General features: G+C 72.3%; 48 protein-coding genes, 3 tRNA genes and 1 pseudogene (1 of these 52 cut by a window edge). 28 read left to right on the top strand and 24 right to left on the bottom strand.

Features of this window, described 5'->3' with window-relative positions:
* Window positions 1-668, bottom strand: the 5' portion of a protein-coding gene (locus AB0B01_RS07405) for an NADP-dependent oxidoreductase (RefSeq protein ID WP_361713846.1). The gene continues 352 nt to the left of window position 1, outside the view; 668 of the gene's 1,020 nt are visible here — the first part of the coding sequence; the start codon lies at window positions 666-668; the stop codon falls past the left edge of the window.
* A 96-nt stretch (window positions 669-764) separates the two neighbouring features.
* On the opposite strand from AB0B01_RS07405, the gene AB0B01_RS07400 reads away from it, so the two are divergent.
* Window positions 765-1,187 carry a MarR family transcriptional regulator gene (locus AB0B01_RS07400; RefSeq protein ID WP_361713844.1) on the top strand — a complete coding sequence of 141 codons (423 nt, stop codon included), beginning with the start codon at window positions 765-767 and terminating at the stop codon, window positions 1,185-1,187.
* 47 nt (window positions 1,188-1,234) lie between these two features.
* Here AB0B01_RS07400 and AB0B01_RS07395 read toward each other — a convergent pair whose 3' ends face one another.
* Window positions 1,235-1,999 carry a hypothetical protein gene (locus tag AB0B01_RS07395; RefSeq protein ID WP_361713843.1) on the bottom strand — a complete coding sequence of 255 codons (765 nt, stop codon included), beginning with the start codon at window positions 1,997-1,999 and terminating at the stop codon, window positions 1,235-1,237.
* A gap of 67 nt (window positions 2,000-2,066) precedes the next feature.
* Between AB0B01_RS07395 and AB0B01_RS07390 the strand changes: the two genes are divergently transcribed.
* Window positions 2,067-2,645 (top strand): hypothetical protein, encoded by a 579-nt coding sequence (locus tag AB0B01_RS07390; RefSeq protein ID WP_361713841.1) that lies wholly within the window; start codon window positions 2,067-2,069, stop codon window positions 2,643-2,645.
* A 42-nt stretch (window positions 2,646-2,687) separates the two neighbouring features.
* On the opposite strand, the gene AB0B01_RS07385 is transcribed toward AB0B01_RS07390, so the two are convergent.
* Together AB0B01_RS07385 and AB0B01_RS07380 are read right to left on the bottom strand one after the other, a co-directional pair.
* The gene (locus AB0B01_RS07385) at window positions 2,688-2,912 is read right to left on the bottom strand and encodes a hypothetical protein (RefSeq protein WP_361713839.1); all 225 of its coding nucleotides are present in this window, start codon (window positions 2,910-2,912) and stop codon (window positions 2,688-2,690) included.
* Between the two features lie 33 nt (window positions 2,913-2,945).
* A complete protein-coding gene (locus tag AB0B01_RS07380) occupies window positions 2,946-3,419 on the bottom strand; it encodes a hypothetical protein (RefSeq protein ID WP_361713837.1) in 474 nt (157 codons plus the stop codon).
* Between the two features lie 220 nt (window positions 3,420-3,639).
* On the opposite strand from AB0B01_RS07380, the gene AB0B01_RS07375 reads away from it, so the two are divergent.
* Together AB0B01_RS07375 and AB0B01_RS07370 are read left to right on the top strand one after the other, a co-directional pair.
* Window positions 3,640-4,677: a rod shape-determining protein gene (locus AB0B01_RS07375; RefSeq protein ID WP_361713835.1), complete on the top strand. Its 1,038-nt coding sequence runs from the start codon at window positions 3,640-3,642 to the stop codon at window positions 4,675-4,677.
* Window positions 4,674-6,248, top strand: coding sequence for a GAF domain-containing protein (locus tag AB0B01_RS07370; protein ID WP_361713833.1), 1,575 nt, complete (start codon window positions 4,674-4,676; stop codon window positions 6,246-6,248). Before AB0B01_RS07375 ends, AB0B01_RS07370 begins: the two co-directional genes overlap by 4 nt.
* Here AB0B01_RS07370 and AB0B01_RS07365 read toward each other — a convergent pair.
* Window positions 6,245-6,685, bottom strand: a complete 441-nt coding sequence (locus tag AB0B01_RS07365) for an Lrp/AsnC family transcriptional regulator (RefSeq protein WP_361713832.1) — start codon at window positions 6,683-6,685, stop codon at window positions 6,245-6,247. The two genes, AB0B01_RS07370 and AB0B01_RS07365, sit on opposite strands and share 4 nt — an antisense overlap.
* 70 nt (window positions 6,686-6,755) lie before the next feature.
* Here AB0B01_RS07365 and AB0B01_RS07360 point away from each other — a divergent pair, with 70 nt between their 5' ends.
* The 3 genes from AB0B01_RS07360 to AB0B01_RS07350 all read left to right on the top strand — a co-directional run bounded on the left by AB0B01_RS07360 (window position 6,756) and on the right by AB0B01_RS07350 (window position 9,474).
* Entirely contained in the window at window positions 6,756-7,607 is an 852-nt protein-coding gene (locus AB0B01_RS07360) for a LysE family transporter (RefSeq protein ID WP_361713830.1), read from the top strand.
* A gap of 104 nt (window positions 7,608-7,711) precedes the next feature.
* Complete coding sequence (locus tag AB0B01_RS07355; protein WP_361713828.1) at window positions 7,712-9,079, top strand: carboxyl transferase domain-containing protein; 1,368 nt, start codon at window positions 7,712-7,714, stop codon at window positions 9,077-9,079.
* 14 nt (window positions 9,080-9,093) lie between these two features.
* A complete protein-coding gene (locus AB0B01_RS07350; protein ID WP_361713826.1) occupies window positions 9,094-9,474 on the top strand; it encodes a hypothetical protein in 381 nt (126 codons plus the stop codon).
* 62 nt (window positions 9,475-9,536) lie between these two features.
* Here the strand turns inward: AB0B01_RS07350 and AB0B01_RS07345 are convergent, their stop codons facing one another.
* Window positions 9,537-10,799: an MFS transporter gene (locus tag AB0B01_RS07345; RefSeq protein WP_361713824.1), complete on the bottom strand. Its 1,263-nt coding sequence runs from the start codon at window positions 10,797-10,799 to the stop codon at window positions 9,537-9,539.
* 215 nt (window positions 10,800-11,014) lie between these two features.
* Here AB0B01_RS07345 and AB0B01_RS07340 point away from each other — a divergent pair, with 215 nt between their 5' ends.
* Entirely contained in the window at window positions 11,015-12,166 is a 1,152-nt protein-coding gene (locus tag AB0B01_RS07340; RefSeq protein ID WP_361713822.1) for a glutamate--cysteine ligase, read from the top strand.
* 67 nt (window positions 12,167-12,233) lie between these two features.
* On the opposite strand, the gene AB0B01_RS07335 is transcribed toward AB0B01_RS07340, so the two are convergent.
* The 5 genes from AB0B01_RS07335 to AB0B01_RS07315 form a co-directional block, all read right to left on the bottom strand.
* Window positions 12,234-15,482, bottom strand: a complete 3,249-nt coding sequence (locus AB0B01_RS07335; RefSeq protein ID WP_361713820.1) for a tetratricopeptide repeat protein — start codon at window positions 15,480-15,482, stop codon at window positions 12,234-12,236.
* The gene (locus AB0B01_RS07330; protein ID WP_361713818.1) at window positions 15,479-15,766 is read right to left on the bottom strand and encodes a hypothetical protein; all 288 of its coding nucleotides are present in this window, start codon (window positions 15,764-15,766) and stop codon (window positions 15,479-15,481) included. The genes AB0B01_RS07335 and AB0B01_RS07330 overlap by 4 nt, the downstream gene beginning before the upstream one ends.
* 385 nt (window positions 15,767-16,151) lie before the next feature.
* Window positions 16,152-16,228: transfer RNA gene (locus AB0B01_RS07325), tRNA-Ile, on the bottom strand.
* Between the two features lie 182 nt (window positions 16,229-16,410).
* A tRNA-Asn gene (locus AB0B01_RS07320) sits at window positions 16,411-16,483 on the bottom strand.
* Window positions 16,484-16,488: 5 nt separating this feature from the next.
* Window positions 16,489-16,561: transfer RNA gene (locus AB0B01_RS07315), tRNA-Asn, on the bottom strand.
* Between the two features lie 145 nt (window positions 16,562-16,706).
* Here AB0B01_RS07315 and AB0B01_RS07310 point away from each other — a divergent pair.
* From AB0B01_RS07310 to AB0B01_RS07295, 4 genes are all read left to right on the top strand, one after another.
* The gene (locus AB0B01_RS07310) at window positions 16,707-17,018 is read left to right on the top strand and encodes a YtxH domain-containing protein (protein ID WP_361713816.1); all 312 of its coding nucleotides are present in this window, start codon (window positions 16,707-16,709) and stop codon (window positions 17,016-17,018) included.
* A gap of 49 nt (window positions 17,019-17,067) precedes the next feature.
* Window positions 17,068-18,537: an FGGY family carbohydrate kinase gene (locus tag AB0B01_RS07305; RefSeq protein WP_361713814.1), complete on the top strand. Its 1,470-nt coding sequence runs from the start codon at window positions 17,068-17,070 to the stop codon at window positions 18,535-18,537.
* Between the two features lie 137 nt (window positions 18,538-18,674).
* Complete coding sequence (locus AB0B01_RS07300) at window positions 18,675-20,408, top strand: ABC transporter ATP-binding protein (protein WP_361713812.1); 1,734 nt, start codon at window positions 18,675-18,677, stop codon at window positions 20,406-20,408.
* A complete protein-coding gene (locus AB0B01_RS07295; RefSeq protein WP_361713810.1) occupies window positions 20,405-22,327 on the top strand; it encodes an ABC transporter ATP-binding protein in 1,923 nt (640 codons plus the stop codon). The genes AB0B01_RS07300 and AB0B01_RS07295 overlap by 4 nt, the downstream gene beginning before the upstream one ends.
* Window positions 22,328-22,438: 111 nt before the next feature.
* Here the strand turns inward: AB0B01_RS07295 and AB0B01_RS07290 are convergent, their stop codons facing one another.
* The 4 genes and pseudogenes from AB0B01_RS07290 to AB0B01_RS07275 all read right to left on the bottom strand — a co-directional run bounded on the left by AB0B01_RS07290 (window position 22,439) and on the right by AB0B01_RS07275 (window position 26,974).
* Window positions 22,439-23,515 carry an RNA polymerase sigma factor gene (locus tag AB0B01_RS07290; RefSeq protein WP_361713808.1) on the bottom strand — a complete coding sequence of 359 codons (1,077 nt, stop codon included), beginning with the start codon at window positions 23,513-23,515 and terminating at the stop codon, window positions 22,439-22,441.
* 209 nt (window positions 23,516-23,724) lie between these two features.
* Window positions 23,725-25,800: a molybdopterin oxidoreductase family protein gene (locus tag AB0B01_RS07285; RefSeq protein ID WP_361713806.1), complete on the bottom strand. Its 2,076-nt coding sequence runs from the start codon at window positions 25,798-25,800 to the stop codon at window positions 23,725-23,727.
* 161 nt (window positions 25,801-25,961) lie between these two features.
* A pseudogene (locus AB0B01_RS07280) lies at window positions 25,962-26,135 on the bottom strand (SDR family oxidoreductase); the annotation flags it as partial.
* Window positions 26,136-26,299: 164 nt separating this feature from the next.
* Complete coding sequence (locus AB0B01_RS07275) at window positions 26,300-26,974, bottom strand: ElyC/SanA/YdcF family protein (RefSeq protein ID WP_361713804.1); 675 nt, start codon at window positions 26,972-26,974, stop codon at window positions 26,300-26,302.
* 325 nt (window positions 26,975-27,299) lie between these two features.
* On the opposite strand from AB0B01_RS07275, the gene AB0B01_RS07270 reads away from it, so the two are divergent.
* From AB0B01_RS07270 to dnaG, 4 genes are all read left to right on the top strand, one after another.
* Window positions 27,300-28,040 (top strand): CbiX/SirB N-terminal domain-containing protein, encoded by a 741-nt coding sequence (locus tag AB0B01_RS07270; protein ID WP_361713802.1) that lies wholly within the window; start codon window positions 27,300-27,302, stop codon window positions 28,038-28,040.
* Between the two features lie 56 nt (window positions 28,041-28,096).
* Complete coding sequence (locus AB0B01_RS07265) at window positions 28,097-29,410, top strand: deoxyguanosinetriphosphate triphosphohydrolase (protein WP_361713800.1); 1,314 nt, start codon at window positions 28,097-28,099, stop codon at window positions 29,408-29,410.
* A gap of 93 nt (window positions 29,411-29,503) precedes the next feature.
* Window positions 29,504-30,778, top strand: coding sequence for an FAD-dependent oxidoreductase (locus AB0B01_RS07260; RefSeq protein WP_361713798.1), 1,275 nt, complete (start codon window positions 29,504-29,506; stop codon window positions 30,776-30,778).
* A gap of 78 nt (window positions 30,779-30,856) precedes the next feature.
* Window positions 30,857-32,764, top strand: a complete 1,908-nt coding sequence (gene dnaG / locus AB0B01_RS07255) for a DNA primase (protein ID WP_361713797.1) — start codon at window positions 30,857-30,859, stop codon at window positions 32,762-32,764.
* A gap of 41 nt (window positions 32,765-32,805) precedes the next feature.
* Here the strand turns inward: dnaG and AB0B01_RS07250 are convergent, their stop codons facing one another.
* Window positions 32,806-33,222: a gamma-glutamylcyclotransferase family protein gene (locus AB0B01_RS07250; protein ID WP_361713795.1), complete on the bottom strand. Its 417-nt coding sequence runs from the start codon at window positions 33,220-33,222 to the stop codon at window positions 32,806-32,808.
* On the bottom strand, window positions 33,219-33,557 hold the full coding sequence (gene cutA / locus AB0B01_RS07245; RefSeq protein ID WP_361713793.1) for a divalent-cation tolerance protein CutA: 339 nt from the start codon (window positions 33,555-33,557) through the stop codon (window positions 33,219-33,221). The genes AB0B01_RS07250 and cutA overlap by 4 nt, the downstream gene beginning before the upstream one ends.
* A 409-nt stretch (window positions 33,558-33,966) precedes the next feature.
* Here cutA and AB0B01_RS07240 point away from each other — a divergent pair, with 409 nt between their 5' ends.
* Together AB0B01_RS07240 and AB0B01_RS07235 are read left to right on the top strand one after the other, a co-directional pair.
* Window positions 33,967-34,509, top strand: coding sequence for a hypothetical protein (locus AB0B01_RS07240; protein ID WP_361713791.1), 543 nt, complete (start codon window positions 33,967-33,969; stop codon window positions 34,507-34,509).
* A 135-nt stretch (window positions 34,510-34,644) separates the two neighbouring features.
* Complete coding sequence (locus tag AB0B01_RS07235) at window positions 34,645-35,265, top strand: class F sortase (protein WP_361713789.1); 621 nt, start codon at window positions 34,645-34,647, stop codon at window positions 35,263-35,265.
* 30 nt (window positions 35,266-35,295) lie between these two features.
* On the opposite strand, the gene AB0B01_RS07230 is transcribed toward AB0B01_RS07235, so the two are convergent.
* The gene (locus AB0B01_RS07230; RefSeq protein WP_361713787.1) at window positions 35,296-36,072 is read right to left on the bottom strand and encodes a TSUP family transporter; all 777 of its coding nucleotides are present in this window, start codon (window positions 36,070-36,072) and stop codon (window positions 35,296-35,298) included.
* A gap of 207 nt (window positions 36,073-36,279) precedes the next feature.
* On the opposite strand from AB0B01_RS07230, the gene AB0B01_RS07225 reads away from it, so the two are divergent.
* From AB0B01_RS07225 to nirD, 3 genes are read left to right on the top strand one after another with little or no spacing between them, the layout of a single operon-like run.
* Window positions 36,280-37,635, top strand: coding sequence for an FAD-dependent oxidoreductase (locus AB0B01_RS07225; RefSeq protein WP_361713785.1), 1,356 nt, complete (start codon window positions 36,280-36,282; stop codon window positions 37,633-37,635).
* Window positions 37,636-37,637: 2 nt separating this feature from the next.
* A complete protein-coding gene (gene nirB / locus AB0B01_RS07220) occupies window positions 37,638-40,190 on the top strand; it encodes a nitrite reductase large subunit NirB (RefSeq protein WP_361713783.1) in 2,553 nt (850 codons plus the stop codon).
* On the top strand, window positions 40,187-40,552 hold the full coding sequence (nirD, locus tag AB0B01_RS07215) for a nitrite reductase small subunit NirD (protein ID WP_361713781.1): 366 nt from the start codon (window positions 40,187-40,189) through the stop codon (window positions 40,550-40,552). The genes nirB and nirD overlap by 4 nt, the downstream gene beginning before the upstream one ends.
* Window positions 40,553-40,564: 12 nt before the next feature.
* Here nirD and AB0B01_RS07210 read toward each other — a convergent pair whose 3' ends face one another.
* The 5 genes from AB0B01_RS07210 to dusB all read right to left on the bottom strand — a co-directional run bounded on the left by AB0B01_RS07210 (window position 40,565) and on the right by dusB (window position 47,392).
* Window positions 40,565-40,972, bottom strand: coding sequence for a VOC family protein (locus AB0B01_RS07210; RefSeq protein WP_361713779.1), 408 nt, complete (start codon window positions 40,970-40,972; stop codon window positions 40,565-40,567).
* A gap of 132 nt (window positions 40,973-41,104) precedes the next feature.
* Entirely contained in the window at window positions 41,105-41,566 is a 462-nt protein-coding gene (locus AB0B01_RS07205) for a group III truncated hemoglobin (protein ID WP_361713777.1), read from the bottom strand.
* Window positions 41,567-41,717: 151 nt separating this feature from the next.
* The gene (locus AB0B01_RS07200; protein ID WP_361713775.1) at window positions 41,718-42,770 is read right to left on the bottom strand and encodes a helix-turn-helix domain-containing protein; all 1,053 of its coding nucleotides are present in this window, start codon (window positions 42,768-42,770) and stop codon (window positions 41,718-41,720) included.
* 394 nt (window positions 42,771-43,164) lie between these two features.
* On the bottom strand, window positions 43,165-45,873 hold the full coding sequence (gene ppdK, locus AB0B01_RS07195) for a pyruvate, phosphate dikinase (RefSeq protein WP_361713774.1): 2,709 nt from the start codon (window positions 45,871-45,873) through the stop codon (window positions 43,165-43,167).
* A 376-nt stretch (window positions 45,874-46,249) separates the two neighbouring features.
* Window positions 46,250-47,392 carry a tRNA dihydrouridine synthase DusB gene (gene dusB, locus AB0B01_RS07190; RefSeq protein ID WP_030297116.1) on the bottom strand — a complete coding sequence of 381 codons (1,143 nt, stop codon included), beginning with the start codon at window positions 47,390-47,392 and terminating at the stop codon, window positions 46,250-46,252.
* Window positions 47,393-47,456: 64 nt separating this feature from the next.
* On the opposite strand from dusB, the gene AB0B01_RS07185 reads away from it, so the two are divergent.
* The 4 genes from AB0B01_RS07185 (at window position 47,457) to AB0B01_RS07170 (ending at window position 51,535) form a co-directional block, all read left to right on the top strand.
* Window positions 47,457-48,896: an MFS transporter gene (locus AB0B01_RS07185; RefSeq protein WP_361713772.1), complete on the top strand. Its 1,440-nt coding sequence runs from the start codon at window positions 47,457-47,459 to the stop codon at window positions 48,894-48,896.
* A 126-nt stretch (window positions 48,897-49,022) separates the two neighbouring features.
* Window positions 49,023-50,072: an aldo/keto reductase gene (locus AB0B01_RS07180; RefSeq protein WP_361713770.1), complete on the top strand. Its 1,050-nt coding sequence runs from the start codon at window positions 49,023-49,025 to the stop codon at window positions 50,070-50,072.
* Window positions 50,073-50,093: 21 nt separating this feature from the next.
* Window positions 50,094-50,687, top strand: coding sequence for a TetR family transcriptional regulator (locus AB0B01_RS07175; RefSeq protein WP_361713768.1), 594 nt, complete (start codon window positions 50,094-50,096; stop codon window positions 50,685-50,687).
* A 134-nt stretch (window positions 50,688-50,821) separates the two neighbouring features.
* On the top strand, window positions 50,822-51,535 hold the full coding sequence (locus AB0B01_RS07170; protein ID WP_361713766.1) for a VC0807 family protein: 714 nt from the start codon (window positions 50,822-50,824) through the stop codon (window positions 51,533-51,535).
* An 80-nt stretch (window positions 51,536-51,615) separates the two neighbouring features.
* On the opposite strand, the gene AB0B01_RS07165 is transcribed toward AB0B01_RS07170, so the two are convergent.
* Window positions 51,616-52,998, bottom strand: a complete 1,383-nt coding sequence (locus AB0B01_RS07165; RefSeq protein ID WP_361713765.1) for a glycine--tRNA ligase — start codon at window positions 52,996-52,998, stop codon at window positions 51,616-51,618.
* 156 nt (window positions 52,999-53,154) lie between these two features.
* On the opposite strand from AB0B01_RS07165, the gene AB0B01_RS07160 reads away from it, so the two are divergent.
* From AB0B01_RS07160 to AB0B01_RS07150, 3 genes are read left to right on the top strand one after another with little or no spacing between them, the layout of a single operon-like run.
* Window positions 53,155-54,138, top strand: coding sequence for a metal ABC transporter substrate-binding protein (locus tag AB0B01_RS07160; protein ID WP_361713763.1), 984 nt, complete (start codon window positions 53,155-53,157; stop codon window positions 54,136-54,138).
* Window positions 54,139-54,167: 29 nt separating this feature from the next.
* Complete coding sequence (locus AB0B01_RS07155; protein ID WP_361713761.1) at window positions 54,168-54,959, top strand: metal ABC transporter ATP-binding protein; 792 nt, start codon at window positions 54,168-54,170, stop codon at window positions 54,957-54,959.
* Window positions 54,959-55,825: a metal ABC transporter permease gene (locus tag AB0B01_RS07150; protein ID WP_361713759.1), complete on the top strand. Its 867-nt coding sequence runs from the start codon at window positions 54,959-54,961 to the stop codon at window positions 55,823-55,825. Before AB0B01_RS07155 ends, AB0B01_RS07150 begins: the two co-directional genes overlap by 1 nt.
* Window positions 55,826-55,837 lie beyond the last annotated feature (12 nt).

Below are 55,837 nucleotides of genomic sequence, written 5' to 3'. Positions count from 1 at the left end.
TAGACGTCGATGCCCTCGGGAGCGGCGCCCTTGAGCTGCTCGCCGACGGGGCCGTTCTTGTAGTTGAAGGCGGCGTCGAAACCGTACTTCTCCGTGAGGAGCGTCACCTTCTCGTCCGAGCCGGCCGAGCCGATCACGCGGGAGGCGCCCTTGATCTTCGCGAACTGGCCGACGAGGCCGCCGACGGCACCGGCCGCGCCGGAGACGAAGACGGAGTCGCCCTCCTTGAAGGAGGCGACCTCGAAGAGGCCGGCGTAGGCGGTCAGGCCCGGCATGCCGAGGACGCCGAGGTAGGCGGAGAGCGGGGCGAGCGAGGCGTCGACCTTGGTGGCGTGCTTGGCCTCCACGTCGGCGTACTCGCGCCAGCCGAGGCCGTGCAGCACGTGGTCGCCGACCTCGAAGCCCTCGGCCGCGGAGGCCACGATCTCGCCGACGGCGCCGCCGTCCATGGGCCGGTCCAGCTGGAAGGGGGGAATGTACGACTTCACGTCGTTCATCCGGCCGCGCATGTAGGGATCCACGGACATGTGGAGGTTGCGTACGAGGATCCGGCCGGGGGCGGGGGCGGTGACCGGCGCCTCGCGCAGGGCGAAGTCCTCGGCGACGGGCCAGCCCTGCGGACGGCGGACGAGGTGCCATTCGCGGCTGACGGCGGGGATCTCGGACATGGGGGCTCCCGGATGCATCGAAGATTACTTCAGAACGTGAAACAACCATGCTCCTGGATATTTCATGTTGTCAAGTAAATGGGTAGGCTGGTTCCCATGCCCAGTCGTCATGTGGATCCCTTGACCCTTGAGGTCGTCGAGCTCATCGGCGACGTCGTGGCCCGCTACCACCAGGAGTACGAGCACGCGGCGGCCAGCCACCAGCTCACGGGTGCCCAGGCCAGGGTGCTGAACCTGCTCTCCCTGGAGCCGATGGCCATGCGCCGCATCGCACAGAAGCTGAAGTGCGAGCCCTCCAACATCACCGGCATCGTGGACCGGCTGGAGACCCGCGGCCTGGTCGAGCGCAGGCCGGACCCCGTTGACCGCCGGGTCAAGCTGGCCGCCCCGACCGAGGAGGGCCTCCAGACGGCGGACCGCCTGCGCGAGTCGCTGGACTTCGCACGGGAGCCGCTGGCCGGGCTCTCGGCGCAGGAGCGCACCGTCCTGCGGGACCTGCTCCGGCGCATGCTGGGCTGAGCCGGGGCCCGGCAGCAGCGGAACCAGCGAAGAAGCAGCAGACGGAATCAGCAGAAGAAGATGAACCAGCAGCCGGTCTTCGTCGGCTTCGGCGTCGGACTCGGCGCCGGATTCGGCGGCGGATTCGCCGTCCCCGAGCCGGTGGGCGTGGGCTGACCCGACTGACCCGGCTTTACGGACGGCCCCGCCCCGGAGGCACTGGCCGACGGCACCGCCTTCCCCGAAGCGGAGGGCGACACCCCGGGCCCCGGCTGCGCCGTCCCGGCGGCGGACACCTCGGCCCCGGCGGACTGCGTGGCCCCCGCAGTGGCCTTCGCGGCTCCCGCGGATTTCACCGGCTTCAGCGCCGACGGCGCGGCGGGAGCCCCCGTGCGGCTCGGCAGCGGCGCCGGCTCCTGCGGCCCGTTCCCGTCGGTCAGCACCACCTGCGCCGCCCGGTCGGTGCGCTCGCCCTCGGTCACGATCCGGGCCAGCACCACCGAGCCGCCGACCGCGAGCACCAGTCCGGCCCCGATCAGCACGGCGGTCCGCCGACGCCGGCGGTGCGTGGCGCGGCGCCGCGAACCGGCGCGGCCCTGGTGCCTCCCGGACAGCACGACGAGCGAGTCCGCGAACGGGTCCTCGAACCCCCCGCGGGCGGGGCCGGGTACGGACGGGGGCGGGAAGCCGGACGCGTCGGGCACGCCCGGCACGCTCGCGGCAACGGGTGCGGCGGGCGGCAGGTACTCGGCCGGGGTCCCGCATCCGGCACACGCCAGTGCGCCGTTGAGGTGCCTTCGGCAGGCGTGGCAGTAGTCCATGGCGTGCTGCACGCTACGCGGTTCCCTGCAACATCCGTATCGCGGGTTCGTAAAGGTCCTGTGTGGAATCGTGGGTCCCATGACCCCACCCGCGCCCCTCGGACCGTTCGGACGGGCCTCGTTCCAACTGGTCCTCCTGCGCCGGATGGCGGACTTCCAGCCGGAGCTCGCCGACGAGGCCCGGCGGCGGCTCGGAGCCTCCCTCGCAGAGCAGCGGGAGGCGAACAAGCGCTGGCAGGCGATGGTCCGCTCACCGCGTTCGCGCGGGGCCCTGGCCCTCTACCGCTCGGTGCTCGGGCCGCCGGAGTCGGCCTGCGCCCGGACGATCGGCGACCTGGAGTGCGAGGCCCTGCTGTGGCCGCTGCCGCTCTGGCCGGACCTGCGCTTCGAGGTGCTGGCCGCGCCGGACGGGGCGGTGTGGAACGAGTGGCTCGTACGGGCGCCGGGTGCGCGGGGGCCCGTCCTGCGGTCACCGGAGGATCTGACGCCCTGGTCCGCCACGGTGGACGAGGTCGCTGCGGCCTTCGCCCCGGTGCGCCCGATGGAGGGCACGGCGCCGACGCGGTGGCGGCTGGCGTTCACCGCGCAGGGGCGGCCGTACGTGGCGGAGTTCACGTACGGCCTGCTCCAGCGGGTCTCGGCGGGTGGCGGCCCGTAGGCAACGGGCGGCCACAGCCCGGGCATGACCGAGGGACACCCGCTAGGAGGCGAGGAAGGTCCGTACGCCGGCCGAGGTGGCGTCGTCCCCCAGCAGGTCGTTGTGCTTCAGGCAGCCTACGGGGGTGTTGGTGGCGCCGGTCAGCGGGACGCTGGCGTCCGGATTGACGACCTCGTCGCAGTTCGACCAGAACGTCGCGTACTGCACCGTCCCCGGGGTCTCGTCCCCGGAGTTCAGGTTGCCCACCACGTAGGAGCCGGGGGTCATGTCCCGGCACGCCTGGTCCCACAGGGCGCAGGCTCACGCCGTGGAGGTGCCGTGGTTGGGGCCGGCCAGCGAGACCCAGTGGGCCACGCTCGCGGTCCCGCCGCCGAACTTCAGGTACCAGCGGCCGACGAGGGAGCCGAAGGAGTGCCAGACGAGGTCGACCCGGTCGGCGCCGGTCTGCCGGCGGACCTGGTCGACGTACGCGCCGAGCTGACCGGCCAGGACCTCGTTGACCGACTGGTGGGTGTCGTAACCCCACGAGAAGAGCTCCGAGTCGGCGTAGCCGGCGGCGCGCAGGTCCTCGCGCAGGGCTCCCCAGACCCCGGGATCGGCGTTGTAGCCGTGGATGAGGACGACCGGGCGGTGCGCGGACGGCTCCTGCCCGGCGGCGGGCTGCGCCTGTCCGGCGGCGGGCTGCGCCTGTCCGGCGGCCCGTGCCGGGAGGGGGGCGAGAAGGGCCAGGCAGAGCGTCAGGAGGGCCAGGGATTTCTGGCGGGGCGTCAGCATCGGGACCCCTTTACCTTGTTACGCGTGAGTAGCGCGGGCGGTGCGCGCATGGTGGTGCCTGTCGGTACAGAAATCCACCCCCGTGCAGCACCCCTCGCCGCGCGCGACCCACCCGGCCGGAGCAGCCCAGCAGGCGGTATGACCCATTCGCCCGAGAAGATATGAAATGCAGCCGGCATTCGCCGGTCTTCTTGCGTCAGCGCTCTCGGGAGGATCTGCCGTGACCGTCAGTCTTGAGCAGTTGCGCCGCTGCCACGTCGCCGTCGACCTGGGAGCCGCCAGGACCCGCGTGTACGTGAAGGGCGCCGGACTGGTCGTCGACGAGCCCAGCGTGGCCGCCGTGAACACCCGGACCGGTGCACTCATCGCCGTCGGCACCTTCGCCGAGCGGATGACGGGCCGCACACCCGACTACATCCGGGTCGTCCGCCCCGTCTCCGGCGGCACCGTCGTGGACATCGAGATGGCCCAGCGGATGCTGCGCCACCTGCTCGGCGAGAAGCTGCGCCGCGCCCTGCGCCGCAAGCCCCGGCTGCGGGCCGCCGCCTGCACCCCGCACGACGCCGACCCGCTCGCCCAGCGGGCCGCCGTAGAGACGCTGGTCGGGCTCGGCGCCCGCCGCGTCGAACTGGTCGACACCCTGATCGCGGCGGCCGTCGGCTGCGGCCTGCCCGTGGAGCAGCCGACCGCGACGATGATCATGGTGTGCGGAGCCGCCGCCACCCAGGTCGCCGTCCTCTCCCTCGGCTCCATCGTCACCGCCGAGCGGATCCCCGTCGGAGGCGAGGCCATCGACCACGCCGTCGTCCAGCACCTGCGCCACGCGCACGAACTGATGCTGCCCAGCCAGGCCGTGCGCCCGCTCCAGCTGGCCCTGCACGGCAACGGCATCACTCCCGAAGGCCCCGCCTCCACCCTGATCCACGGCCGCGACGTGGCCACCGGCCTGGCCCGTTCGGTCCACGTGGACACCGCCGCCGTACGGGACGCCATCCACACACCGCTGACCGCCGTCCTCGACGGCATCGGCAAGGTGTTGCGGGACTGCCCGCCGGACCTGGTCGCCGACCTGACGGACCGGGGCATCATGATGGTGGGAGGCAGCGCCCTGCTGCCCGGCCTGGACCAGATGCTGCGCGATGCCACCGGCATGCCCGTCGCCATCGCGGAACGGCCGGACGTGTGCGCCGTGCTGGGTCTCGGCGCGATGCTCGAAGGGAAGATCGCCCCGATGGTCCTCAACCCGCTGGCCGAATGACCCCGACCCCCGCGGGCCGGGAGCCCGACGGGCGGGCCAGCCTGCCCGTCCTGCTGGAGGCGGTGCTCAGCGTCGGCTCCGAACTGGAGCTGCAGCCCACCCTCCAGCACATCGTGGACTCGGCGACCGAGCTGTGCGCGGCCCGGTACGGAGCGCTCGGGGTAGTCGACCCCGAGCGCGTCCGGCTGACCGGGCTCTACACCGCGGGGATGACCGAGGCCGAACGCGCCGCCGTCCCGCGGCTGCCCGACGGACGGTCCGGCCTGCTCGGTGCCCTCATCAGCGATCCGCGGCCGCTGATGCTGGAAGACCTGTCGAAGGACCCCCGCGCGGAGGGACTGCCGCCCGGCCATCCCCCGATGCGCAGCTTCCTCGGGGTGCCGATCCGGGTGCACACCGAGGTGTTCGGCAATCTCCACCTCGCCGAGAAGGAGGGCGGCGGGCCCTTCACCGACCAGGACCTGGCCCTGCTGCGCGTCCTCGCCTCGCAGGCCGGCATAGCGATCGGCAACGCCCGGCTGTACGAGACGGCTCGCCGCCGGGAGCGCTGGATCGAGGGCGCTGCCGCGGTCACCACCACCCTGCTGGCCGGCCGTCCGGCGGCGGACGCGCTGATGTGCGTGGCCGAACGGGCCCGGCTGCTGGCGGACGCCGCGGCAGGCGTGGTGCTCCAACCGACGCCGGAGGGCGGCATGGAGATCGTGGCCGCCTCCACGCACGGGGACCCGGGGGACCTGGTGGGCACCTCGATCGCCCCCGGCTCGGCCGTCCTCGACCAACTCCTCGGCGGCGAGCCGGTCTTCATAGAGGACTCTGCGACGGACCCGCGGATGACCACCCATGTACGGGAACGCTTCGGCCCGAGCATGATGCTGCCCCTCCAGAGCGGCGGCCAGCTGATCGGCACGCTCGCCCTGCCGCGCCCCCGCGGCGGACGCCCGTACGACGCGGTGGACCGGCTGCTCGCCTCGCAGTTCGCCTCCCAGGCCGCACTGGCCCTCGTCCTCGCCGACGCGCAGCACGACCGGGAACAGCTCGCGGTCTACGAGGACCGCGACCGGATCGCCCGGGACCTGCACGACCTGGTGGTCCAGCGGCTGTTCGCGACGGAGATGATGCTGGAGAGCACGAAGAAGCGGGCCGCCTCCGCGCCGGCCGGGGACACGGTGGGCGAGGACCTCGCCCGGGCGGTGGACGAACTCGACTCCACCATCCAAGAGGTCCGCACCGCCATCTTCGCCCTCCAACAGCCGCCGTCCGACGCCCCGACGACCTTCCGCGGCCGCGTCCTGCGGGAGACGGCCGGTGCGGCGGTCCTGCTGGGATTCCAGCCGTCGGTGCACTTCACGGGCGCGGTGGACGCCCTGCTCCCGGAGCCGGTGGCGGGCGACCTCCTCGCCGCGCTGCGCGCCGCCCTGGCCGCGGCCCACCGGCGCAGCGAGGTCACCTCGATCGAGGTGTCGGTGGAGGCGACCCCCGCCCGGGTCCGCCTGACGGTGACGGACGACGGCCGCACGAAGTCGGGCACCCGCGGTACGACGAGGACGTGGGAATCGGCGCTTCAGAGCTAGGGCCGGCCGTGCCGGTTGGCGGCCCGCAGGGCGATGCGGGTGCTGGACTGGGCCACGCCGGCGTCCCGTTTCAGCCTGCGCAGCAGCGCGTCGAGGGCAGCGGGGTCGGCGGCCCGGGCCCGCACCAGGTAGTCGTACTCCCCGGTCACGTGCACCACCTCGGTGATGCCCGGAAGCCCGGCGACCCGCTGTTCGAACTCCTCGTTCGTGGTGTCCTGGCGCAGGGTGAGGTCGATGAAGACCACCAGTCCCCCGCGGGTGTCGGCGGCGGGATCGACGATGACGGTGAAGGCGCGGATGACCCCGTCCCGCCTCATCCGCCGGACCCGGTCGGCGGTGGCGTTGGCGCTGAGGCCGACGCGGGCCCCCAGGTCCCGGTACGAGATCCGCGCATCCTGCTGGAGGATGCCGAGGATTTCCCTGTCGAGGCCGTCCATACCGCGATTCTCGCAGTCGGGGCCGATAAGCGCCGCCCTCCCGGTGGCCCGGTACCGCACGCTCCCCGGCATGAGCGAACTTCTCTCCCCCGCCCTGTCGGGCGCGGTGGCCGGGCTGGGCGTGGCGATGCCGATGGGCGCGATGAGCGTGCTGCTGCTCCAGGAGGCGATGCGGCACCGCCGCACGGCGGTGGCCGCGGCGGCCGGCGTCGCCGCCGTCGACTTCGGCTACGCCGCCCTGGCGACGGCGCTGGGCCCCTGGGTCGCGGCGCACGTCGCCCCGGTCGAAGCCTGGATCCGCCTGACGGCTGCGGCCGTCCTCCTCGCCCTGGCGGTCCGCGGCCTGTCCTCCGCCGGCCCCTCGCCCCTCCGTCCCGCGGACCGGAGCCACGACCCGTCGCCCCCGCGGACGTCCGACACACGGAGCCCGGGTCCCGCCCCAGAGCCGCCGGCCCAGGCGCCCGCGGCCGCCGCGGCATCCGGGCGGGCTGCCGCCCCCGAGGCCCCGGCGGCGTCGGAGGCGCGGGGCCCGGGGCGGAGCTCCGGCTTCGGGAAGGGGTGCGGTGCGGAGAGGCCCTCCGCAGGGCCCGCCTTCACCGCACCGGCACCGCCACCGGCCCCACGGCCGGGCAAGGCCTTCGCCACGTACGCGGCCCTCACCGCCGTGAACCCCACCACCGCCCTCTACTTCGCCGCCCTCACCACCGCCCAGGCCGCCACGCTCCAGACCCCGTCCGCCGCCACCGCCTTCGTCGCGGGCGTGGCCGCCGCGTCCCTCATCTGGCAGCAGGCCCTCGTCGCCCTCGGCTCCGTCGCCGGCCGCAGGATCCCCGCCGCCGCGCAGGCCTGGACCTTCCGCCTCGGCTACGGCCTGGTCATCGCCTACGCGGTGAAGATCGCCTTCCCGCTGCCCTGGCAGTAGCGGCTCTCCTGGCAGGAGCGGCCATGGCCGGGAGGCGCCGGGACCAGGCTCCGATCGCCCCCCGGGTCCGGTCGTCGTCCACCGGGCACCCCTAGGGTGGCCTCGTGACGACGACCCGCCTCTCGGCCCGCGCGGCCATCGCCTCCGTGACCGACCCCGGCAGCTTCGCCGAACTCACCGTCCCCCGGACGGAATCCGGTCCCGACGGCCCCCTCGACTGGTCCGGCTACGACGACGTCCGCGCCCGCGCCGCCGAGCGGACCGGCGAGCAGGAGTCCGTCGTCGCCGGCACCGCCCTGCTCGGCGGGCGGCAAGCCGTCGTGATCTCCTTCGAGTTCGGCTTCCTCGGCGGGTCCCTCGGCGAGCGCACCGGAGACCGGCTCGAAGCCGCGTACGGGCACGCCCGCGTGCACCGCCTCCCCCTGGTGTCGCTGATCGCCACCGGCGGCTCCCGCATGCAGGAGGGCATGCTCGCGCTGACCCAGCTCCAGCGCGTCGCCCGCCAGTCCGTGCTGAACCGGGCAGCCGGACTCCCGCAGATCGCCGTGCTCCGCGATCCGACCACCGGTGGCGGCTGGGCCACCCTCGGCGCCGGCGCGGACGTGGTGCTCGCGCTGCCCGGGGCCCAGGTCGGCTTCGCCGGGTCCCGGGTCCGGCCGGCCGGCGCGGACCCGGCGGCGTACACCGCGGAAGGGCAGTACACCGCCGGGCACGTGGACGCCGTGGTCCCCGCGGCCGAGCTGCCCGCCACCCTGGCCGACTGGCTCGGCGTCCTGGCCGCGCCCCGTTCCGCCGAACCCGTCGAGCCCCCGGCGGCGCTGGCCGACGCCGCTCCCCCGGCCACCGGCTGGGACGCCGTACGGCAGGCCCGCCATCCGGACCGCCCGCGCGCCGAGGCCTACCTGGACGCGTACTTCGCACTGCGCCTGCCACTCTCCGGAGACCGGGCGGGCGGCACGGACCCCGGCATGCTGTGCGGATTCGGGCTGCGGGAGGGCCGGGCCGTGGCGTACGCGGCCCAGTGCGGCACCGCGACCCGCCCGGCCGGATACCGTACGGCCGCCCGCGTCATCCGCCTCGCGGACCGGCTTGGGATCCCGGTGCTCACCCTGGTGGACACCCCCGGTGCGGCCAACGACGCGGCGGCGGAGCGCGCGGGCGCCGGCGCGGCCATCGCCGACACCTTCGCGGCGGTCGCGGCGGCCTCCGTCCCAGTGACCACCCTGCTCATCGGCGAGGGCGGCTCGGGCGGAGCCCTGGCCCTGGCCGCGCCGGGCAACACCTGGGTCACCCCGGACAGCTACTTCTCGGTCATCGCCCCCGAACTGGCGGCGGCGATCCTTAAGCGCCCCGCCTCCGAGGCCCCCGCGACGGCGGACCAACTCCGGATCCGCCCGCAGGACCTGGTGGCCCTGGGCGTGGCCCGGGGCATCGTCCAGCCCGGCGGCGCTCCCGGCCCCGGCCGGCGGTGAAACCGGGGCCCGCGATGTCACGTACCGCTCACCACATCCGCTCGCGCCGCGCCGCCGACGCCCCCGCCGACGTGCCCCTCACCGTGCTCGTACGCGATCTGCGGTTCAGTGCCCGCTGCCGCGCCGAGGCGGGAAGGGCGGGCCGCCGGCCCCGTCCGCGCGCGTTGCGTCGCCTCGCCGAGATCCGCAGCCGGCCGCGTCGTGCGAGCGACCCCTCGGTGGCCCGCTGGGCCGCCGAGGAGCAGCGCCGCGCCCGGCAGCGGCTGCGCGCGCGGGCCCGTGCGGCGCTCCGGCTCGTGGACGCCGGGCGCGGCATGCCCCTGGACCTGGTCGCGGCCGCGGACGTGGACATCCCACCCGCACGCCACCGCCGCGCGGCGCTCTGGCTCGCCTGACCGGCAGCGCCGCGGCCCGTCGCGGACGGGGCCCGGGTCGAACGCGGGGCAGGCGGCGTCCGTCAGGCCTGGGGCGACCTCGCGTCGTACCGGGCGAACCCGCGCCAGCGTGCGGCCAGCAGGGCCAGGACGAGGACGCATCCGAGCCCGCCGCCCGTGATCGCCACGGCCGGCGAGGTCAGATCGGCGGCGGTCCCGGCAAGGAAGTCGCCGAGCCGGGGTCCGCCCGCGACGACCACGATGAAGACGCCCTGGAGGCGGCCGCGCATCTCGTCCGGGGTGGCGGCCTGCATCATCGTCGACCGGAACACCATGGAGATGGTGTCGGCGCACCCGGCGGCGGCCAGGAAGAACAGCCCGAGCCACAGGTTCCGCGTGAGCCCGAAGACCGCGATGGCCAGCCCCCACGCGGCCACCGAGAGCAGGATCGCCAGCCCGTGCCGGCGGATCCGACCCTGCCAGCCGGAGAACAGCCCGCCCAGCAGCGCCCCCACGGCGGGCGCGGCCACCAGCAGGCCGACGGTCTTGGCGTCACCGCCGTACCAGAGCACGGCGATCGCCGGGAACAGCGCCTTCGGCTGGGCCAGCACCATGGCGGCCATGTCGGAGAAGAAGGTCATCCGGATGTTGGGCCGCGTCCCGAGGAAGCGGAGCCCGTCCAGCACCGAGGCCCGGCCCCGCTTGCCGTCCGCCCGATCGGGCAGCATGGCCGGCAGCCGCCACATGGCGTAGAGGGCGGCGCAGAAGGTGACCGCGTCGATCAGGTAGGCGGACTGATAGCCCCACCAGCCGACGGCGAGCCCGCCGAACACCGGGCCGATCATCGTCCCGGACGTCATGGTGACCGAGTTCAGGGCGTTGGCGGCGGGCAGCTGTTCGGCGGGCAGCAGCCGGGGGATCATCGCGGACCGGGCGGGCCCGTTGAGGGCGCCGCAGACCGCCTGGAGCGCGACGACCGCGTACAGCAGCCAGACCCGGTGGAAGTCGAGCAGGGCGGCCGCGGCCAGGATGATCGACAGGGCCGTCAGGCCGAGGGAGCTGTAGAGGCCCAGCTTGCGCCGGTCCACGGTGTCGGCGATGGCTCCGCCGTAGAGCCCGAAGGCGACGAGCGGGACGAGCGAGAAGAGTCCGACCAGCCCGACGGAGAAGCTGGAGCCGGTGATGTCGTAGACCTGGAGCGAGATGGCGAGGGCGGTCATCGCCTGGCCCATCCAGGAGATGGTGCCGCCGATCCACAGCCGCCGGTAGTCGGGGGAGGTGCGCAGCGGGGTCAGGTCGGCGAATATCCGCCGCGGGGGCCGGGTGGGGGTGCTCGTACCAGTCACAGCGGATGATAACCGGCGGCCGGGCGGCGGCCCGGGCAGCGATCGCCGTGTTCACGCACCCGCAACAGTCGCCCCACCCGGCTTCGGGCGTCCCGCGGCGGGCTGCGCCCTGCCGCTAACTCGCCATAGTCCCAAGACAATTGACCGAATCGGCGTGCGCTGCTCCCCCGTTGCTCGGCTCATGATGAAAAGACTCGTATGTCCAGGGAGGCGTAGTGATCGAACCTGGCAACAGCACCACGAGCACCGGCAACGCGGACAACGGCGTCCCCGCTGCGCTGACCGTCGGGGTCGAGGAGGAGTACCTCCTCGTCGACGCCCGTACTTTCCGGGTGGCCCCCGCCGCCCCGCTCGTCCTCGACACCGCCGCGGGCCTGCCGCACGAGGTGCACCCCGAGGGCACCCGCTACCAGGTGGAGATCTCCACCCCGGTCGCCGATTCGGCGACGATGCTGCGCGAGGAGCTCGTGACGCTGCGACGCACCCTCGCCCGGGCGGCCCGCGCCCACGGCTGCCGGCTGCTGGCCGCGCCCTCGCCGGTCCTGACCGTCGAACAGCCGCTGCACCTGACCGACGACGAGCCGCGCCAGCGCGAGCAGCACCGCCGCTTCGGCGCGCTCACCGACACCCTGGTGAGCTGCGGGCGCCACATCCACATCGGCACCCTCGACGTGGACACGGCGGTGGCGGTGTCCAACCGGGTCAGGCCGTGGCTGCCCACGCTGATCGCGCTGGCGGCGAACTCGCCGTTCTGGGGCGGCCGTGACACGGGGCACGCCAGCTGGCGGGCGATGGCCTGGTCGGGCTGGCCGTCGGCGGGGCTGCCCCCGCACTTCACGTCCACGGCTCATTTCCGCCGCTCCGTGCAGACCCTGCTGGGCTCGGGGGCCGCCCTGGACACCAAGATGGTCTATTGGGACCTCCGCCCTTCCGGGCACTGGCCCACCCTCGAAATGCGGGCGCCGGACATGTCGGCGGACATCGACACGGCCGTCCTCCAGGCCGAACTGGTCCGGGCCCTGGTGGCCACCGTTCTGCGTGACATCGCGGAGGGCCGCCCGGAACCGGTGCTGCGGGAGGACGTCCTGCGCCTGGCCCGCTGGCGGGCGGCCCACGACGGCCTGGAGGGCTTCGGCCTGGACCCGTACACGGGCGCGGAACTCCCGGCGGCCGACCTGGCGGAGGCCCTGCTGGACCTGGTGGCCCCGGAACTGGCGGCGGCGGGCGAACTCGACCACGCGGCCAAGACCCTGGGCGGCCTCCTCCGCGACGGCTCGGGTGCCCACCGCCAACGCGCGGCCTTCGCCCGCCGCCAGGACCTGCTGGACGTACTGCGCCACATGGCGGACGAAACGGAGGACTTCTAGCCCTCCGTCGGCCCTGCATCCCGGAGGGCGCCGCAGCCGCAGGCGAGAACGAATCTTCGCCTGCGGCTCACATCGGGGCGGGTGGCTCTTGCATCCAGGCCGGGACGTCCTGGCCGGTGACCGACCGGAACCGATCGGCCACTCCGGCGGGGTCGCCGGCATGGGCGCGACGCAGATGGCCGACGATCACACGGATGATTCCGCGGCTGTCCTCCGGAAGCTGTTGCGCAGTGAGGTAAGCGTGGGCCAAGGGGGCGATCGACTCGCCGAACCGGCCTTCCCCGATCAGCACGCGCCCATACGCGGTCAGCATGTCGGCGTACGGGGGAAGGTGGGCAGGGTCGACACCGGCCAGCTGCTGGTAGAGGCCCGCCGCCTGTGCGGCAGGATGCACCGCCTCGGCCCATCGCTCCAGCTGCGTCAGGAGGTTCACGTGGTTGCCCAGCGACACCGCAAGGATCGGCAGGTACTGCTCCGGCCGGGCCTCGGCCACTTCCCGGTACAGAGAGACCGCCTCCTGGGAGAACGGCACGGACTCGTCCAGCTGACCCTGTTCCCTCAACCACACGGCGTGATTGTTCGCCGACGTGGCCAGTTTCGACAGGTGGAGCTCTCGGTCGACCGCGACGAGCTGTCGCCACAGGACGTGCGTCTCGCGTGAGACGGCCACCGCCTCGTCCGTTCTGCGGAGCCTGGCCAGCAGCAGGGCGTGGTTGGTGGATACCTGGGCCAGCTGCGGCAGGAAGGCGCCCCGGTTGACCTCGGCCAGCTCCTGGTACAGCTCGACCGCCTCGCGCGAGAGCGGTAGGGCGTCGTCACTTCGGCCCAGCTCCTCCAGGAGCAGCGCGTAGTTGTTGATCGAGCCGGCCAGGGCCGGCAGGTGGGCGTCCCGGTTGCCCGTCACCAGTTCCCGATGCAGATCGATCGATTCCTCCGAGACGACCCCGGCCTCCTGCCGGCGTCCCAGCTCCTGCAGGATGCTCGCGTGGTTGGTCAACGTCCCGGCCAACTGCGCAAGATGCCCTTGGCGGTTGACTGCCACCAGCTGGCGCTTCAGGTCGAGGGTCTCCTGCGAGATCGCCATTGCCTCGTCCCATCGACCGAGCTGCCCCAACAGCGCGCCGTGGTTGTGCAAGGTGGCGGCGAGATCCGGTAGATGGGCACCTCGGTTGACCGCCGCCAACCGGCGCCGGACCGCGACCGCACGTTCGGAGACAGGCACGGCCTCGTCCCGTCTGCCCACCGCCGACAGCCACAGAGCGTGGTTGTTCAAGGAGTGGCCGAGGCTTTCCGCATGGGCGTCCCAGTCACCTGCGGCCAGTTCCGCGTGCAGGACGAGCGTCTTCTCGGACAGCGCCGCTGCTTCCCGCCACCACCCGACGTCGGCCAGCCGGTTCGCGTGGTTGCCCATCGTCCTCGCCAGATCGGACGCATAGGCCCCCGGCGAGTCCCGGACGAGCTCCACCCACAGTTCCCCCGCCTCCTGCGACACCCGTGCCGCTTCGCCCCTCCGTCCCGCCTCGGCCAACAGGTTCGCGTGGTTTCCCAACGATGCCGCCAGCTCCGGCCGATAGGCCTGGGGGTCACTTTCGGCAAGATCCCGCCACAGCTCCAACGCCTGGTGACTGGCGTGCAGGGCATCCAGGCCGAGCCCTGCGTTACGCAAGCGGACCGACAGTGCGGTGTGGATGAGGGCGCGCTGCGCGGGGGAGGTCGCGCCGGCCAAGCCGTGTTCGGCCAGCCTGGAAGCCAGGACCGCGATACCCACGTCCAGATCGACGTGCCGGTGCGCAGGCACCAAGGCGTCGATTCTTCTCAGCAACTCTACGTCGATGCCCTCAAGACGGACCAATGCGGCCAACGTGGCGCCGGTCGCCTGCAGCGCCAACCCGGGGTGGGCGGTGAGCAGCGGGAACAGCTGCTCCTGGGCAAGGTGCGGCCACCGGCCGGCCGCTTCCACCAAGGTGGTCAGTGCGGGTCCGGCCCATACTGGCACCCCGGGCTCAGCCGCGTCACGGCCGGGTTCGGGTGAGAGAAGGCGGGCGGGCGCGCCGTCCGCCCACGGGTCGGCCGGGAACTCGTAGTCGTGGCCGGGGGTGAGGAGCGCGACGAAGTCCTCGCCCAGTCGATCCGGGTACAGCGGCTCCAGTACGGTCGTCGCCTGCCGCCCCGGTCCGCCCACGACGCCTCCGGCGGGCGGGTAGCACACCGCATGATCTTTGAGGAGTTGCCCGGCGGCTTCTCTGGATTCCACATCGGCCCGGCCCAGGGCGCTGTTGGCGTCGACGTAACCGAGCGGGCCGGTGACCGTGGCGAGGTACACCAGCTGTCCCATCGCGTCCGGGGCGGTGGCCAGGGGCTTCTCCCTGATGGGGGCGTGCATCGCCTCCCAGTGGTCACGCTCGCGGCCCAGCAACAGCGCCGACACCTCCGCCGGGTCGACCGGCGGGGCCGCCTCACGGTCGTGCTCGCCGTCGTGGGCCAGCACCGCGGCCATTGCGGCCATGTGCACCGCCAGCACCAGCCGGTACGCCTCATGGTCGGCCAGCGCTGCGGGCGGATCGACGTGCTTGGCGCTCGGCACCCCCAACAGGTCGGCGAACCGGTCGCGCGCCGAGGCGAACAGGCTCGTACGGGTGAGCGACGGGCCGTCCTCCAACGGCGTGAGTGCCAGGCGGCCGGGCACCAGACCCACATCGCGTTGGATCCGGCCTGCCAGGCTGTGCCACCACGTGCCCGCCGGGCGAGCGAGCAAGAGCACCCGCACCGGTGACGCACTGGCAGCTGCGCCGGCCTGTACGTCCTTCAGCAGCGTCAGCAGATCGGTCGTGTCCCAGCGTTCGGCGTAGTCCACCGTCACCAGGATCCCCACCGCACCCTGCAGATCGGGGGCGACGAAAGCATCGGGAGCGGAACGGTCACGCCGGTGATGGGCGGCCAGCACCATCCACCCGTCCCGCTGCCACAGACCCGCGACGTGGCCGGCCAGCCGGGTCTTGCCCTGCCCGCCCGCCCCATGGATCAGGAGGACTTCCATCGCACCTGACGCCGTCGCATCGCGCCACGCCTGCAGATCTCGCAGCTCGGACTCGCGGCCCGTGAACTCGATCAGCCCGTTCGCCGCACGCAGCAACACGCTTGGCTGTTCCCGGGCCTTTTCCACCGGCGGTACCTCACCCCGTGCGGGCCAGTCGGCCAGCCTGTACGGCTCCTCACCGCCGTACACCACCATGTCCCCGGCGGCTTGGTAGATCCGCGCGAATCCCGACGCCACCGCGTGCTGACCGGAGCCGTGAGCCTCGTGCGAGGTGGTCATCGTTCCTGGATGTGCTGGTCGCGGCCGGCCTGATACACCCTGCCGCGGCCGGTCGCTTCGGCCCGCAGCTGCACGTCGGCCCGTTCGTCAGCGGCGGTGCCAGAGGCGGCCGGCCGGCCCTCGTCGGCCGGAGCTTGCGACGGCTCCTGCCGACCCCCGGGCCGCGCGACGATCCCGCACACCGCCAAGCCCAGCCCCGCCAGCGCGAGGAACACCGCGATGACACTGGCCAGCTTGTCGGCCTCGTCCAGACCGACGGCCGCGAAATAGATGCCGAGCCCCACAGCGGACAAGACCGCCACCGCGAAGCCGCCCCAAATCCACACACGTCGCGATACAGCCACTTCCATCCCCCTGCGCCGGCATCCGCTTGTACCGAAGGTATCCACATCCGGGTCGTCACAGCAGCCGTTCAGGACGATTACTCAGCGCCCTCTTGCGCCGGCCGTCTTCGGAGGGAAAGCACCGTGCGCAACCGCCCGAGGGGGAAGGGGCCGGGCGCCGGAGTCCGGGCACCGGTTCGCGCTGATGGCGGGGCGGGCCCGGCAGGCACCGTCCGGACTCGCCCCCTGGAGCACGAGAGAGGTTCCCCCTGAGGCGGGGAGTTCGGTCCTCAAGGGCCCAGGAGCGCGAACAAGCAGGTCGTAACGTTCCTGCAGGATTGCGACGTGGTGGGGCGGGTGGGACTCGAACCCACGGCCGACGGATTATGAGTCCGCTGCTCTAACCGGCTGAGCTACCGCCCCTTCACGGCGTGGCGCGTACATGTGTGCGCGCCGTCTGCCGCAGCATAGCCGCTCATACGATCTCCTGCCTCGGATGCCTCGCATGATCGGCTTCGCCTGTTGAGGGAGACCGTCCTGAGGGCTGCCCGGTTCCACGACCAGGCAAAAAAGAAGAGGACCCGCACGGGTCCTCTTCTCTCACGCTCCCCCGGCTGGACTCGAACCAGCAACCCTCCGGTTAACAGCCGAATGCTCTGCCAATTGAGCTACAGGGGACTGCGCTCCCCCGACTGGACTCGAACCAGTAACCTGCCGGTTAACAGCCGGCTGCTCTGCCAATTGAGCTACAGGGGATTGCTGCGGTGCACCGAACAGCCCACCTCCGGCCTTGCCGGGGGGCGAGCGCTCGCTGCGAGTCATAGATTAGCGCAAGCAGGGGGGTGCTCCGCCAATCGGTATCTCCAGCAGGCCGGGCACCACACGACGAAGGGTGGCAGGCATGCGGTACAAGGTCACGTTCATGCTCGGACTGGCCGTCGGGTACGTCGCCGGGGCGCGGGCCGGGCGCGAGCGTTACGAGCAGATGAAGAAGTCCGCGCGCGACCTCGCGCAGAACCCGGCCGTCCGGAATGCCGCCGAGACCGCGGGGCAGACCGGGCGGGTCTACGCGGGCAAGGCGTTCGCGGCGGTGGGCGACAAGGTCGGCGACGTCGTACCGCCCTCGCTGGTCGGGCGGGTACGGGGGCTGCGCGACCGGGTCCGCGGCGGTGGCGCCGGCGCCGAGGACGAGTGGGGAACCAGCAACACCTGAGGCGTCGGAGGCGGAGGAGACGGGCCCGGGGTGCGGCAGAATTCTCCGCATGGGGATAGTCGCCGGGCTGGACAGCTCTTCCGCCTTCACTCGCATCGTCGTCTGTGACACCGACACCGGTGCCGTGCTGCGCCAGGGCTACGCGCCCCATCCGCAGCCCGCCACGGATCCCGAGAGCGTCCATCCCCACGAGACCGACCCCCAGGCCTGGCTGCTGTCCCTCGGCGAGGCCGCGGGCGGCGGCCTCCTGGAGGGGGTCCAGGCCATCGGCGTCTCCGCGCAGCAGCACGCGCTGCTCCCGCTCGATGCGCAGGGCGGGCTCGTCCGCCCCGCGCTGGTCGGCAACGACAAGCGGGGGCAGGTCGCGGCCGCCGACCTGATCGAGGCGCTCGGCGGCCGGCAGGCCTGGGCCGAGGCCGTCGGGTCCGTCCCGCAGGCCGCACAGCCGGTCGCGAAGCTCGCCTGGCTGGCCCGGACGGAGCCGGAGGCGGCCCGGCGGGTGGCCGTGCTGATGTCCGCGCACGACTGGCTGGTCTGGCAGCTGCTCGGCCGGCCCGCCCGCCGCACCACCGACCGTGGCGGCGCCTCCGGCACCGGGTACTGGTCGGCGGCCACCGGCTCCTACCGCCCCGACCTGGTCGAGCTGGCCCTCGGCCACATGGCGCTGCTGCCCGAGGTGCTCGGGCCGGCCGAGGCCGCCGGGACCACTCCGGAGGGGCTGCTGATCTCCGCGGGCACGGGCGAGACGATGGCCGCCGCGCTCGGGCTCGGCCTCGGCCCCGGCGACGCGGTGGTCTCGCTGGGCGCCTCCGGCTCGGTGACCGCCGTCCACCACGAGGCGCTGTCGGAGCCGAACGGGCTGATCACCTCGCTCGCCGACGCCACCGGCATGCACCTGCCGGTGGTGAACGTCTCCAATGCCGTACGGGCCCTGCGCGGCACCGCCGATCTGCTGGGCACCGACCTCGAAGGGCTGTCGGAGCTCGCGCTGAAGTCGACGCCGGGCGCGCACGGCCTCGTACTCCTGCCGTATCTGGAGGGTGAGCGGACGCCGAACCTGCCGCACACCGCCGGAACCCTGTCCGGGCTGCGGCGGGACTCGATGAAGCCGGAGCACCTGGCGCGGGCCGCGTTCGAGGGGATGCTGTGCGGTCTGGCCGACGCGCTCGACGTGCTGCGTTCGCGCGGGGTGGAGATCCGCCGGGTGTTCCTGCTGGGCGCGGCGGCCGAGCTGCCCGCCGTGCAGGCCGCGGCCCCGGGGCTGTTCGGGGCGCAGATCGTCGTCCCGGCGCCGGCCGACTACGCGGCGCTCGGCGCGGCCCGCCAGGCGGCGTGGGCGCTGGGGGTGCAGCAGGGCTCGCTGGCCCCGCACACCCCGCCGGTCTGGTCGGCTCCGGCGGCGCAGGTCTTCGAGCCCGGCGAGGAGTATCCGGCCTGGCAGGCGGTGCGCCAGCAGTACATCGCGACGCGCGAGCAGCTCCACCCCGGGGCGTTCCAGCAGGTACCGCAGGTCCCGTAGGGGCCGGGACCCCGGTCTTACGCACGGCGGACGCCGGTCTCGTCCTTTTGACCGGCCTTTGCGAAAACCGGTGGGGTTCGGCCGCGCGGTGGCCGAAGATGGGGTGACCCCTCGATCTTGCCGACCGGAGCCTGCGCGTGCTCATACGACTTCTGCGGACCCACCTGGGTCCGTACCGGAAACCGATTGCCCTCCTGGTGCTGCTGCAGCTGCTGCAGACCAGTGCGAGCCTCTACCTCCCGACGCTGAACGCGGACATCATCGACCGGGGTGTCGTCAACGGCGACACCGGCTACATCCTGCGCTTCGGCGCGCTGATGCTCGGTGTGTCCCTCGTCCAGCTCACCTGCAACATCGGCGCGGTCTACTTCGGTGCCCGCACCTCGGCGGCCCTCGGCCGCGACATCCGGGCCGCCGTCTTCGACCGGGTGCAGAGCTTCTCCGCGCGGGAACTGGGCCAGTTCGGCGCGCCGTCGCTGATCACCCGTACGACGAACGACGTCCAGCAGATCCAGATGCTGGTGCTGATGACCTTCACGCTGATGGTCTCGGCGCCGATCATGTGCGTGGGCGGCATCGCCATGGCGCTCTCGCTCGACGTGAAGCTGTCGGGCGTGCTCCTGGCCGTGGTGCCCGTCCTCGGCCTCTCGGTCGGGGCGATCGTCTTCAGGACGCGACCGCTGTTCCGGCAGATGCAGGAGCGCCTGGACAGCGTGAACCGGGTGCTGCGCGAGCAGATCACCGGCAACCGGGTGATCCGCGCCTTCGTCCGCGACGACTACGAGAAGGGCCGCTTCCGGGACGCCAACGCGGACCTGACCAACGTCTCCCTCGCCTCGGGCAGGCTGCTGGCCCTCATGTTCCCCACGGTGATCCTGGTCGTGAACATCTCCAGCGTCGCCGTGATCTGGTTCGGGGCGATGCGCATCGACAGCGGCGGCATGGAGATCGGCCAGCTGACGGCCTTCCTCGCCTACCTGATGCAGATCGTCATGTCCGTGATGATGGCCACCTTCATGTTCATGATGGTGCCGCGCGCCGAGGTCTGCGCCGAGCGCGTCCAGGAGGTCCTGGACACCGAGTCCAGCGTGGTCCCGCCCGTCGAGCCGGTGCGCGAACTCGCCCGCCGCGGGCAGCTGGAGCTGCGCGGCGCCGACTTCCGCTACCCGGGCGCCGAGGTGCCGGTCCTGCGCGGGGTGGACCTGGTGGCCCGCCCCGGCGAGACCACCGCGGTCATCGGCTCGACCGGCAGCGGCAAGTCGACGCTGCTGGGCCTGGTGCCGCGGCTGTTCGACGCGACCGGCGGCGAGGTGCTGGTCGACGGCGAGGACGTACGCCGCCTGGACCCCGAACTGCTCGCCAGGACGGTCGGCATGGTCCCGCAGAAGCCGTACCTCTTCTCCGGAACCGTCGCGTCCAACCTGCGTTACGGGCGGCCCGAGGCCACCGACGAGGAGCTGTGGCGCGCGCTGGAGGTGGCGCAGGCCAAGGACTTCGTGTCCGAGCTGGAGGGCGGCCTCGACGCGCCCGTCACCCAGGGCGGAACCAATGTCTCCGGCGGGCAGCGCCAGCGTCTGGCGATCGCCCGCACGCTCGTGCAGCGGCCGGAGATCTACCTCTTCGACGACTCCTTCTCGGCTCTGGACTACGCGACGGACGCGGCGCTGCGCGCGGCGCTCGCCCGCGAGACCGAGGACGCCACCGTCGTCATCGTCGCCCAGCGGGTCTCCACGATCCGTGACGCCGACCGGATCATCGTCCTCGACGAGGGCCAGGTGGTGGGCGAGGGACGCCACCACGAGCTGATGGCCGACAACGAGACCTACCGGGAGATCGTGCTCTCCCAGCTGACGGAGGCGGAGGCCGCATGAGCGGGCCCGGAGGACGGATGATGATGGGGCCGGCTCAGCGGTCCCTGGACTTCAAGGGCTCGGGCAAGCGGCTGCTGCGGCAGATCGCCCACGACCGGGCCAAGCTGTGGGGCATGGTCGCCGCCGTGGTCGCCAGCGTCGGCTGCTCGGTGGTCGGCCCGAAGATCCTCGGCCGGGCCACCGACCTGGTGTTCGCGGGGATCGTCGGCCGGCAGCTGCCGGAGGGGATCACCAAGCAGCAGGCGCTGGACGGGATGCGCGCCAGGGGCGATGACGGCATGGCGGACATGCTGTCCGGCACCGAGTTCACCCCCGGCAAGGGCATCGACTTCGGCGCCGTCGGCGGCGTGGCGGTCTGGGCGCTGGTGGTCTTCACCCTGGCCGGTCTGATGATGCTGGTGGCGACGCGGCTGTCGAATCACATCATGAACGGCACCGTGTACCGGATGCGCGAGGACCTCCAGGCCAAGCTGTCGCGGCTGCCGCTGTCGTACTTCGACCAGCAGAAGCGCGGCGAGGTGCTCAGCCGGGCCACGAACGACATCGACAACATCGGCCAGACGCTCCAGCAGACGATGGGGCAGCTGCTCAACTCGCTGCTGACGATCGTCGGCGTACTGGCGATGATGTTCTGGATCTCCCCGCTGCTGGCGCTGGTCGCGCTGGTGACGATCCCGGTCTCGGCCGTGGTCGCCGGGAAGATCGGCAAGAAGTCGCAGCCGCAGTTCGTGGAGCAGTGGAAGTCCACGGGCGCGCTGAACGCCCATGTGGAGGAGATGTACTCCGGCCACAACCTGGTCAAGGTGTTCGGCCGGCAGAAGGAGTCCGCGGCCGTCTTCGCCGAGCAGAACGAGGCCCTGTACCGGGCCTCCTTCAAGGCGCAGCTGGTCAGCGGCATCATGCAGCCGGTGATGTTCTTCATCTCGAACATCAACTACGTGCTGGTCGCGGTCGTCGGCGGTCTGCGGGTGGCCTCGGGCAGCCTGTCGATCGGTGACGTACAGGCGTTCATCCAGTACTCGCGCCAGTTCTCGATGCCGCTGACCCAGGTCGCCTCGATGGCGAACCTGGTGCAGTCGGGCGTCGCCTCGGCCGAGCGGGTGTACGAGCTGCTGGACGCGCGGGAACAGGACCCGGACGTCGAGGTCGCGGAGCGTCCGCAGAAGGTGCGCGGCCAGGTCACGCTGGACAAGGTGGCCTTCCGCTACGAGCCGGACAAGCCGCTGATCGAGAACCTGTCGCTGAGCGTCGAGCCTGGCCAGACGGTCGCGATCGTCGGCCCCACGGGCGCCGGCAAGACCACGCTCGTGAACCTCCTGATGCGGTTCTACGAGGTCACGGGCGGCCGGATCGCCCTGGACGGGGTGGACATCGCGAGGATGACCCGCGAGGAGCTGCGCGGGGACATCGGCATGGTGCTCCAGGACACCTGGCTGTTCGGGGGCACGATCGCGGAGAACATCGCGTACGGGGCCTCGCGGGAAGTGACGCGCGCCGAGATCGAGGAGGCGGCGCGGGCCGCGCACGCCGACCGCTTCATCCGCACCCTGCCCGACGGCTACGACACGGTGCTGGACGACGAGGGCGCCGGTGTCAGCGCGGGTGAGAAGCAGCTGATCACCATCGCCCGGGCGTTCTTGTCGGACCCGGTGATCCTGGTGCTGGACGAGGCGACGAGCTCGGTGGACACCCGCACGGAGGTGCTGATCCAGAAGGCGATGGCGCGCCTCGCGGACGGCCGTACGTCCTTCGTGATCGCGCACCGGCTGTCCACGATCCGCGATGCGGACGTGATCCTGGTGATGGAGAACGGCTCGATCGTGGAGCAGGGCTCGCACGAGGAACTGCTGGAGTCCCAGGGGGCGTACGCTCGTCTGTACGCGGCGCAGTTCGCGCAGGCGGTCGCCGAGGTCGACTGACGTCGGCGGGCCGGCGGACGTCGGCCCGCAGAAGGGGGTGCCCGGTCATGCCGGGCGCCCCCTTTCCCCTTTGTGGGGTCGTCTTCTCGGCGGTCGCCTTCTCGGCGGTCGTCAGTCCAGGTAGCCGCGGAGCTGGTCGGCGAAGGCGTGGTCGCGCAGTTTGCCGAGGGTCTTCGACTCGATCTGGCGGATCCGCTCGCGCGTGACGCCGAAGATCCTGCCGATCTCCTCCAGGGTGCGGGGCCGTCCGTCGACGAGGCCGTAGCGCAGTTGGACGACCTTGCGCTCGCGCTCGCCGAGGGTGGAGAGCACGGCTTCGAGGTGCTCGCGCAGCAGGAAGAACGCGGCGGACTCCACCGGGGAGGCGGCGTCCCCGTCCTCGATCAGGTCGCCGAGCGCGACATCGTCCTCTTCGCCGACCGGCGCGTGCAGCGAGACCGGCTCCTGGGCGAGGCGCAGCACCTCCATGACCCGCTCCGGGGTCAACTCCAGGTGGACGGCGACCTCTTCGGCGGTGGGCTCGTACCCGCGCTCCTGGAGCATGCGGCGCTGGACGCGCACCACGCGGTTGATCAGCTCTACGACGTGGACGGGCACGCGGATGGTCCGGGCCTGGTCGGCGAGGGCCCGGGACATGGCCTGCCGGATCCACCAGGTGGCGTACGTGGAGAACTTGTACCCGCGGGCGTAGTCGAACTTCTCAACGGCCCTGATGAGGCCCAGGTTCCCTTCCTGGACGAGGTCGAGCATGGTGAGGCCGCGGCCCACGTAGCGCTTCGCGACGGAGACGACGAGGCGGAGGTTCGACTCGATGAGGCGGCGTTTGGCCATCCGGCCCATGACGACGAGTTTGTCCAGGTCGAGGGCGAGCGCCAGGTCCAGGTCCGGGGTGTTGCCGAGCTTCTCCTCGGCGAACAGCCCGGCCTCCACGCGCCGGGCGAGCTCGACCTCCTCGGCGGCGGTGAGCAGCGGAATCCTGCCTATCTCGCGCAGGTACTGCCGGAACAGATCGGCGGAAGGGCCCGCTGCGCCGCTCTCACTGCGCCGGGTCGGCTCCGGCGCCTGCTCGATCAGCTCCAGTACCTCGGGCTCGTCGTCCACGCTGTCGACCTCGGGCTCTTCGCCTGCTGTGGCCTCGGTGTCGTGGACGGGCGGGCTCACGTTGACGGTCAGGATCTGGGTCTGCACGGGGGCGACCTCCAGGGCTCCGAGGACGGGGGCACCGCACCTCAGTGTGGGGTACGACACATCGCCGCCACGAGGGGCGTGCGAGCACTTTCTGAGCCCGCTGCGTGACCGGATGGTTACCCGCCGCCGGAAACCCCGATGCGGATCGGACGCATGTCCGACTGGATCGGCACCACCTCCCCCTCGGGAGCCGCACGTGACCGCGGCGGTCAGGCCGGTTCGACGCGGACCGCGCAGACCTTGAACTCCGGCATGCGGGACGTGGGGTCGAGGGCCGGGTTGGTCAGGCTGTTGGCGCGGCCCTCCCCCGGCCAGTGGAAGGGCATGAAGACCGTGTCCGCGCGGATGGTGTCCGTGATGCGGGCCGGCGCCACCGCGCGGCCGCGGCGGGAGGTGACCGCGAGGGGGGTGCCGTCCGTGGCGCCGATGCGGGCGGCGAGGCGGGGGTGGAGTTCCACGAACGGGCCGGGGGCGGCCGCGTTGAGCTCGTCCACGCGGCGGGTCTGGGCGCCCGACTGGTACTGGGAGACCACCCGGCCGGTGGTGAGCAGGACGGGGTACTCGGCGTCCGGGACCTCGGCCGCGTCGCGGTGCGAGACCGGGACGAACCGGGCCCGGCCGTCTTCGGTGGCGAAGGCGTCCAGGAAGAGGCGCGGCTGCCCCGGGGAGCCCTCGGGGCAGGGCCAGTAGACGCCCTGCTCGTCCTCGATGCGGGCGTAGGAGATGCCCGAGTAGTCGGCCGGGCCGCCGGCCGAGGCGCGGCGCAGTTCCGCGAAGACCTCCTCGGGGTCGGTGGGGAAGCCCTTCTCGATGCCGAGGCGGGTCGCCAGGCCGTGCAGGACCTCCAGGTCGGTGTGGACACCGGGCGGCGGGGTCAGGGCCCGGCGGCGCAGCAGGACCCTGCCCTCCAGGTTGGTGGTGGTGCCGGTCTCCTCGGCCCACTGGGTGACGGGCAGGACCACGTCCGCGAGGGCCGCCGTCTCGGAGAGGACCACGTCGGCGACCGCCAGGAAGTCCAGGGAGCGGATGCGGCCTTCGATGTGGGCGGCGCGCGGGGCGGAGACCACCGGGTTGGAGCCCATCAGCAGCAGGGCTTTGACGTCCGTGCCGAGGGCGTCGAGGAGTTCGTAGGCGCTGCGGCCCGGGCCGGGGAGGGTGGCGGGGTCGACTCCCCAGACGCCGGCGACGTGCGCCCGTGCCGCGGGATCGGTCAGCTTGCGGTAGCCGGGGAGCTGGTCGGCCTTCTGGCCGTGCTCGCGGCCGCCCTGGCCGTTGCCCTGGCCGGTGAGGCAGCCGTAGCCGGAGAGCGGGCGGCCCGCGCGGCCGGTGGCCAGGCACAGGTTGATCCACGCGCCGACGGTGTCGGTGCCCTTGGACTGCTGCTCGGGTCCCCGGGCGGTGAGGACCATCGCGGAGGAGGGTGCGCAGAACAGCTCGACCGCCTCGCGCAGACGCGGGACCGGGATGCCGGTGATCCGTTCCACCAGCTCCGGCCAGTGCGCCATCGCCGCCGCCCGGGCCTCCTCCCAGCCGGTGGTGCGCCCGGCGATGAACTCCTCGTCGGTGCGGCCCTGGGCGACGACCAGGTGCAGCAGGCCCAGCGCCAGGGCGAGATCCGTACCCGGGCGGGGGGCCAGGTGCAGGTCCGCCTGCTCGGCGGTGCGGGTGCGGCGGGGGTCGACGACGATCAGCGTGCCGCCGTTCGCCTTGAGTTCGGTGAGGAAGCGCAGGGCGGGCGGCATGGTCTCGGCCAGGTTCGAGCCGACGAGGATCACGCAGCCGGTGCGCGGGATGTCCTCCAGCGGGAAGGGCAGTCCGCGGTCCAGCCCGAAGGCCCGCTGGTGGGCGGCGGCCGCAGAGGACATGCAGAAGCGGCCGTTGTAGTCGATCTGCGAGGTCCGCAGGGCGACGCGCGCGAACTTGCCGAGCGCGTACGCCTTCTCGTTGGTCAGCCCGCCGCCCCCGAACACCCCGACCGCGTCCCGCCCGTACGCACGCCCGGTGCGGGCGAGCCCCTCGGCGACGGCATCGAGGGCCTCCTCCCAGGTGGCCGGGGCGAGCTCGCCGGTACCGGTGCGGATCAGCGGCTCGGTCAGGCGTACCCGGGAGGACAGCACGGCAGGGGCGGTACGGCCCTTGCCGCACAGCGCGCCGCGGTTCACCGGGAAGTCCGCCCGCTCCTCCACCACCACGCTCGCCCCGCCCGGCTCGGGCCGCAGGAGCATCCCGCATTGCAGCGCGCAGTAGGGACAGTGCGTGGCGGTGGCTGATTCCGGGGTGTGCATACGCCTCAGCCTGCGGCGGCGGTGTTACGTCCAGCCGCCGCGTCCGGTTACGCCTCATGTACGAGCACCTCAGCGCCGCCGCGGGCGGCCCGTGAGGGGCGGGCTCACCCCAGGCACTGCGCGGCCGCTGCCCGGCGTCACTGCCGCCGTCACTGCCGCCGTCACTGCCCGGTCAGGTGCTTCACCGTCAGGCCGGTCGTCCAGCCGCCGTCCACCGCCGGCTCGGCGCCGGTCACGTACGCGGCGGCGTCGGAGAGGAGGAAGGCGACGGCCGCGGCCGTCTCCTCCGGGACGCCGACGCGGCCCAGGGGAGCGCCGGGGAATTTGCCCGCGCCATCCGTGATCAGCACCTGGCCGCCCCCGTCCACGACGGCCTGCGCAGCCGCGGCGCCCAGCCCCCGGGCTCCGCCGGTGATGACGACGGTCTTACCGCTCAGATCCACCACGGTCATGGCTCCCACCCCACGGTATGTGACTCACCGGCCTGGCTGACGACGCGTCAGTGTGCCAGGACGCCCAAGGCCTGCGACACCCCCGGCTCCTTGGGTCCCAGGAACCGCGGCTCCGGCTTGAAGGCGGCATCCAGCGCCGCCTTGCCCGCGGCGAAGACCTCGCGCGCCCCGCCGTAGTACCAGGTCTCGTCGTGCTCGTCGTCGACCCCGACCCCGTAGGACTCCACCCCGGCCGCCTCGCACAGGGCCACGGCCCGGTGTATGTGGAAGCCCTGGCTGACCAGCACCGCCCGCTTCACCCCGAAGATCTCCCGGGCCCGGACGCAGGAGTCCCACGTGTCGAACCCGGCGAAGTCGCTGACGATCCGCTCCCCCGGCACCCCGTGCCCGGTCAGGTACGTCCGCATCGCGTCGGGCTCGTCGTACTCCCTGCGGCTGTTGTCACCGGTGACGAGGACGACCTTGACCTTGCCCGTGCGGTACAGCTCGGCCGCCGCATCGAGGCGGTTGGCCAGATACGGCGTCGGCTTGCCGTTCCACAGCCCCGCCCCGAAGACCACCGCCACCCCGGCGGCCGGCGCGTCGGCCGTGCTCCGCAGCCGGTCCGCCGCCACCGCATGGGTCCACGTCGACGGCAGCAGCGCCAGCACACAACCCGCCATCACCACCTGCACGGCCCGCCGCCGGCCCGCCACCGACCCCATCCAGCCCGGCATCTTCATGATCGGTCCCCCCTTTGCCCGCCCCGCACGCCGTTCGCACACATTGACGATCAAGCCCGGCCCCCCAGTTCCCCCCTCCCCCTCTTTCACTCGGACGAATGAGCGAGTGAGCTACCGGTAAACACCCGTCACCCCCGCGCAACGCCCCCGCAACGTGCGGCCCGCAGGATCGGTTCATGACGGAGCCGGTGCACCCTCCCGAATCCCTGTCCTTTCCGCTTCCCCCCGCCACGGCCACCGAGCTGCTGACCCGGATCACGGCCCAACTGGGCACACAGCTCAGCGGACTGCGTCCCCCGGGGGCCCGGTCACACGGAGTCCACGCATGCAGCCCACCCTCGTCGCCGTCGCCCACGGCAGTCGCGACCCGCGCGCCCTCCACACCGTCCGCGCCCTCCTCGACCGGGTCCGCGAGCTCCGCCCCCGCCTCGACGTCCGGCTCGGGCACATCGAGCTGAACGAGCCGCTGCTCGGCGAGACCCTCCACCGCACCACCGGTGCGGCCGTGCTCGTCCCGCTGCTCCTGGGGCGCGGGCACCACGTCAAGCGGGACCTCCCGGCGGCCGCCGCCCGCGCCGCCCACCTGCACACCCGCGTAGCCGCCCCGCTCGGCCCGCATCCGCTGCTCGTCGAGGCCCTGTACGAACGGCTCCTGGAGGCCTGCCCGGACCCGCGGGACCGCTCCGCCGTCGTGCTCGCCGCCGCCGGCTCCCGCGACCCCGACTCCGCGACCGACACCCGGCGCACCGCCGCACTGCTCTCCGAACGCCTCGGCGGGGCGGCCGTCGTACCGGCCTACGCGTCCGCCGCGGCCCCCGCCGTCCCCGACGCCGTGCGCGCCCTCGCCGCCCGCGGCCACCACCGGGTCGCCGTGGCCTCGTACTTCACCGCCCCCGGCCGCTTCGCCACCCAGAGCGCTGCCGCCGCGTCCGGCCCCGCGGCCGCCCCGCTCGGGGACCATCCCGCCCTGGCCCGTCTCGTGCTGCTCCGCTACGACCAGGCCCTGGCCCGGCTCCGCGGCGAACGGGACGAGCACGAGGAGCGCCTGGAACTCGCCACTGCGTGAAGACCGCGTTGGTTCGGAATGCTCGGATTGTCGGTGCGTGCGGTTAACGTCTGAGCATGGAAGGCATGGAAGGCTCCGCATCCGCCCCGTACGCTCCGGCCGACACCGAACGCTGGGCCGCCGAGCCCGACAAACGGCCCGGCCGCACCGCCTTCCAGCGCGACCGCGCCCGTGTGCTGCACTCGGCCGCGCTGCGCCGCCTCGCCGGGAAAACCCAGGTCGTCACCCCCGGCAGCCGCTCGTACGACTGGGACGCGAGCCCCCGCACCCGCCTGACCCACTCGCTGGAGTGCGCCCAGGTCGGCCGGGAGCTGGGCGCGGCCCTGGGCTGCGATCCCGACCTCGTGGAAGCCGCCTGCCTCTCCCACGACATGGGCCATCCGCCCTTCGGCCACAACGGCGAGGAGGCGCTCAACGAGTTCGCCAAGGACTGTGGCGGGTTCGAGGGCAACGCCCAGTCGCTGCGCCTGCTGACCCGGCTGGAGCCCAAGCGGTTCGTTCCCGATCCGGCGAGCGGCGAGCTCGTCAGCGTCGGCCTGAACCTCACCCGGGCCTGCCTGGACGCCGCGACCAAGTACCCCTGGCCCCGCGGCGGACACCCCACGGATCCCGACTCGGTCAAGTTCGGCGCGTACGACGACGACCTGCCGGTCTTCGAGTGGTTGCGCCGCGGCGCGCCCGCGGACCGCAAGTGCTTCGAGGCCCAGGTCATGGACTGGTCGGACGACGTCGCGTACTCGGTGCACGACTTCGAGGACGGCCTGCACGCCGGGCACCTCGACCCCAACCTCCTCTTCGCCGAACCGGAGCGCACCGCGATCTGGCGGGTCGCGATCGGCCGGTACGTGCCGGCCGGCACGGATCCGGAGGAGCTGCGGGAGGCCTTGGACCGGCTGCTGGAACAGGACTGGTGGCCGCACGGGTACGACGGATCGGCCGTCGCCCAGGCCCGCCTGAAGGACGCCACCAGCCAGCTGATCGGCCGGTTCTGCCTGGCCGCGGAGGGGGCGACCCGGGAGGCGTACGGCTCCGGCCGCCTCACCCGGTACGCCGCCGAGCTGGTCGTCCCGCGCGAGGCGCGCAACGAGTGCGCGGTCCTCAAGGCGGTCGCGGACCTCTACGTCATGCAGCGCGACGAGCAGGAGCGGCTTCGGGCCGATCAGCGCATCGTCCTGGCCGAACTCGCCGAGGCGCTGAGCGCCCGCGCACCCGAGGGCCTCGACCCGCAATTCCGGGCGATCTTCGATGCGGCCCCGGACGACAAAGCACGCAAACGCGCGGTCATCGACCAGATCGCGGCGCTCACGGACGCCTCGGCGCGCTCTCTACACGCCCGGCTCACGGTGCGCAGGCGCCGCGCCGGGGGGTGAGCCGATCGGGCCACTCCCCCTTCACGCAGCACGTTCAGTGCGGGACGCTCGCATGTGGTCGCATGTGGCGGAGAGGTTATGAGGAGGCATCAGGTGGTCGACGCACACCGGACGTTCGTCATCGTCGGCGCAGGGCTGGCCGGGGCCAAGGCGGCCGAGACGCTGCGGTCGGAGGGGTTCACGGGGCGGGTGATCCTGATCGGCGACGAACGCGACCATCCCTATGAGCGGCCGCCGCTCTCCAAGGGGTACCTCCAGGGCAAGGAGGAGCGCGACAGCGTCTTCGTCCACGAGCCGTCCTGGTACGCGCGCGCCGACATCGAGCTGCACCTCGGCCAGCCCGCGGTCCAGCTGGACCGGGAGGCCAAGAGGGTGGTCCTCGGCGACGGCACCGCGCTGCACTACGACAAGCTGCTGCTGGCCACCGGAGCCGAGCCGCGCCGCCTCGACATCCCCGGCACCGGCCTGGCCGGGGTGCACCACCTGCGCCGGCTCGCCCACGCGGAGCGGCTGCGCGGCGTACTGACCACCCTCGGCCGGGACAACGGCCACCTGCTGATCGCGGGCGCCGGCTGGATCGGCCTGGAGGTCGCGGCCGCGGCGCGCGGGTACGGGGCCGAGGTCACCGTGATCGAGCCGCTCGCGACGCCGCTGCACGCGGTGCTCGGCCCGGAGATCGGGCGGCTCTTCGGCGATCTGCACACCGAGCACGGGGTCCGCTTCCACTTCGGCTCGCGGCTGACCGAGATCGTCGGCCACGACGGCATGGTGCTGGCCGCCCGGACGGACGACGGCGACGAGCACCCCGCGCACGCCGTGCTGGCGGCGATCGGGGCGGCTCCGCGGACCGCGCTGGCGGAGACCTCGGGGCTGGCGCTGATCGACCGGGAGCACGGCGGCGGCATCGCGGTGGACGCGTCCCTGCGCACCTCCGACGCCGACATCTTCGCCGTCGGGGACGTGGCCGCGGCCCACCACCCGCTGCTGGGCACCCGGCTGCGGGTGGAGCACTGGGCGAACGCGCTCAACGGCGGCCCGGCCGCGGCGCGGGCGATGCTGGGCCAGGAGGTCTCGTACGACCGCATCCCGTACTTCTTCTCCGACCAGTACGACGTGGGTCTGGAGTACTCGGGGTACGCGCCGGCCGGCGGCTACGACCAGGTGCTGATCCGCGGGGACGCGGCCAAGCGGGAGTTCATCGCCTTCTGGCTGTCGGAGGGGAGGGTGCTGGCCGGGATGAACGTGAACGTGTGGGACGTCACCGAGCACATCCAGGCCCTGATCAGGTCGAAGGAGCCCGTCAACCGCGAAGCACTGGCGGACCCGACCGTTCCGCTGGCCTCCCTGGTGCCGGCGCAGGGAGCGTGAGCGGCGGCTTGCGGGGGGGCCACCCGAGACGGGCGGGGGCCTGACGGGTTTGTGGGCGCCCGGCCGTAGACTTCACGGGTGGCAGGACGGATCAACGACGACGACGTGAAGGCGGTACGGGACGCGGTCCCGATCGACGCCGTGGTCTCCGACTACCTCCAACTGCGCAACGCGGGCGGGGGCAACCTCAAGGGCCTGTGCCCCTTCCACGACGAGAAGTCCCCGTCCTTCCAGGTCAGCCCCAGCAAGGGTCTCTACCACTGCTTCGGCTGCCAGGCGGGCGGGGACACCCTCGACTTCATCATGAAGATCGACCACCTCTCCTTCTCGGAGGCCGTCGAGCGCCTCGCCGGACAGGCCGGCATCACGCTCCGGTACGAGGAGGGCGGCTACACCGCCGGCACCAGCGGCCGCGGCGAGCGCATCCGCCTCGTCGAGGCCCACAAGGCGGCCGCGCAGTTCTACGTCGAGCAGCTGGGCAGCGCCGAGGCGGAGATCGGCCGCAGGTTCCTCGCCGAGCGCGGCTTCGACCAGGCCGCGGCCGAGCACTTCAGCGTCGGATACAGCCCGGCCGGCTGGGACCACCTGACCCGCTTCCTGCGCGGCCGGGGCTTCAGCGACAAGGAGCTGATCCTCTCCGGGCTGGCCCAGGACAGCCGCAGCGGCAAGCCCATCGACCGCTTCCGCGGCCGGCTGATGTGGCCGATCCGCGACATCACGGGCGAGGTGGTCGGCTTCGGCGCGCGCAAGCTGCGCGACGACGACAACGGGCCGAAGTACCTGAACACGCCCGAGACGGCGATCTACAAGAAGAGCCAGGTGCTGTACGGCATCGACCTGGCGAAGAAGGAGATCGCGAAGACCTCGCGGGCCGTGGTCGTCGAGGGCTACACGGACGTGATGGCCTGCCACCTGGCCGGGGTGACCACCGCGATCGCGACCTGTGGCACCTCCTTCGGCGGCGACCACATCAAGATCCTGCGCCGGCTGTTGATGGACAATGCCACGGCCGAGGTGATCTTCACCTTCGACGGCGACGCGGCCGGGCAGAAGGCGGCCCTGCGGGCTTTCGAGGACGACCAGAAGTTCGCCGCGGAGACCTCGATCGCCATCACCCCGGGCGGCATGGACCCCTGCGACCTGCGGCTGGCGCAGGGGGACGCGGCCGTGGCGGGCCTGGTGGAATCGCGGACCCCGCTGTTCGAGTTCGCCCTGCGGCACATCGTCAGCCGGCACAACCTGGAGCACCCGGCGGGCCGGGCGGCCGCCCTGGACGAGGCGGCGCCGGTCGTCGCCCACATCAAGAACATCGCGATCCAGCACGAGTCGGCGGTCCAGCTGGCGGGCATGCTGGGCATCCGGGACGAGCAGTTCGTGGTCAAACGGGTCGCGCAGCTGGCCCGCTGGGCGCGCGAGCGCGGCGACCGGCCCGGCACCGACCGGCAGCCCGGCCCGCGCAGCCGCCCGTACGAGGCGGCCCCCGCGCCCGCCGCCCCCGCGGGCGGCCCCGCGCTGAACCTGCGCAGCCCCGCGCACCGCACCGAGCGCGAACTGCTGAAACTGGCGCTGCAGCGGCCGGAGCTGGTGTCGCCGGCCTTCGACGCGTACGGCGTGGACGAGTTCACCGCTCCCCCGTACGCGGCGGTCCGCCAGGCCGTCCAGGACGCGGGCGGCACCTCGGCGGCCGGCTCCGACTACCTGGCCCGGGTGCGCGAGGCCGCCCCGAACGACACGGTGCGGGCACTCGTCACCGAGCTGGCGGTCGAGGCCATCCACGCGAAGACGGTGGACGAGGTGTACGCCGGCGTCCAGTTGGTCCAGGTCCGGCTGCGCGCGGTGGACCGCCGGGTGCACGAGGTTCAGGGAACTCTGGCGCGCATGGGCCCCCAGGCCCCGCCGGAGCAGCTGGCGGCGGTCCAGGAGGAGCTGTGGGTGCTCCAGCAGTACGGTCAGCGCCTGCGCAACCGCGGCGCCGAGGGGCTGTAGCTCCCTGAGCTTCCTGAGCCGGCCCCCCGGCGAAGCGGCGGCTAGCGCCTGAGCCAGTCGCCGCCCGGTATCTCGACGCCGGTGGCGCGCAGGCGGCGGGCGAGCAGGGGGGCCGCCAGGTAGACCCAGGCGGTGGTGAGGGTGCCGTCCGGGCGGACCGCTTCGCGCCGGACCCGGTCGTAGACGTTCCGGGGCCGGTCCGGGCCGTAGTAGTCCTCCAGCCGGTCCAGCTCGGCCAGCAGGCTCTCGTACGCCTCCGGCGCCGGGGTGACCAGCTCGCCCACGATCTCGGAGCCCGCGTGCTGGACGGCGTACGGGAATCCGGGGCCGTCGTAGAGCAGCGCGTCGGGGAGCCGGGCGGGCTCCTCGGCGGCGGTGCGGCCCCGCAGGAACAGGTCGTGGTTGATCTCGCCGGGCCGCAGGGTCCCGTAGACGAAGAGGGGGAGCCCGGCGGTCATCCCGCGGTCACCTCGGCCGCGACCCAGGCCAGGTAGGCGGCGCTGCCCCGCACGACCGGAGTGGCGATGACCTCCGGGGTGTCGTAGGGGTGATCGGCGGTGAGCCGGGCCTCCAGGGCGGGGTAGGCGGAGGCGGTGGTCTTGAACAGGACCTGCCACTCCTGGGAGGTCTCCAGCGTGTCCTTCCAGCGGTAGACCGAGGTCACCGGGCCGGTCACCTGCGCACAGGCGGCCAGTCGGGCCTGCACCGCGGTCCGGGCGAGGGCTGCGGCCTGCTCGGCCGAGTCGACCGTGGTCAGCACGGTGAGCACCTGGCCGTGAGGGGCCTGCGGCACCTGCGCCTCGTGCGGCCCGTGGGGTGCCTGCGCATCCGGCGGAGCCTGCGGGCCTTGCGGCGTTTGCGGCTCTCGCGGCTCTCCCGGCCGGTCGACCGATGTCACGGGGCCCTCCCTCGATGTGCCACGGACCAGCTCCTGGTGGTCCGGACCTGCGTCCCGATTTTCCCAGCGTGCCCCCACCGTACGCACTGCCGTTCCACAAATATCCGGCACCCGCCCCCGGCACGGGCGCCGCGGACGCCGGTGCGGCGGTCACCCGGACGGGGCCAGGGCGCGGAGAGCGACGGGCGCCGCTGTGACCTGCGGAGACAGCCGGCGCCGCAGATCATCTGACGGCCCTTCAGCAGGCGCGCCGCCGGGGTGCCGGGTTACCTCGGAACACGACCCCGTGTTTCCAGGAGCCGCCATGCGCCGACGCACCGCCCATGTGCTCACCGCCACCGCGCTGACCGCCACCGCGTTCACCGGCCCGGTCGCGGGCGGCGTCGCCGCCGCGGAACTCGGGACGGCGGGCTTCGCACCCGGGGACTTCGCCGCGCTGGAGGTCTGGCCCAAGTCCGGGGCCCCCGGGGCCACGGTCACGGTCAACACCACCGCCTGCGGCCCGGGCGGCCACGCCGACGGCGATGCGACCACGGTCGGCGGCGGCCGGTTCAAGCTGGTGCCGGGCACCCACAAGGAGGTGGTGGTGGGCCAGTTCCAGATCGCCCGCGGCACCCGCGCCGGCACCTATGCCATTGGCGCCACCTGTGCGAACGGCAAGTTCGCCACGGGCAACCTGGTCGTCACCGATCGCGGTCCGCAAGGCCGCGTCCGTACGGGTGTGGGAGGCGGGACGAGCACCACCACCGACCCCACCAAGATCGCGGCGGGAGCGGCCGTCCTGGCCGCGGCCGCCGTCGGCGGTACCTGGCTCCTGCGTCGCCGGGCGAGCGGCACGCGGAGCTGACGGGCGCCCACCGCGGCTCCGGCCGCGGTCCGACCGGTACCGTCCCCCGTCGCCCGCCCCGCGAGGTCCCCCCGTTCGCGGGGCCGGGCGACGGCCTGTTCCACGCAGAGCACACCGATCGCCAAGGGGGCGCGCATGGGCACAGGCCAGGCCCGCCGCGGCGGGCTCGTCGCGCTCACGGCCTGCGTCGGCATCTGGCTCGTCACCAGCGGCTCCGGCGAGTCCGTGCAGCCCCCGCTGCCCTCCCCCGCCGAGGCGCTGAACGGGCGGACCTCCTACCCCGGCAGCATCGACCCGCTGCCCGGCTCCCCGCCGACCCGGATCCGGATCCCGTCGATCCGGGTGGACGCCCCGCTGACGGGGCTCGGCCTCGGGCCGGACGGCAGCCTGGAGGTGCCGCCGCCCGCCCGCCGCGACCTGGCCGGCTGGTACCGCGACGGCACCACGCCCGGCGCGGTCGGCACCGCCGTCATCCTCGGCCACGTCGACCACGCCTCCGGGCCGGCGGTCTTCTACCACCTGGGCGCGCTGCACCGCGGGGCGTCGATCGAAGTGCCGCGCGCGGACGGGCGCACGGCCGTGTTCACCGTCCACGCGGTCGAGGTGTACGACGCCAAGTCCTTCCCGGACGCCCGCGTGTACGGGCCTTCGCCGCGCGCCGAGCTGCGGGTGATCACCTGCGGCGGCGGCTTCTCGCCCCGCACCGGCTACCGGGGCAACGTGGTCGTCTTCGCGCACCTCACCGGGACCCACTGACGGACGTCGGCGCGGGCCGGCGCGGCGCGCTCAGCCCCACTGCTCCAGGCCGAGCTTGACCACGAGGGCGCCGACCACGGTCAGCAGCACGCCCCGGACGAAGCCGCTGCCCTTCTTCAGCGCCATCCGGGCCCCGACCATGCCGCCGGCGAGGTTGAAGGCCGCCATCAGCGCGGCCAGCTGCCACAGCACCATGCCCTGGTACGCGAACATCGCGAGGGCCCCGGCGTTCGTGCAGCAGTTGACGATCTTGGCGGTGGCGGAGGCCGTGACCAGGTCGAGGTGGAGCAGCGCGGTCAGGGCCAGGACCAGGAAGGTGCCGGTGCCGGGCCCGATGAGGCCGTCGTAGAAGCCGATCCCGAGACCGGCGAGCCCGATCGCGAGCAGTACGCGCCCGCGGCTGACGGGCGAGGCCGAGGGGGCGGTGCCGAAGGCGGGCCGGAAGGCCACGAAGGCGCCGACGACCAGGAGCACCACCATGATCAGCGGGCGGAGCGCGTCCTTGCTGATCCCGCCGGCCAGTGCGGCGCCGCCCATGGATCCCGCGAGCGCGGCCAGGCCGATCCGGACGGCGAGCTTCACGTCCACCGGCGCCTTGCGCACGTACGTCACCGCCGCGCCCGCGGTGCCGACGATGGCCACGGCCTTGTTGGTGCCGAGCACCGCGGCGGGCTGGGCGTGCGGCAGGCCGAGCAGCAGGGCGGGCAGGAGCAGCAGTCCTCCACCGCCCACCACGGCGTCGATCCAACCGGCCGCCGCGGCGGCCACGCACAGCACGATGATCATCGTCGTCGATATGTCAGGCACAAGCCCGACCCTAGGGAGGAGTCGCCTGTACGGGGCATCGATCGCCGGAAACTTGCGCAAAGATTGAGCTTTGCCTCAGCCTCACCACCCGTCCCACCGGCCCCTGTTTCTCCCTCACCGGGCGCCGACCGGGACGCTGAGGTGCGCGTTCCGTCCGGGTAACAACGGCGATGCGGCAGGGAAACAGCGGCGGCGCACGCTCGTGCCATGACCTCGAAACAGCGTGTGGTGGTGATCGGCGCCGGCCTGGCCGGCCTGCGGTTCGCCGCGCGGCTGGGCGCCGGCGCCCAGGTGCGGGTCCTCGGCGAGGAGCCGCACCCGCCGTACAACCGGGTGCTGCTTGCGGAGGTCCTGGCGGGCCGGTACGCCCCCGACGTGACCGCCCTGCCGGCCCCCGGCGCGGCGGTGCGGCGGGGCGTACGAGCGGTCCGCATCGACCGGGCCGAGCGCGTCGTGCACTGCGACGACGGCAGCACCGAGGCGTACGACACCCTGGTCCTGGCCACGGGCTCCAACCCGGTCCTCCCGCCGCTGCGCGGGTTGTTCACACCGGGCGGCCGGGAACTCCCCGACGGGGTCCACGCGTTCCGCACGATGGACGACTGCCTTGCGCTGTCGGCGGCCGTGGCGGCACGGCCCGGCGTACGGGCGGTGGTGATCGGCGGCGGCCTCCTCGGGGTCTCCGCCGCCCGGGCCTTGGCCGAGCGCGGGGCCCAGGTGGTCCTCGCCCAGCAGGGCGAGCGCCTGATGGAACGCCAGCTGGACGCGGACGCCTCGGAGCTGCTGCACGCCCACCTGACGGCGCTCGGCATCGAGATCCACACCCAGTGCCGGGTCCGCGGCCTGGTCACGAGTCCGGCCACGCGCCCGACGGCGGACCCCGACGGGCGCACCGTCACCGCCGTCGAGCTCGCCGACGGCTACCGCCTCGACGCCGACCTCGTGGTGCTCGCCTGCGGCGTACGCCCCCGTACGGGGCTCGCGCTGGCCGCCGGGCTGCCCGTGCGCACCGGCATCGTGGTCGACGACCGGCTGCGGACCGCCGACCCCCGGATCCACGCCATCGGCGACTGCGCCGAGCACGCCGGCCGGGTCTACGGCCTGGCCGGTCCCGCGCTGGAACAGGCCGACGCCCTGGCCGCCGTCCTCGCCGCGGGCGGTTCCGAGGGGGAAGCCGCCCCCGGAACCGACCCCGCGGCGGCCACCGGAACCGACGGCGGAGGCGGCACCGGCAGCGCTGCCGCCCGCGACGCGGACAGCAGCACCGGCCCCGGCTACACCGGAACCCGCGTCCTGACCCGCCTCACCCTCGCGGCCGCCGGCCCCGGGCCCTTCGACCTCGCCGTCTTCGGCGAGACGACCCCGCTCCCCGGGGACGACGTGGTCCGCCTCACCGACGCCACCCGCCGCACCTACCGCAAGGTCGTGGTCCGCGGCGACCGGCTCGTCGGCGGGGTCCTGCTCGGCGAGCTGTCCACCGTGGGCGCCCTCGCCCGCAGCTGGGAAGGCGACCAGCCCCTCAACGACCTGACGCACCTGCTCACCGACGACGGAGGCTCCTGAACATGGCCGCTCCCACGCCCACGCCCACCCCCGCCATCGTGCTCATCGGCCACGGCATGGTCGGCCAGCGCTACCTGGAGGCACTCGCCGAACGCGGCGCCACCGCCACCCACCGGATCACCGTGCTCTGCGAGGAGCCCCGGCCCGCCTACGACCGCGTACACCTGACCTCGTACTTCTCCGGGAGCACCCCCGAGGACCTCTCCCTGACCCCCGCCGGGTTCATGGAGCAGCACGGGATCGAGCTCCTCCTCGGCGATCCGGCCGAGACCATCGACCGCGAGGCCCGCACCGTCACCTCCCGCTCCGGGCGCGTGGTCCCCTACGACGTGCTCGTGCTCGCGACCGGCAGCTACCCGTTCGTGCCGCCCGTTCCGGGCAAGGACGCCCCCGGCTGCTTCGTGTACCGCACCATCGAGGACCTCCTCGCCATCGAGGAGTACGCGAAGACCCGGACCACCGGCGCCGTCGTCGGCGGCGGTCTCCTCGGCCTGGAGGCCGCCGGAGCGCTCCAGGGCCTCGGCCTCTCCTCCCGGATCGTGGAGTTCGCCCCCCGTCTGATGCCCGTCCAGGTCGACGACGGCGGCGGCGCCGCCCTGCTGCGCACCATCGAGTCGATGGGCCTGACCGTGCACACCGGCGTCGGCACGCAGGAGGTCGTGACCGGCGAGGACGGCGCGGTGTGCGGGATGCGGCTCTCCGACGGCACCACCGTCCCCACCGAGCTGGTCGTCTTCTCCGCCGGTGTCCGGCCCCGGGACCAGCTGGCCCGCGACTGCGGGCTGGACACGGGCGAACGCGGCGGCATCTCCGTCGACTCCCGCTGCCGCACCTCCGATTCCCGCGTCTACGCCATCGGCGAGTGTGCGCAGGCCGTGGACGGCCGGGTCTACGGGCTGGTCGCCCCCGGCTACGAGATGGCCGAGACCGCCGCCGAGGACCTCCTGGGCCGGGAGAAGGAGTTCACCGGAGCCGACCTCTCCACCAAGCTCAAGCTGCTCGGGGTGGACGTGGCCTCCTTCGGCGACGCCCACGGCGCCGCCGAGGGCAGCCTCGACGTCGTCTACTCCGACTCCCGCTCCGGCGTCTACAAGAAGCTGGTGGTCTCCCCCGACGGGGTGCTGCTCGGCGGGGTCCTGGTGGGCGACGCGGACGCGTACGGGCTGCTGCGCCCGCTGACCGGGAGCGTCCCGCCCATCGCCCCCGACCAGCTGGTCCTGCCGGCCGGCCTCGGCCCCGCCGCGCAGCTCGGCCCGGCGTCGCTGCCCGACAGCGCGGTGATCTGCTCCTGCCACAACGTCACCAAGAAGGCGATCACCGCCTGCGCGAGCCTCGCCGAGGTCAAGCAGTGCACGAAGGCGGGCACCGGCTGCGGCGGCTGCCTCAAGGTGATCGGCCAGCTGCTGCCGGCCTCCACCGACAAAGGCCTGTGCGGCTGCTTCCCGTTCACCCGGGCCGAGCTCTACGAGATCGTCCGCACGCGCCGCCTGACCTCCTACGAGCAGCTCCTCGACGGCCACGGCAGGCCGGAGGCGCGCGGCGGGGACGGCTGTGAGGTCTGCAAGCCCACCGTCGGCTCGATCATCGCCTCGCTCGCCCCGACCCTCGGCGCGAGCGGCTACGTCCTGGACGGGGAGCAGGCCTCCCTGCAGGACACCAACGACCACCACCTCGCGAACCTGCAGCGCAACGGCTCCTACTCGGTCGTCCCGCGCATCCCGGGTGGTGAGATCACCCCCGACAAGCTGATCGTGATCGGCGAGGTGGCCCGCGACTTCGGCCTCTACACGAAGATCACCGGTGGACAGCGCATCGACCTCTTCGGCGCCCGCGTCGACCAGCTCCCGCAGATCTGGGCCCGGCTCGTCGATGCCGGCTTCGAGTCCGGCCACGCGTACGGGAAGGCCCTGCGCACGGTGAAGTCCTGCGTCGGGCAGACCTGGTGCCGCTACGGGGTGCAGGACAGCGTACGGATGGCCATCGACCTGGAGCTGCGCTACCGGGGGCTGCGCGCCCCCCACAAGCTCAAGTCGGCGGTCTCCGGCTGCACCCGGGAGTGCGCGGAGGCGCAGAGCAAGGACTTCGGGGTGATCGCCACCGCGAACGGCTGGAACCTCTACGTCGGCGGCAACGGCGGGGCCACCCCGCGCCACGCCGACCTCCTGGCCCAGGACCTGTCCGACGCCGAACTGGTCCGGCTGATCGACCGGTTCCTGATGTTCTACATCCGCACCGCCGACCGGCTGGAGCGCACGTCCAGCTGGCTGGACCGGCTGGAGGGCGGCCTCGACCACCTGCGGGACGTGGTCGTGCACGACTCGCTCGGGCTGTGCGACGAGTTGGAGGCCCTGATGGCCGACCACGTGGCGCACTACCGCGACGAATGGGCCGAGACCCTTCAGGACCCGGAGCGGCTGCGCCGGTTCGTGTCCTTCGTGAACGCGCCCGGCGCCCCCGATCCGACCGTGCGCTTCGTACCCGAACGCGATCAGGTCAAGCCCGACCTGGCCATCCTGACCATTCAGCCGCTCGAAGCCGTGGGAGGCACCCGATGACCGTGGAACTGCAGGTGGAAGAAGGCTGGCTGACGGTGTGCGAGCTGTCCGACATGACGCCGGGGCGCGGGGTGGCGGTCCTGCTGCCGGACGGGCGCCAGGCCGCGGTGTTCCTCGGCCGCTCCGGCTGGACGTACGCCATCGACAACCAGGACCCCTTCACCGGGGCGGCGGTGCTGTCCCGGGGGCTGGTGGGGTGCGTGGAGGGGCAGCCCTTCGTGGCCTCGCCGCTGCTCAAGCAGCGCTTCGACCTGGCGTCGGGGCGCTGTCTGGACGACGAGGAGGTGACGATCCGGACGTATCCGGTCCGGATCGCCGCGACCTCGGCGGCCGCGGCCCCGGTGCCGGCCGCGGTCGCCTAGCGGGCGGGGGCATCAGCCCTGGACGGCGGCCGGGTCCATCCAGAAGACCTCCCAGGTGTGGCCGTCGAGGTCCTCGAAGGCCCGGCCGTACATGAAGCCGTGGTCCTGGGCGGGGCGCGGCTCGGTACCGCCGGCGTCGAGGGCCGCGCCGACGAGCTCGTCGACCGCGGCACGGCTGTCGGCGCTCAGGGCGATCAGCACCTCGGTGGTGGTGGAGGTGTCGGCGATGGCCTTGTGGGTGAAGTCCTTGAAGCGGGACTCCGTCAGCAGCATCGCGTAGATCGTGTCGCTGATGACGAGGGAGGCGCCGTTCTCATCGGTGAACTGGGGGTTGAACGCGTAGCCGAGCTTGGTCCAGAAGCCCTTGCTGGCCTCCAGGTCCTTGACCGGCAGGTTGACGAAGATCATCGTGGAGGACATCGCGGTCTCTCTTCTCTCTCGGATCGCCCGTGTTTCCCGGTGCTGTCGAGAGGTAGACCGCGGGGGGCCGGAGAACTCATCGGTCCTTGGGAAGATTTTTTCGCCGCTTCCCGTCGGGGGCGAACCCGCAGGTCAGGCCACCGTGCGGAGTTCCAGGGCGGCCAGCGGGATGAAGCCCCCGCCGTCCCCGCCCTGCATCGACGCGTCCCGGCCGGCCAGTCGGGCGTGCAGGGCGAGCGCGATCCGTTCGCCGTGCGCCTTGGCCTGCTCCGCGCGGGGGCCCTGGTGCAGGCCGTCGATCGTGGCCCGCCACAGCTGCACCCAGCGCCCGAAGTCCTCGGCGGTCATCGCCCGGGCCGTGTTCAGGGCGGCGTGCGGGGCGAAGGCGTTGCCCGTGTAGTCGGCGCTGCGGAACAGGGCCCGCTCCCAGAAGTCGGCGATGCGGGGCAGGTGCGCCTCCAGGTCGGTGCCGGCGATCTCGGTGAAGAACGGGCCGATCCTGCGGTCGGCGAAGGCGGCCGCGTAGAAGCGGCGCAGCAGCGCCAGGAGGTCGGCGCGGCCCGCGATGTCGTGATCGGCGGCAGACTGGTTCATCAGTCCACCATTCTCGCGCATGCGGGGGCGTTCCAGGGCCGAAAGTCCCCCGACTACGTCACCACGCCCGGGCGCGCCCCGGGACCGCGGGCGCGCCGGACCACGGGCCCCGGACCGCGGGCGCGGTCCGGGGCTTCTGGGACCGGGCCGGCTACGAGGCCACCGCGCCTCCCTTGAGCAGGGCCGCGCCGAGCGGGGTCACCGTGTGAAGGACGGCGTTGCCGCGGCGCAGGGTGGTCACCAGCCCCGCTTCGCGCATCACGCAGGCGTGCTGGCTCGCGGAGGCCAGGGAGACTCCGGCCCGGCGGGCGAGCTCGCTGGTGGTGGCGCCGTCGCCGATGGCGCGCAGCACCACGGAGCGGGTGTGCCCGACGAGCTTGCCGAGGGTGCGCTGACGCTGCTCCTCCAGGGGCCGAATCGATTCGCCACCGGCCGGCGCGGAGGCCAGCTGCGCCGCTGCCGGATAGACCAGCACGGGGGGCAGCTCGGGGTCGTGCAGCGTCACCGCGGTGCGCCGGCAGAAGAACGACGGCTGGAGCAGCAGCCCGCGCCCGCGCAGCCGCACGTCCCGGTCCACCGGGTAGTCGCACTCCAGGACGGGGGCGCGCCAGCGCAGCATCGGCGGCAGCGAAGCCAGCAGCTCGTCTGCGCCCCCGTCGAGCAGGGCCCGGCCGCGCGCGGCCCGCTCGGCCTCGATCTGGGCCTGGATGTGGGTCCAGTACGGGGCCACGGCCGCCCGGTGGTAGCCGCGCAGCTCTCCCAGCAGCCGGGGCACGTGCTTGGTGCCGCCGTCCATGAACTCCCGCAGGCGGCGCGGGACGGGTGCGTCGACGCGTCCGCTCGGGCCCGAGGGCATGCCGAAGGCGTCGCCCAGGCCCGTCCCCGCACCGAGCAGCGCGAGCTCGCGCCGGATCCGCTCGGGGCGGATGGCGCGCAGGGCGTCGAGGCCCACGTCCCACCCGTACTGCCCCTCCACGGGGGTCAGGAAATCGGGGAAATAGCCGCGACTCGGTATGAGCGCGCCGAGCAAACGTGTTTCACCATTCAACCTGCTGCGGGCTTCTGTGCGCCATTCACCGAAGAACCGGGGGTCACGCCGGTCTCTTAAGCGGTGAAAACTCAGAATCGTTTCCCACAACGCATCGGGACGCCCTGCCATCCGTACGCGTGCCAGGTCCACTCCAGTGAAATGGATACGCAGCACCGAACCCCCACCTGTGCAACCGCAATCCCCCCGCCCCATGAGTATGCATGCCGTCACACGACGTCACCACGCCCTTTCAGCCACAGTTGAAACCCCTTTCGGCAGGGGCGTGACAACCGAAATCCTGTACTCCGCCAGGCACACTCCAGTGCGACCGAAACGCTCCGTGAAGGCCGTGGGGGGCTTTGCGGGGCCTGGCGGTCGGTCGCACCGGGAAGCGCCGACGTGCCTGGCGGATTGACAGCAGGCGGTGGACGGGTGGGGATCCGTCCACCGCCTGCTGGCGTAAGCACTTTGTTGAAGAGGAAAAAAATTGGACGCGCCTGCCCACGGGGGTCAGGGAACCCGAAGGCAGGCGCGGTCACGGGGGCGGCCCGGCCGGGGCCGCGGGGGGTCAGCGGCTGTCGCTGCCCTTCGCCTCGGCGGCCGCACGACCGGCCTCCAGGCGCGCCACCGGGATCCGGAACGGCGAGCAGGAGACGTAGTCGAGGCCGACCTCGTGGAAGAAGTGGACCGACTCGGGGTCGCCACCGTGCTCACCGCAGACGCCGAGCTTCAGGTCGGGGCGGGTGGCCCGGCCCGACTGGACCGCGCTGCGGACCAGCGAGCCGACGCCGTCCTTGTCGATGGTCTCGAAGGGCGAGACCCCGAAGATGCCCTTCTCCAGGTACGCGGTGAAGAAGCTGGCCTCGACGTCGTCGCGGGAGAAGCCCCACACCGTCTGGGTCAGGTCGTTCGTGCCGAAGGAGAAGAACTGCGCGGCCTCGGCGATCTGCCCGGCCGTCAGGGCGGCGCGCGGCAGCTCGATCATCGTGCCGATGGTCAGCTTGAGGCTGGTGCCGGTGGCGGCCTCGACCTCGGCGATGACCGCGTCGGCCTCCTCGCGGACGATCTCCAGCTCCTGGACGGTGCCCACGAGCGGAACCATGATCTCGGCGCGCGGGTCGCCCTTGGCGTTCTTGCGCTCGGCCGCGGCCTCGGCGATCGCCCGTACCTGCATCTTGAACAGACCGGGGATGACCAGGCCCAGGCGGACACCGCGCAGACCCAGCATCGGGTTCTGCTCGTGCAGCTTGTGGACGGCCTGGAGCAGGCGCAGGTCGTTCTCGTTGGCGTCCTTGCGGGACTCGGCGAGGGCGACGCGCACCGACAGCTCGGTGATGTCGGGCAGGAACTCGTGCAGCGGCGGGTCGAGGAGGCGGACGGTGACAGGCAGGCCGTCCATGGCCTCGAACAGCTCGACGAAGTCCTTCTTCTGGAGCGGCAGGAGGGCACTGAGTGCCTCCTCGCGCTCGCCGTCGGTGTCGGCGAGGATCAGGCGCTCGACCAGCTCGCGGCGCTCACCGAGGAACATGTGCTCGGTACGGCACAGGCCGATGCCCTGGGCGCCGAAGCGGCGGGCGCGCGAGGCGTCCTCGGCGTTGTCGGCGTTGGCGCGCACCCGCAGGCGGCGGACGCGGTCCGCGTAGGCCATGATCCGGTGCACGGCGGCGACGAGCTCGTCGGCGTCGTCGGCGCCAGCGTGCATGCGGCCCTCGAAGTACTCGACGACCGGGGACGGTACGACGGGTACCTCACCGAGGTAGACCTTGCCGGTGGAGCCGTCGATGGAGACGACGTCGCCCTCTTCGATGACCGTGTCGCCGACCGTCATGCGGCGGCGCTTGGTGTCGACGTCGAGCTCCTCGGCGCCGCAGACACAGGTCTTGCCCATGCCGCGGGCCACGACGGCGGCGTGCGAGGTCTTGCCGCCGCGGGAGGTCAGGATGCCCTCGGAGGCGATCATGCCGTCCAGGTCGTCCGGGTTGGTCTCGCGGCGGATCAGGATGACCTTCTCGCCGGAGCGGGACCACTTGACGGCCGTGTAGGAGTCGAAGACGGCCTTGCCGACCGCCGCGCCGGGGGAGGCGGCGATGCCGCGGCCGAGCAGCTCGGTCTGGGCGTTCTCGTCGAAGCGCGGGAACATCAGCTGCGCCAGCTGGTGGCCGGTGACCCGCTGGAGGGCCTCGGCCTCGTCGATCAGGCCCTGGTCGACGAGCTGGGTGGCGATGCGGAAGGCGGCGCCGGCGGTGCGCTTGCCGACGCGGGTCTGCAGCATCCACAGCTGGCCGCGCTCGATGGTGAACTCGATGTCGCAGAGATCCTTGTAGTGGGTCTCCAGCGTCTCCATGATCGTCATGAGCTGGTCGTACGAGGCCTTGTCGATGGCCTCCAGGTCCGCGAGCGGGACGGTGTTGCGGATGCCCGCGACGACGTCCTCGCCCTGGGCGTTCTGGAGGTAGTCGCCGTAGACGCCCTGGTGGCCGCTGGCGGGGTCGCGGGTGAAGGCGACGCCGGTGCCGGAGTCGGGGCCGAGGTTGCCGAAGACCATGGAGCAGATGTTGACCGCGGTGCCCAGGTCGCCCGGGATGCGCTCCTGGCGGCGGTAGAGCTTGGCGCGGTCGGTGTTCCAGGAGTTGAAGACCGCCTCGACGGCGAGGTCCATCTGCTCGCGGGCGTCCTGCGGGAACTCGCGGCCGGCCTCCTTCGCGACGATCTTCTTGAAGACCTTGACCAGCTTCTTGAGGTCGGCGGCGTCGAGGTCGGTGTCGACGGTGACCTTCTTGGCGGCCTTGGCCTCGTCGAGGGCGTCCTCGAAGAGCTCGCCCTCGACGCCGAGGACGGTCTTGCCGAACATCTGGATCAGGCGGCGGTACGAGTCCCACGCGAAGCGCTCGTCACCGGCCTGGGAGGCGAGGCCGGTCACGGACTCGTCGGAGAGGCCGATGTTGAGGACCGTGTCCATCATGCCCGGCATCGAGAACTTGGCGCCGGAGCGCACGGAGACCAGCAGCGGGTCGTCCGACTGGCCGAGCTTCTTGCCCATCTTGGCCTCAAGGGCGGCAAGGTGGGCGCTGACCTCGTCGCGCAGCGCGGCCGGGGCCTCACCGCTCTCCAGGTAGACCTTGCAGGCCTCGGTGGTGATGGTGAAGCCGGGAGGGACCGGGAGACCCAGGTTGGTCATCTCGGCGAGGTTGGCCCCCTTGCCGCCGAGAAGGTCCTTGAGGTCGCGGTTTCCCTCGGTGAAGTCGTAGACGAACTTCTGATCTTTGTTTTCCGACACGGGTCTCGACTCCTCGAGGACTCGGTGGCTGCCCTGACGGCCAGGAACATACCCAGATCGAAGGCTTCTCGGTACGTCCACTTGGTCGTCATACGGCTGTAACCACTCGTGCGCCAGCAGATCGAAAGTGACCGATGGGTAGCTGAAACCTACGAAGAGCGTTCACGTCCCGAAGGGTGAGGGGGCTCCTGAGGCTTGTTCACGCTCGGATGAGCGATCATCGATACATTTGTGTTCAAGTAGTGAACAAACAAAGGGTGGCACCCAGTGCCACCCTTTGGAAGTCTTACCCGTGATTTTCGCGCTCATGTGAGCGCAACCCCACCCATGCGTGGCGTATGTCACGCCGCCGACGGCATAATTTGTCAGCTGTTTCTCAGCCTCCGGACGTGTCCAGTTCCGCGTCTTCACTCACCCCGGCACAGTCGTAGGGATCCTTCAGCCAGCCATCCGGGAGGACAACCCGGTTGTTTCCGGACGTCCGGCCGCGCGGGCCGTCCGCGCTGTCGGGCCACGGCTGGTCCAAGTCGAGCTCGCTCAGATGAGCGTCCAGCTCGGCCAGGGACGAGGTGACCGCGAGCTTCTTGCGCATCTCCGAACCCACCGAGAAGCCCTTGAGGTACCAGGCCACGTGCTTACGGAAGTCGATCACCCCGCGCGCCTCGTCGCCGATCCACTCGCCCAGGAGCTCGGCGTGCCGGTGCATGGTGGCGGCGACCTCGCGCAGCGTGGGCTTGTGGAAGTCCTCGGGGCGCCCCTCGAAGGCCGCCACCAGGTCGTTGAACAGCCACGGGCGACCGAGGCAGCCGCGGCCCACGACCACGCCGTCGCAACCGGTCTCGCGGACCATCCGCAGCGCGTCCTCGGCGCACCAGATGTCCCCGTTGCCGAGGACGGGGATCTCGGGGACGTGCTCCTTGAGCCGCGCGATGGCGTCCCAGTCGGCGGTGCCGCCGTAGTGCTGGGCGGTCGTACGGCCGTGCAGGGCGATGGCGGTGACCCCCTCCTCGACGGCGATCCGGCCCGCGTCCAGGTAGGTGAGGTGGTCGTCGTTGATGCCCTTGCGCATCTTCATGGTCACCGGCAGGTCGCCGGCGCCCGCCACGGCCTCGCGCAGGATGGCCCGCAGCAGGTTCCGCTTGTAGGGGAGCGCCGAGCCGCCGCCCTTGCGGGTCACCTTGGGGACCGGGCAGCCGAAGTTGAGGTCGATGTGGTCGGCGCGGTCCTCCTCGACGATCATGCGGACCGCCTTGCCCACCGTCGCCGGGTCGACTCCGTACAGCTGGATCGAGCGGGGCTTCTCGGTCTCGTCGAAGTGGATCAGCTGCATGGTCTTCTCGTTGCGCTCGACCAGGGCGCGGGTCGTGATCATCTCGCTCACGAACAGCCCCTTGCCGCCGCTGAACTCGCGGCAGAGGGTGCGGAACGGGGCGTTGGTGATACCGGCCATGGGCGCGAGCACCACGGGGGGCTGCACGGTGTGCGGGCCGATCGCGAGCGGCGGGGGGAGCGTGGTCATCCCCCCATTGTCGCGCAGCCTCGCCCCATCCCCCATTTCTTTAGTTAGACGTACTATCGGAAGCATGGCCGAGTCGAGTGCCCGACGGAGGAAGCTGGTCCTCGCGATCTGCTGCATGAGCCTGCTCCTCGTCAGCCTGGACACCACCGTCCTGAACGTCGCACTACCCTCGATGCGCCGGGAGCTGGGCGCCTCCGTCGCCGGGATGCAGTGGACCATCGACGCGTACACGCTGGTCCTGGCCTCGCTGCTGATGCCGGCGGGCTCCACCGCGGACCGGATCGGCCGGCGCAGGGTGTTCACGGTGGGGCTGGTCCTGTTCACGGCGGGCTCGCTGCTGTGCTCGCTGGCACCCGGCCTGCACTGGCTCATCGCGTTTCGGATGGTCCAGGCCGTCGGTGGCTCGATGCTCAACCCGGTGGCCATGTCGATCATCACCAACACCTTCACGGACCCGCGCGAGCGCGCCCGCGCCATCGGCGCCTGGGGCGGCGTGGTCGGCATCTCCATGGCCGCGGGACCGCTGATCGGCGGCCTGCTGGTCGAATCGGTCGGCTGGCGGTCCGTCTTCTGGGTCAACCTTCCGGTCGGGCTCCTCGCCCTGGCGCTGGCCCTGCGCTTCGTCCCCGAGTCGAGGGCGGCGCACCCGCGCCGACCGGATCCGGTGGGGCAGCTGCTGGTCATGGCGCTGCTCGGGTCGGTGACGTACGGGATCATCGAGGCTCCGAGCGCAGGATGGCACTCCCCGGTGATCCTGGCCTGCGCGGCCCTGGCCGTCACCTCGCTGGTGGCGCTGCTGGTCTTCGAGCTGCGGCGGGCCGAGCCGCTGATCGACCCGCGGTTCTTCCGGAGCGCACCCTTCAGCGGAGCGACGCTGATCGCGGTCGGCGCCTTCGCCGCGCTGGCCGGCTTCCTGTTCCTGAACACCCTCTACCTCCAGGACGTGCGGGGGCTCGACGCCCTGCACGCCGGGCTCTACATGCTGCCGATGGCGGCGCTGACCTTTGTCTTCGCGCCGCTGTCGGGGCGGCTGGTCGGCAGCCGGGGGCCGCGGCTGCCGCTGCTGATCGCCGGGGCGGCGATGGCGGCGAGCGGGCTGCTGTTCGCCGCTTTCTCCGCCGAGAGCTCGATGCCGCTGCTGTTCACCGGTTACGTGCTCTTCGGGCTGGGCTTCGGCATGGTGAACGCGCCCATCACCAACACGGCCGTCTCGGGGATGCCGCGGGCCCAGGCGGGCGTTGCGGCCGCCATCGCCTCCACCAGCCGGCAGACCGGCGGCACCCTGGGCGTGGCCGTGATCGGCTCGGTGCTGGCGGCCGGGACCGCGGGCGGCGCCTTCGCCGCGGCGGCCGGGCCCGCCTGGTGGATCGTCACGGCCTGCGGGGTGCTCGTGCTGCTCGTGGGCGCCGTGACGAGCGGCCGCTGGGCGAGCGAGACCGCCCGGCGCACCGCCCGCGCGCTGGAGCGGGCGCCGGTGGGCCCGCGGGCCGGCCACCGCCGCTGAGACTTCCGTCCGTCCGTCCGTCCTTCGGTCCGCCCTGCGGTTCGCCCTTCGGGGCTGCACCGGGCTGAACCCAACTATCGAGTGACAGATATTGAAATCTGTCATCGGTCATGCCATTCTCGTTCCATGACCACGAACGTGAACGTGAAGGTCCAACCGACCACCACCGCCCGCCCGGCCCGCACCCTCGGATCCACCGGCCCCTCCGTCTTCCCGCTGGGGCTGGGCTGCATGGGCATGTCCGCGCTGTACGGGGAGGCCGACCGGGCCGAATCCATCGCCACCCTCCACGCGGCCCTGGATGCCGGGGTCACCCTGCTCGACACGGGCGACTTCTACGGCATGGGGCACAATGAGCTCCTCATCGCCGAGGCCCTGCGCACCGCACCCGCCGCCGCCCGAGAGCAGGCCCTGACCAGCGTGAAGTTCGGCGCGCTGCGGACGGTCGAGGGTGGCTTCGCCGGCTATGACGGGCGGCCGGAGGCCGTCCGGAACTTCCTGGCCTACTCGCTCCAGCGGCTCGGCCGCGACCACATCGACATCTACCGGATCGCCCGGGTGGACCCGGCCGTCCCGATCGAGGAGACCGTCGGGGCCATCGCCGAGGCCGTGCAGGCCGGGCATGTACGGCATATCGGCCTCTCCGAGGTCGGCGCCGACACCTTGCGCCGGGCCGCCGCAGTGGCGCCGATCGCGGATCTGCAGATCGAGTACTCCCTCGTCTCCCGCGGCATCGAGGAGGAGATCCTGCCGACCGCCCGCGAGCTCGGCATAGGCATCACGGCGTACGGGGTGCTGTCCCGCGGCCTGATCAGCGGCCACTTCGGACGGGACCGGGAGCTGGCCCCGGGCGACTTCCGCGGCATGAGCCCCCGCTTCCAGGGCGAGAACCTCCAGCGGAACCTGGACCTGGTCGACGCCCTGCGCAAGGTGGCGGAGGAGAAGGGGATATCCGTCGCGCAGACGGCCATCGCCTGGGTGCTCGCGCAGGGCCAGGACATCGTGCCGCTGGTGGGGGCCCGGCGCCGGGATCGGCTGGCCGAGGCACTCGATGCCATGGAGGTGGAGCTCAGCCCCGCCGACCTGGAGGCCGTCGAGGCGGCCGTCCCGGCGGGAGCCGCGGCCGGCGAGCGCTATCCGGCGGCGCAGATGGCCCACCTCGACAGCGAGCACTGAGCTGGCGGTACGGTCATACCCATGCCCCCCGCTGCCGCCGAGCCCCTGACCCCCGAGCGCATCCTCGAAACCACGGAGGACGTGCTGCGCCGCTACGGCCCGACCAAGGCGACCGTGGTGGATGTGGCGCGGGCCCTGGGCGTCAGCCACGGCAGCGTGTACCGGCACTTCCCGTCGAAGTCGGCGCTGCGCGAGGCCGTCACGGACCGGTGGCTCGCCAGGAGCGTCGACCGCCTGGAGGAGATCGCCTCGGCCCCCTCCGAGCCCGCACCCTCCAAGCTCGAAGCGTGGCTGGAAGCCCTCTTCGAGGCCAAGCGCCACAAGGCGGGTGACGACCCGGAGCTGTTCGCGACGTACACGGTGCTGCTCGCCGAGAACAGCGGGGTGGTGGACCAGCACCTGAGCGCGCTGATCGACCAGTTGGCCCGGATCATCGGGGAGGGTGTCGAGGCGGGCTCGCTCGCCGCTCCCGATGTGCGGGCCGCCGCTCGCGCGGTGTTCGACGCCACCGGCCGCTTCCACGACCCTCAGTACGCGGCGGACTGGCGATCCCCCACGATCGTCGCGGAGTTCGAGGCGGTCACCGGCCTGGTGATCCGGGGTCTGCGCGCCTGATCCGGCCACCCAGGGCCGGAGTGTGAGATTCCGGTCACCTTGGTGATCATTTGGGGCGGGGGGTCCTGTTGCGCGACCGCACACCTGCCCTACGTTCCCCCCGACTGCACTCACCAGGCACCTCAGGGGGAAACATGTCCACTGCCCAGGAACTCCCCGGCACCCGGCCGGCACCGCCGGCACGGTCCGGGGGCGCGGCCGCGCTTGGCTGGATCCTGACCATCGGTCTCAACGTGGTCGCGCCGATCATCACGTACAACCAGCTCCACGACCACGGCTGGAGCGAGTTCGGTGCGCTGCTGGCCAGCAGCGCCTGGCCGGTGCTCGACAGCGTGATCAGCCTCGCCTGGCGCCGCAAGCTCGACGAGTTCGCCATCGTCACCCTGGTGTTCCTGGTGATCACGGCCGTCGTCTCGCTCGTCGGCGCGCACTCGGCCCGGGCCCTGCTGATCAAGGACTCCGGCGTGACGGGCCTGTTCGGCCTGCTCTGCCTGGTCACCCTGCTCACACCGCGGCCGCTGATGTTCTACTTCGGCCGCAAGTTCGCCACCGACGGCACGCCCGAGAGCACGGCGTGGTGGAACGGCCTGTGGCAGTTCGAGGGCTTCCGCCGCACGATGATCGTGATGACCACCGTGTGGGGCGTGGGCTACCTCGCGGAGGCCGCGGTGCGGGTCGTCCTGGCCTACCTGCTGCCCACCGACACCATGGTGGTGATCAGTCCGATCATGATCTACGGGGTGCTCGGCGCCCTGGCCCTGTGGACCACGTACTACGGCAAGCGCTCCAAGGCGGAGGGCGAGCGCCGCGCCGCCGAGGCGGCCGCCGCCCAGGCCACGGCCGTCTGAGCCGGCCCCAGGACGACGGTGGCCCGGTACGCAGTGACGCGTACCGGGCCACCGGCCGTTTCAGCGGGCTCCAGCGGGAACTAGCAGCCGAGCAGGCGGCTGCCGAGGTAGCTCTGGATCTGGTCCAGGGAGACGCGCTCCTGCTTCATGGTGTCGCGCTCGCGCACGGTCACCGCGTTGTCGTCGAGGGTGTCGAAGTCGACGGTCACGCAGAACGGCGTACCGATCTCGTCCTGGCGGCGGTAGCGGCGGCCGATGGCGCCCGCGTCGTCGAACTCGATGTTCCAGTTCTTGCGCAGGTCGGCGGCGAGGCCCTTGGCCTTCGGCGACAGCTGCACGTTGCGGGAGAGCGGCAGGACGGCGACCTTGATCGGGGCCAGGCGCGGGTCGAGGCGCATCACGGTGCGCTTCTCCATGACGCCCTTGGCGTTCGGGGCCTCGTCCTCGTTGTACGCGTCGAGCATGAAGGCGAGCATGGCGCGGTTGACACCGGCCGCCGGCTCGATGACGTAGGGGGTGTAGCGCTCGCCGGCCTCCTGGTCGAAGAAGGTGAGGTCCTGGCCGGAGGCGGCGGAGTGGGCCTTGAGGTCGAAGTCGGTGCGGTTGGCCACGCCCTCAAGCTCGGAGAACTCGTTGCCGCCGAAGTTGAAGCGGTACTCGATGTCGGCGGTGCGCTTCGAGTAGTGGGACAGCTTCTCCTTCGGGTGCTCGTACCAGCGGATGTTCTCCTCGCGGATGCCGAGGTCGCGGTACCAGTTCCACCGCTCCTGCATCCAGTACTCCTGCCACTGCTCGTCCTCGCCCGGCTTGACGAAGAACTCCATCTCCATCTGCTCGAACTCGCGCGTGCGGAAGATGAAGTTGCCGGGGGTGATCTCGTTGCGGAAGGACTTGCCCATCTGCGCGATGCCGAAGGGGGGCTTCTTGCGCGAGGTGGTCTGGACCTGGGCGAAGTTGGTGAAGATGCCCTGGGCGGTCTCCGGGCGCAGGTACGCCTTGGAGCCGGTGTCCTGGGTCGGGCCGAGGTGGGTCTCCAGCATGCCGGAGAACTGCTTGGGCTCGGTGAACTGGCCCTTCACGCCGCAGTTGGGGCAGTTGATGTCGGCGAGGCCGTTGGCGGGGACGCGGCCGTGCTTGGCCTCGTACGCCTCTTCCAGGTGGTCCGCGCGGTGACGCTTGTGGCAGGAGGTGCACTCGGTCAGCGGGTCGGAGAAGGTCGCGACGTGACCGGAGGCCACCCAGACCTCGGGGGCCAGGATCACGGAGGAGTCGATGCCGACGATGTCCTCGCGGCCGGTGACCATGGCCTTCCACCACTGGCGCTTGATGTTCTCCTTGAGCTCGACACCGAGCGGGCCGTAGTCCCAGGCAGCCCTGGAGCCGCCGTAGATCTCACTGCACGGGAAAACGAAGCCACGGCGCTTGCTCAGGCTGACGATGGTTTCGATCTTGTCGGCGGCCACGGTGCTCTCTTCATTACGAGGACGAACGGCGAAGTCTTAAGGTTACCGGCGCCCGCACCCCCCCTTTCAAATCGGGCTCCCCTTCAACGATCCCTCCTCCAGGCCCCTCACCAGGGTTTTTGACAACGGTTTCCATCTTTGATGAAAATGGATGTCATGAACGCACGACGCCTGATACCCGCCGCCGCCCTCGCCGGAGCCGTCGCCCTGGGCGCCACGGCCCTGACCGCGTGCTCCGGAGCCTCCGCCTCCGGAGGCGGCAAGGACGGGAAGCTCGACGTCACGGCGTCGTTCTACCCCATGCAGTTCCTGGCCGAACAGATCGGCAAGGAGCATGTGAAGGTCGGCTCCCTGACCAAGCCGGGCGTCGAACCGCACGACCTGGAGATCACCCCGAAGCAGACCGCACAGCTGGCCGAGTCCGACGTGGTGCTCTACCTCAAGTCCCTCCAGCCCGCCGTGGACAAGGCCGTCGCCCAGTCCGGCGTGAAGAACGTCGTCGACGCCGCCACCCTCACCAAGCTGGAGGCCCACGGCGCTTCCGGCCACGAGGACCACGACCACGCGGCGGAGGGCGAGGGCGGGGGCGAGGCGCACGGCCACGACCACGGCGAGGCCGACGAAGACCCCCACATCTGGCTCGACCCGGTCAAGTACGCCGAGGTCGCCAAGGGGGTCGGCGCGGCCCTGCAGAAGGCCGACCCCGAGCACGCCGCGGACTACCGCAGGAACACCGACGAGCTGGTCGGCAAGCTGACCGCCCTCGACACGGAGTTCAAGGACGGTCTGAAGAACACCGCCTCCAAGACCTTCATCACCACCCACTCCGCCTTCGGCTACCTCGCCGAGCGCTACGGCCTCGACCAGGAGGGCATCTCCGGCTTCGACCCCGAGTCCGAGCCGAGCCCGGCCCGGATGAAGGACCTGCAGGCCATCGCCAGGAAGGACAACGTCTCCACGGTGTTCTTCGAGACCCTGGCCAGCGACAAGACCGCCAGGACCCTCGCGGCCGACACGGGTCTGAAGACCGATGTCCTCGACCCGCTTGAGGGAATCACCGACACGTCCCAGGGCGCTGACTACTTCGCGGTCATGCGGTCCAACCTGAAGAACCTCCAGAAGGCACTGGGTACCAAGTAATGGCAGTAGCAGCAACGGAGGCGCGTGCCATGCAGTCCAAGCCCGCACAGGCCACGGACCAGCCCGTCATATCCCTGCGCGGGGCCACGGCCTCGCTCGGCTCGCGCCCCGTGCTGCGCGGGGTCGACCTCGCCGTCCGCCGCGGTGAGGTCGTCGCCCTCCTCGGCGCCAACGGCTCCGGCAAGTCGACGGCCGTACGCGCCGTCGTCGGCCAGGTGCCGCTGTCCGACGGCACGCTGTCCCTGTTCGGCACCGACTTCTCCCGCTTCCGGGGCTGGTCGCGCATCGGGTACGTCCCGCAGCGCACCACGGCCGCCAGCGGCGTCCCCGCCACCGTCCGCGAGGTCGTCTCCTCCGGCCGCCTGGCCCGCTCCCGCTTCGGCATCCTGCGCAAGGCCGACAAGGCCGCCGTCGAGCGGGCCCTGGCCCTGGTCGACATGGGCGCGCACGCCGACGCCTCGGTCAACGCCCTCTCCGGCGGCCAGCACCAGCGCGTGCTGATAGCCCGGGCCCTCGCCGTCGAGCCCGAACTGCTGATCATGGACGAGCCGATGGCGGGCGTGGACCTCGCCAACCAGGAGGTCCTCGCCACCGCCGTACGCGAGCAGGTCGCCGCCGGCACCACCGTCCTGCTCGTCCTGCACGAGCTGGGCCCGCTGGAGCCGCTGATCGACCGCGCCGTCGTCCTGCGCGACGGCTGCGTCGTCCACGACGGCCCGCCCCCGCAGGCCGTGGGCCAGCACGCCCTGCCCGGCCACGACCACGTACACCCCCACGCGGCGCACGACGCCGAGCCGCTCCGGACGGGACTGCTGAGCTGATGGACCTCCTGAACTACGCCTTCATGCAGCGGGCGCTGCTCGCGGCCGTACTGGTCGGCCTCACCGCCCCCGCCATCGGCACGTACCTCGTCCAGCGGCGGCAGGCCGTCATGGGAGACGGCATCGGGCACGTGGCCATGACCGGTGTCGCCCTCGGCTTCCTGCTGAACGCCAGCCCGGTGTGGACGGCCACGCTGGTCGCCGTCCTCGGCGCGGTGGGCATGGAGCTGATCCGCTCCCGCGGCAGGACCAGCGGCGACATCGCGCTCGCCATGCTCTTCTACGGGGGCCTGGCCGGCGGCGTCATGATCATCAACCTGGCTCCGGGCGGCTCCACGGCCAACCTGACCAGCTACCTCTTCGGCTCGATCACCACCGTCTCCGCCGAGGACGTCACCGCGGTGGTGATCCTCGCGGCGCTCGTCCTCGCCGTCACGCTGGGCCTGCGCCGCCAGCTGTTCGCGATCTGCCAGGACGAGGAGTTCGCCCGGGTCACCGGCCTGCCGGTACGCGCCCTGAACCTGCTGATGGCCGTCACCGCCGCCGTCACCGTCACGGTGGCCATGCGGATCGTCGGCCTGCTGCTGGTGAGCGCCATGATGGTGATCCCGGTCGCCGCCGCGCAGCGGGTGACCCGCGGGTTCACCGCCACGCTGACGGTGGCCATGGTGATCGGCGTGCTGGTCTCGCTCTCCGGCACGGTGGCCACGTACTACATCGACGCCCCCTCCGGCGGCACCATCGTGCTGCTCGCGATCGGCGTCTTCATGGTGATGACCGCGCTCTCCACGCCGCTCGCCCGGCGGCGGGCGAATGCGGCGAGGGCCGCTGAAGCGGTCTGCACGCGCGATGATGTGAAGGTCTAGGAGGGACGGCCT

The organism is Streptomyces sp. NPDC044571, assembly GCF_040647115.1.
Taxonomy (GTDB): domain Bacteria; phylum Actinomycetota; class Actinomycetes; order Streptomycetales; family Streptomycetaceae; genus Streptomyces.
The sequence above is the reverse complement of the archived record's forward strand: the minus strand, read 5'-3'. Positions and strand labels throughout refer to the sequence as shown.

Bases quoted from the DNA above. Each gene is read 5' to 3' on its own strand.
- AB0B01_RS07175 (WP_361713768.1), top strand. From the start codon at position 50,094: ATGCCCCCCGCTGCCGCCGAGCCCCTGACCCCCGAGCGCATCCTCGAA.
- AB0B01_RS07160 (WP_361713763.1), top strand. From the start codon at position 53,155: ATGAACGCACGACGCCTGATACCCGCCGCCGCCCTCGCCGGAGCCGTC.
- AB0B01_RS07185 (WP_361713772.1), top strand. From the start codon at position 47,457: ATGGCCGAGTCGAGTGCCCGACGGAGGAAGCTGGTCCTCGCGATCTGC.
- AB0B01_RS07205 (WP_361713777.1), bottom strand. From the start codon at position 41,566: ATGAACCAGTCTGCCGCCGATCACGACATCGCGGGCCGCGCCGACCTC.
- AB0B01_RS07310 (WP_361713816.1), top strand. From the start codon at position 16,707: ATGCGGTACAAGGTCACGTTCATGCTCGGACTGGCCGTCGGGTACGTC.
- AB0B01_RS07360 (WP_361713830.1), top strand. From the start codon at position 6,756: ATGAGCGAACTTCTCTCCCCCGCCCTGTCGGGCGCGGTGGCCGGGCTG.
- AB0B01_RS07390 (WP_361713841.1), top strand. From the start codon at position 2,067: ATGACCCCACCCGCGCCCCTCGGACCGTTCGGACGGGCCTCGTTCCAA.
- AB0B01_RS07400 (WP_361713844.1), top strand. From the start codon at position 765: ATGCCCAGTCGTCATGTGGATCCCTTGACCCTTGAGGTCGTCGAGCTC.
- AB0B01_RS07350 (WP_361713826.1), top strand. From the start codon at position 9,094: ATGTCACGTACCGCTCACCACATCCGCTCGCGCCGCGCCGCCGACGCC.
- AB0B01_RS07180 (WP_361713770.1), top strand. From the start codon at position 49,023: ATGACCACGAACGTGAACGTGAAGGTCCAACCGACCACCACCGCCCGC.
- AB0B01_RS07285 (WP_361713806.1), bottom strand. From the start codon at position 25,800: ATGCACACCCCGGAATCAGCCACCGCCACGCACTGTCCCTACTGCGCG.
- AB0B01_RS07155 (WP_361713761.1), top strand. From the start codon at position 54,168: ATGCAGTCCAAGCCCGCACAGGCCACGGACCAGCCCGTCATATCCCTG.
- AB0B01_RS07210 (WP_361713779.1), bottom strand. From the start codon at position 40,972: ATGTCCTCCACGATGATCTTCGTCAACCTGCCGGTCAAGGACCTGGAG.
- AB0B01_RS07335 (WP_361713820.1), bottom strand. From the start codon at position 15,482: ATGACCACCTCGCACGAGGCTCACGGCTCCGGTCAGCACGCGGTGGCG.
- AB0B01_RS07225 (WP_361713785.1), top strand. From the start codon at position 36,280: ATGACCTCGAAACAGCGTGTGGTGGTGATCGGCGCCGGCCTGGCCGGC.
- AB0B01_RS07270 (WP_361713802.1), top strand. From the start codon at position 27,300: ATGCAGCCCACCCTCGTCGCCGTCGCCCACGGCAGTCGCGACCCGCGC.
- AB0B01_RS07385 (WP_361713839.1), bottom strand. From the start codon at position 2,912: ATGACCCCCGGCTCCTACGTGGTGGGCAACCTGAACTCCGGGGACGAG.
- AB0B01_RS07235 (WP_361713789.1), top strand. From the start codon at position 34,645: ATGGGCACAGGCCAGGCCCGCCGCGGCGGGCTCGTCGCGCTCACGGCC.
- nirD (WP_361713781.1), top strand. From the start codon at position 40,187: ATGACCGTGGAACTGCAGGTGGAAGAAGGCTGGCTGACGGTGTGCGAG.
- AB0B01_RS07265 (WP_361713800.1), top strand. From the start codon at position 28,097: ATGGAAGGCATGGAAGGCTCCGCATCCGCCCCGTACGCTCCGGCCGAC.
- AB0B01_RS07365 (WP_361713832.1), bottom strand. From the start codon at position 6,685: ATGGACGGCCTCGACAGGGAAATCCTCGGCATCCTCCAGCAGGATGCG.
- AB0B01_RS07370 (WP_361713833.1), top strand. From the start codon at position 4,674: ATGACCCCGACCCCCGCGGGCCGGGAGCCCGACGGGCGGGCCAGCCTG.
- AB0B01_RS07240 (WP_361713791.1), top strand. From the start codon at position 33,967: ATGCGCCGACGCACCGCCCATGTGCTCACCGCCACCGCGCTGACCGCC.
- AB0B01_RS07380 (WP_361713837.1), bottom strand. From the start codon at position 3,419: ATGCTGACGCCCCGCCAGAAATCCCTGGCCCTCCTGACGCTCTGCCTG.
- nirB (WP_361713783.1), top strand. From the start codon at position 37,638: ATGGCCGCTCCCACGCCCACGCCCACCCCCGCCATCGTGCTCATCGGC.
- AB0B01_RS07305 (WP_361713814.1), top strand. From the start codon at position 17,068: ATGGGGATAGTCGCCGGGCTGGACAGCTCTTCCGCCTTCACTCGCATC.
- dusB (WP_030297116.1), bottom strand. From the start codon at position 47,392: ATGACCACGCTCCCCCCGCCGCTCGCGATCGGCCCGCACACCGTGCAG.
- AB0B01_RS07250 (WP_361713795.1), bottom strand. From the start codon at position 33,222: ATGACCGCCGGGCTCCCCCTCTTCGTCTACGGGACCCTGCGGCCCGGC.
- AB0B01_RS07275 (WP_361713804.1), bottom strand. From the start codon at position 26,974: ATGAAGATGCCGGGCTGGATGGGGTCGGTGGCGGGCCGGCGGCGGGCC.
- AB0B01_RS07295 (WP_361713810.1), top strand. From the start codon at position 20,405: ATGAGCGGGCCCGGAGGACGGATGATGATGGGGCCGGCTCAGCGGTCC.
- AB0B01_RS07170 (WP_361713766.1), top strand. From the start codon at position 50,822: ATGTCCACTGCCCAGGAACTCCCCGGCACCCGGCCGGCACCGCCGGCA.
- AB0B01_RS07150 (WP_361713759.1), top strand. From the start codon at position 54,959: ATGGACCTCCTGAACTACGCCTTCATGCAGCGGGCGCTGCTCGCGGCC.